This is a genomic window from Chitinophaga flava, from assembly GCF_003308995.1.
GTDB lineage: Bacteria > Bacteroidota > Bacteroidia > Chitinophagales > Chitinophagaceae > Chitinophaga > Chitinophaga flava.
In genome coordinates this window covers 1038088-1095758 of the sequence record NZ_QFFJ01000001.1, presented here as the reverse complement: position 1 = coordinate 1095758, position 57671 = coordinate 1038088, and the positions used below count along the sequence as shown (strand labels likewise).

Below are 57671 nucleotides of genomic sequence, written 5' to 3'. Positions count from 1 at the left end.
GCTGGTATGGCCAATGCTGCCGGCAAGATGACGCTGGGACAGGTATCGGAATTTCTTTTTATGCTGCTGATGCCGTTCCTGTTTTCGCGATTGGGTGTTAAGCGGATGCTGTTGCTGGGCATGTTCTGCTGGATACTGCGTTATGTATTGTTCGCTTATGGCGACAGTGGTGCTGGCGCCTGGATGCTATACGGAGGCATTGCATTACATGGTATGTGTTACGATTTCTTTTTCGTGACAGGACAGATCTATACCGATCGTAAGGCAGGCGACAACATCAGGAATGCGGCACAGGGGCTGATCACTTTTGCCACCTATGGCCTGGGCATGCTGATAGGCTCCTATGTGTCGGGGTTTGTAGCAGGGCGCTTCAGCTATTTACAGACAGCCGTTTTGCATTACGATTGGCGTAGTATCTGGCTGGTACCTGCTGCTATCACCGGTATTTTCCTGCTGCTATTTATTTTTTTGTTCAGAGATGATAAACAATAAAACATTTTTATATGGGAAGAAAAATTGCCATGCTAGGCTCGGGTTTCATCGGCCGTTTTTATGCTGATTCTATCCATGGCCAAAGAAGTAAAGATCGTATTGTGAGCGTCTATTCACGCCGTGAAGAGAGCGCGAAGAAGTTTGCTGCAGATTATAATACACCTCACTGGACAGTGGAGATGGAAGAGGCGATCAATCATCCGGAGGTGGACGTAGTATGTATTGCGCTGCCCAACAATCTGCATGAGGCGGCAGTGCTGGCCTGCTGCAAGGCTAAGAAGGCGGTGATCTGTACGAAGCCGCTGGGCCGTAATGCCCAGGAAGCAAAGAGAATGCTGGAAGCAGTAGAAAAGGCAGGCATCTTCCATGGTTATATGGAAGACCTGGTGTATACGCCAAAATTCTCCAAAGCGTTACAAAGCGTACAGGCGGGAGCGTTAGGCCGTATTCTCTGGGCCAAGTCCAGAGAAACACATCCTGGTCCGCACAGCGAATGGTTCTGGGACAAGGAACAGGCCGGCGGCGGCTGTATCCTCGACCTGGGCTGTCATTGCGTGGAGATAGGCCGCAGCTTTATCGGAAAAGATATCAGGCCGGTAGAAGTAATGTGCTGGGCCGATACACAGGTAAAACCAATAGATGCAGAAGATCATGCTATCGGGCTGATAAGGTATGAAAACGGCGCCATTGGCCAGTTTGAAGTAAGCTGGACTTTCCGCGGTGGCCTCGACCTGCGTGATGAAGTAATGGGCACAGAAGGTACCATCTGGCTGAACAGCTTCCTACGTACGGGTTTTGATATGTTCACCACCGGTAAGGGAGCAGATTATGTAGCAGAGAAAGCGGAAAGCAATTCTGGTTGGTTGTTTCCGGTAGGAGATGAGTTGAATGACCTCGGATACAATCATATGTTTGCCGACATGTTTAATGCCATCGAACAAAACAAACAACCCCGCGAAACATTCTACGATGGTTATGTAGTGAATGCTATTCTGGACGCAGCCTATAAAAGCGCCGCCAGCAAACAATGGGAGCCGGTACAGCTGGAGGTATGGAGAGGTCAGGAAGGTGTTGCCAAAGGCAATACACTGGTAGAATATGATGAGCATCATTATCTCATCAAAGAAGAAAAAACACATTTCGGCAGTACCAAACTGATATTAAAAGAAAAACAAAGCGGAAAGATCGTGGAGATCACCCGTTAAATTCAACATTAAACAATAGCTTATGTCATCATACGATAGAAGAAAATTTATAAGAACAGCGACAATCACGGGTGTAGGGCTCGGTCTTGCAGGCCGGGCCAGCTCCCTGTTTGCGGGCACACCGGCAACACCAGGAAAACGTGTAGGCATCATAGGATTAGATACTTCTCATAGTGTGGAGTTCTCTAAGATGCTGAATGCTGTCAATGCAGATCCGGCCTACAACGGCTTTAAAGTGACGGCGGCTTATGTACAAGGCAGTAAAGACATTACTTCCAGTCTGGAAATGGTACCCGGTAATCTGGCTAAGATAAAGGAGTTGGGCATAGAGATCGTTGACTCTATCGCTGCGCTGCTGGAAAAAACAGATGTGATCTTACTGGAGTCCAACGATGGCCGTGTGCATCTGGAACAGGCGCTTCCGGTGTTTAAAGCCGGCAAACGTGTGTTTATCGACAAGCCTATTGCTGCTTCACTGGCGGATACCCGGGCTATTTTTAAGGCGGCTGAAAAATATAAGGTGCCGGTGTTTTCCTCTTCTGCACTGCGTTTCATCGATAGCATACAACAAGTGGCACAAGGAAAAATCGGGAAGGTCACCGGGGCGGATGTATATACGCCGTCGCCCACTGAAAAAACACATCCGGACCTTTTCTGGTACGGCATCCATGGTGTGGAGATGTTGTTTGCCCTGATGGGTACCGGCTGTCATCGTGTGACCCGCATTACTTCCGAAGATATGGATGTGGTAACGGGTGTATGGAAGGATGGCCGCATAGGTACGCTGAGAGGCGTCCGCAAAGGACCTTATGGCTTTGGTGGTCATGCTTTCGGAGAAAAAGGTATAGCGCCTATCGGCGACTTCAGCTCTTATCAACCACTGGTATTGCAGATCACTGCCTTCTTCCAGACAGGTATTCCTCCAGTGAAGCCGGAAGAAACAATTGAAATGATGGCTTTCATGGAAGCTGCTGATGAAAGCAAAAAGAAAAAAGGCGCTACAGTAACGATGAATGTATAGCGCCCCTGCCCCGGGGTTGATGTTTTTCGGCCCTGGGGTTTATTCGTATCCAAACTCCATCACCGATACTTCCAGCGCCTTACCGTTCTGCCATTTAACCCAACCATAGGCTGGCTTCTTTCTGCTATAATCCTGTCTGTCTATCAATTCGGCCCATTCTCCTTTAACGCGGGCCACATGAAAACATTCCCTGCAGCCATCCTGCATAGATGGGAAAGGAATCGTTTTTCCATTGGGAGCAGCGTAGAAAGTGGTGTTGGGTTTGGTACTTACAATATAGGCGCGTTGCAGAAAATGTTCCCATGTTTCGTAGAGATACCAGCAGGGATTGTATGGAGCTTCGGTTTGTTCTTTCTGCGCCAATGTTTTGTACAATGCATATTTCGGATTGATATAGATAAAGCAGGTGAGGTTTTCCTTTTCGTTGATGATCACCTGAAAATGATGTGCAGTGGCCTGTATCACTCTGAATTGCAGTACTGGCGGAAAAGAAATCAGGCCCATATTGATATGGCGACGACCACTCTCATGGGTGTCACCCTGTGACAGCTGGTAGGGGAGCAGTTTATTTTTCAGCACTCGTGTGAGAAAAGCAGTGCTGCCATCTGCGCGGCGCTTTATTTCCAGGGTGTCGAAAGGAATTGTAGCATCTGCACTGGCATATAGTGGAATTTTTTCTTCGAAGCTTACCTGTAAAATGCCCGTTCCCAGGGAATCGTAGCGGGTAAGTTCCGGAAGAGGGGAGCCGGGCCCCTGACTGAATGCCTGTATACTTGTCATGATGAAAGGGATTAAAAGAAACAGTCTCATCTGATTTTAATTACAGGATGCATGCAGGTGCCCGGATTCCATAAATCAGGATATAGCCCTGCCCATGTATGGGTCGGTGATGCCTTCCTTACCGGTTTCTACGCGGCCGGCATATCTTCTTTCAAACATGCTGAAGCCGTTGATAAGAATACTGAAATCGTACCATCCGTTGCTGGCTTGCAAGGGTAGCAGGATGGCGGCGTTGCCGTTGGCAGCAATGCTACGGCTGATGCTTTTATTTTTATAGGCATTGTCGCGGATGGTAATATTAAGTGGTGTTGCAGCTGTGCCGGTAATATTGACGATTACATTGCCGGTGAGTTTGCCGGTGGTATTATTACGTTCATGCGTGCACGTTATCTGTGCTGCCGGATCATCGTGGTTGCCCTTGAAAGCCCGGAAGAAGCCATTGGGGCCATGAAGATGCAAATGATAGGTGCCCGCTTCGAAAGCCGTTACTGGCCACTGATACCGGATGCTATCACCGGCTTTTACGGCGAAAGACCAGTTGCGGGATACTTCCGTATTCCCTTTATCATCTTTGTATGCTACCGGTGCAAAAACAGTGAAAGGCGCACCAGCCGAGGCTGAACCAAATACGGTGTTACCGGCAGCAAAACTGATTTCCACCTGTTGTTTGCCGGGCAGCCACTGGGCATCTGCATACAATTCATATGGCAACGCCGGTGAAGGCCGTACTCCTTTTTCCTGTGGCGCCATGAGGTCGTTGGCCTCGGGGTTGCTGATCACACGTTCCAGCTGCTGGTCTGTTATTTTCTTAAACCCACCTGGCGCGGCTTTGAACTGTGCATTGTAAATATGCTGCACAAACTTCTCCTTATTCAGAAAAGGCAGTTTTTCAGTTTTAGCTGTAAAAGGACTGAACACTGCAGTGAGATCGCCGCAGATGGTCCGTCTCCACTGACTGATATTATCCACGTGGATCTTTTTACCGTACTTGCGGTTGACATATGTTTCCAGGAATTGTAATGTAGACGTATGATCAAATACCTGTGAACATACTTTGCCGCCGCGACTCCAGGGAGAAGCGATGATCAAAGGAACCCTGAAACCAAGGCCTATAGGTGCTTCGCGGGCCTGTTTTTTATGGATGCCTTGTAATAATTCATTTTCCAGTCGTACATGTTCCACTTCAGTATCTATGCCTGCAGAACATTTGCCTGTCTCTGGCTTGTTTTCATCAGGGATGGAGAAGGGAGGTACGTGGTCGAAGTAGCCGTCGTTTTCATCATAGGTAACGATGAAGATGGTTTTCTTCCATACTTCGGGGTTGCTGGTGAGGATGTCCATGATCTCTGATACATACCAGGCGCCATACCAGGGAGCGCTGGGGTGGTCGGAGAAATTTTGCGGACCTGCCAGCCAGGAGACAGCAGGCAGTTTACCGTCCTGTACATCTTTTCTGAACTGGTAAAGGATATCGCCGGCAGGGACGGTCACCTTACGGTCGTTGCCATCATCAGTATACTGGAAAGTGGTAACAGTCCTGAAGTTGGGGTCAGCGCTGTTGATTACAAATGCATTTTTGTAGAGATTTTTTTGATGATCAGATAACTGATCAAAACTTTCCTTATTCCATTTCAGCAGCTCTTTGGTGGCATTGTCGAGCACTTCCTGTTTTTTGGCGATGTCTGCACGTATTTTCCTGGCCGCTTCATCTGACGAAGGAGTAGCTTCCATGAGTTTGTTGATTTCATCCGGCAGGGTATCTACTTGTTTGAGTAGTGTCTGAATATGGCGGGAGGAAAATTTCACGTGATAGGCTTCGAAGAATTCGAGGAGGTTGCAACCGAAGTTGGCCAGCCAGGCTCTTTCTTCTCCTTTGAAGCCACCGCCGCAGCTGAGATCGTTCTGATAAAATTTCCAGGATACATTGTTTTCTTCCAGCATTTCCGGGAATGTTTTCCAGGTGAGTTTGCCGTAGCTGAAGTCGTCGTTGCGGATGTTGACTTTAGCGCGCCCGTCTTCTTTACTGGTAATTTTGCCAGTCCAGAAGAAGGAGCGGTTAGGTGTGGTGCTGGTCATGCCGGAGCAGAAATGCTGGTCGCATATCGTGAAAGCATCAGCCATGGCGTAGTTGAAGGGAAGGTCTTCCCTTGTAAAATAACCCAGGGTGAGTGGCATGTGTGCATATTGTTTGTTGCCGGGTCTTTTGGCAATCAGCCACTGGTCATGTTTTCCGGTATTATAAGCATCTACCTGGCTGGCACGGGAATGTGGCAGGGAGCCCATCCAGGTGATCTTCGTGTCTTTGATATCGAGCCGGAATGGTGCGTAGGTATCACCTTTATCATCTGTCTGAAACCACACCGGTTTAAGGTTGGGCAAAGGGATGGCCCTAGGATCATTAAAGCCTCTTACACCTTGTAAGGTTCCAAAGCAATGGTCAAATGATCTGTTTTCCTGCATGAGGATGACGATGTGTTCTGCATCGAGCCAGGTGCTGCCCGGCGTAGGATCTATGGCCAGCGCCTTCTGAATAGAGGCAGGCATGATGGTGGAGAAGCCGGCCGCGCCGGATAACAGCAATGATTTTTTCAGGAAGTCCCTTCTGGTGTCCATAAAGTGGCGTAGTTTGTGTCTGGGCGACAAAATAATAATTATTGAAAATTTTGTCTGTACCGTTCATCCATCCTTCATCCAAAATTCATACAGGGTGGGCATCTTCCTGTAATCCTATCCGATGAGCAGCGACAGGAGGTATACACCAGCCATAGCGGTAATGCCCATGATCAGTGTAGCCGTAGTATATACACGCAGCATGTCTTTGATCTCCAGTCCGGAGAACCGGGATATGACCCAGAAGTAGGCGTCATTAGTGTGGGATACCATCATGGAGCCGGCGCCCATGGCCAGTACACTCAGGATATTACCTTCCGGCGTATGGAGGCCCAGTGCGGGCAACAAAGGATGTATGAGGGAAGCGGCTGTGATGATAGCTACGGTAGAAGAGCCCTGCGCCGTTTTGATGATGGCGGTGATTAAGAACGGTAATAGTATACCCATGCCCGTTATAGCCGGATTTTCCGCGATATGTCTGCCCAGTTCAGCTTTGGCCAGTATGGCCCCGAAGGCGCCTCCGCCGCCGATGATTACGAGTATGCCTGCTGCCTTTTCTGCGCCTTCCACTAGTATTTTTCTGGCATTGCTGGCCTGTCCGTTACGCAGACTGAGTAAGGTGAGGATAATACCGATAGTGATGGCTACTTCCGGTATGCCGAGTATATTGAGTGTCTGGATGGCCAGCGAAGAGGTTTTTTTTTCCAGTGCGAGAAAAGAGCGCAATGCTATCAGTAGTATGGGTACGGCGATCGGCAATATAGCCATGGTTACAGAGGGCAGGCGTCCGGAAGGGATGGTGATATCTGGTGCTTCTACAATTGGCGCAGGGAGTTTGCGCCCGGCATATAACGACCATGCATATCCGCAGGCCGATGCCGGCAGGGCTATCAGCAGTCCGTATAACATCACTTTGCCTACATCTGCCTGAATGATGCCGGTGGCCGCCATAATACCCGGATGTGGCGGCATCATACAATGTACCGCATAAAGGCCGGTAGCCAGCGAAGAAGCCATGGTCAGCATGGAGATGCCGGAACGTACGGCCATGGCTTTGTTGAGGCCGCTGAGTACAATAAACCCTGAATCGCAGAAGATAGGCATGCCAACCACATACCCGATGATATTCAGTGCCAGTGGAGAACGTCCGGTACCTGTTTTACGCAGTACATATGCCGCCAGCACACTGGTGCTGCCGGTATGTTCGAGCATAAGGCCCAGTGTGGTGCCCAATATGATCAGCAGTCCGAGGGAACCAATAATCTGTCCGAACCCTGTCTTAATAGTACTGAGTATATCCGTTACCGGGAGTCCGAAAATCAGCCCTGTCAGCATGCTGGCCAGCAGCAAGGCAAAGAAGGCATGTATCCTGTACCTGGCTGTCAGAATAATAATCAGGACGATGCCTGCCACCAATCCAAGACTGTGATAAAGTATGATAACAGATGATATTTATGATATGAATATGGCTGATCGATATTTTACAATATATCCATTATTGTTGTATTCTGCAAGTGCTGGTTTTCTACGTATACACGTTAACGTGATATGATGCGGGTGTTTGCCGGTGTCTGCGGTAATACTGCGTGTAATTTATTATATTTAGGATGTTGTTCATCCCTTTAAAAATACCGGACTTATGCAGGGTAATGTCGTTTTAATCACCGGAACTTCCACCGGACTGGGTATGCATACCGCCTTACAACTGGCTGCTAATGGTTATAAGGTGTATGCTACCATGAGAGACTTCGATAAACGTTATGCTTTACTGGATGCTGCCGTTGCGCAGCAAGTTAAACTGGATGTCAGCGTGCTGGACGTGTCGGACATCGATACGATTAATGCCTGTGTAGACCGCGTGCTGGCCTATGAAGGAAAGATAGATGTGCTGATCAACAATGCCGGAGCCGGTTTTGTGCGTAATACGGAACAGGCCTCCATGGAAGAAATACAAAAGGTACTGGACACCAATTTCCTGGGTGTGGTACGATGTACTAAAATAGTACTTCCCCATATGCGGCAGGCCCGCAGCGGGCACATCATCAACATCGGTTCTGTAGGTGGGCTGGTAGGACAGCCCTTTAATGAACTCTACTGTGCCGCCAAATTCGCTGTGGAAGGGTATACAGAAGCGCTGGCCACTTATGTGACACCCGCTTTTAATGTTAAGTTCACCATTGTGGAACCCGGCGGTATCCGGACCGAATTCAGAAATAATGTTTTTAAACAGGTCAACAGCAGCGGAGGTATCCTTGAAGATGCCTACAAGCCGTTGCTCGAATCTTATATTGCCAGCGGAGAATCCCGCTCTTCCTCCTATCAGTCCGCCGAAGAGGTAGCACTGCTCGTAGCCGGCGTAGTGGCCGCAGAAAATCCTCCTCTCCGTATCCGTACTTCTACCTGGGCTGAAAAATTCTGCGAATATAAAACACAGTCTGACCCCACTGGTTTGCTACAGGTAGATGATGTGGCGAGAAACTTCGGACAACAACGGTGATGAAGATGATGTAGATGATGCTCCTGATGAACGAAGATCGGAGCGAAGATATTAATGGAATCAGATCTATACACTGATTCCGTTAATATCTGTTTGTATGGTTCCGTATAAATCTCCGCTCTAATCTTCGTTCATCAGGAGCATCATCTACATCATCTACATCATAGTTCCTGTTAAATGGGGAGGCAGGGGTATGCCTGCGCTACATTCTTCTTCTGTGATGGGTGCTAGTCGTCTTGTTTCAATCGGAATAATACCGGACCAAATGGGGAGGTCTTTGTTTTCATCTTCACCGGGCATGCCTGTACGTATTTTGGCGGAGGCTTCGTCAAGTGAAAAGGCCAGTATGGTCGTTTTACGGTTATCGCTTTCATTGAATGGACGGAGATAATCCCAGCTGTTGGGCACAAATTTTTCCGTGAGCCATTTGAAGGCCTGTGTTTTCCGGGTAGTATCCTCGATTTTCTCAGGAGTACCAAAAATGACCACCGAGCGGTAGTTAACGGAATGGTTGAAGGCGGACTTGGCGACTACGATGGCATCCAGCAAGGTGACAGTGATGCATACCGGTAGTCCTTTTTCTATCTCACGGATGAAATGGCTGCCTACAGAGCCGTGTATGTAAATTTTATTTTCATGACGGACAAAAGCAGTAGGAATGGAGAACGGTTTGTTGTCAACAGCAAAGCTGACAGTGCAAACCAGTGCTTCATCCAGGATGGAATAGATCGTTTGCTGGTCATAGTCGGCCCTTTTAGGGTATCTGCTGGGAGTGAGGTGTGGCGGAATGGGATTCATTATCGGTTGTTTTTTTACAAAGTTGTACCTTTATCGGCTCGATATTATCATCCGATTCAGATAAAATGGGTAGTCCAATTTTTTCATTGTTATGTCTAGACAAGCAGGATAAGCAGCCGGTATACCTTCAGTTGGCCAATCAGCTGATGGGGCTTATCCGGACGGGGCCGTTGAATGCAGGGCAGCGCTTGCCCAGCAGCCGGGAGATGTCGGAGATGTTACAGGTACACCGTAAAACCGTGGTGAGAGCTTATGATGAGTTGCTGGCCCAGGGTTGGCTGGAAAGCCATACCGGCAGCGGTACTTTCGTGGCCAGACATCTGCCCCGTACAGAGGTTCAAACACTTACAGATAATAAATCTGCTTCCTTTAACCCGCAGCGGACAGCTGGTTTCAGCTTCACGGTGGCGCCACATCTTGAGCGTCCTGTGTTGAAAGCTACCAGCCACCTTCACCTGGATGACGGTTTCCCCGATTCCCGGCTGGCGCCGGTAGAAGAGCTGACTCGTAACTACCGCGGCCAGATGCTGCATGGTAATCCCTATGTACGGCTGGGCTATGGTGATACCACGGGTGCTTCCCGATTGCGTCAGGAGCTGTCAGCTTATCTCAACGAAACGCGTGGACTGCATACTACGGCCGAAAATATCCTGATTGTAAGAGGTACCATTATGGGATTCTTTCTGGTAGCTACCGGCCTGGTAGCTAAAGGGGACCATGTGGTGAGCGGTAGTATGTCATGGGGTGGCGCCAGCGCTAATTTTATACAGGCCGGCGCTCAACTGCACACCATGCCCGTAGATGAATACGGTATGGATACAGATGCACTGGAACAACTCTGCAAGCAGAAAAATATAAGGATGGTGTATGTTACTCCCCATCACCATTATCCCACTACGGTGGCGCTGCGGGCAGACAGACGCCTGCAACTGTTACGGCTATCCGAAAAATACGGGTTTATCATCTTTGAAGATGATTATGACTACGATTTCCATTATCTCAGTAAACCGCTGGCGCCACTGGCCAGTGCAGACAAAGCCGGGATGGTGCTGTATGGCGGATCTTTTACCAAAGCTATTTCTCCCGCATTCCGGGTGGGCTACCTGGTAGGCTCCGAAAACGTAATCAACTATCTCGCCAAAGTAAGGCGTATCGTAGATCGTCAGGGTGATCTGATGCTGGAGAATGCTTTTGCAGAGCTGTTGCATACCGGTGTGATACATCGTCACCTGCGTAAGTCGCTGCGGCTTTACCGTGAACGGAGAGACCTCTTCTGTGAACTGCTGCGTACAGAGCTGGGCAGTGATCTTTCCTTCCAGGTACCTGTAGGTGGTATGGCTGTATGGACCGGATTTGACCGCGGCATCAATCTGGAAAAACTAGCTGAAAAAGCACTGCAGAAAGGACTTTATATGTACGACGGGCATTCATTCAATAGAGCCGATCCAACGTTGAACCATACACGTTTGGGTTTTGCATCGTCGTCTCCATCTGAACTGGAGCAGGCAGTAGGGATCATAAAAAAAATAATCGCTAATAAATAATAATACCACTGATTCTTCTTTTATCGGGAGAATCAGTGGTATCGAATATATCAGCAGTATCATAATGTATCAGCAGTCCTGAGTTGGGGCAAACACTCCGGATGATTTTCCCTGATATATTTCAGCAGCTGTTCACGCATATAACATCGTAAGTCGAAGGCCTGGCCTGAGGTGGCAGCGCTCATCAGGGTCCTTACTTCAATAGTACGTTCGGTGATGTTGGTGACCTGCAGGGCGCTGGCACGTTTATCCCAGAGGGGAGAGGCTTTGAGCAGTCTGTCAAATTCAGCTCTTATGTTATCTACAGGTGCGGTATAGTCGAGATAAAAGAAGGCGGTACCCAGTATTTCGGAGCCGGTGCGTGTCCAGTTCTGGAAAGGTTTTTCGATGAAGTAATTGATCGGGAGTATTAGTTTGCGTTGATCCCAGATGTTGAGTACCACATAGGTGAGTGTAATTTCTTCCACACGTCCCCATTCTCCTTCCACCACCAGTACGTCGTCTATGCGGATAGGCTGTGTAAAGGCAATCTGGAAGCCGGCCAGCAGGTTGCCGAGTGATTTTTGTGCAGCGAAGCCGATGATGATACCGCCCACGCCTACACCGGTGAGCAGGCCAGCGCCGAGTTTACGCATGCTGTCAAAACTCAGCAGGATGATACAGGCTGTGAGTATCAGTACAAGGGCTATGGCCAGCTTCCTTACAAACTGCAGCTGGGTGCGGATCTTCCGTTCTTTCAGGTTGTTAGCTTTATTGAGATCATATACGTGATATACATAATCTTCCAGCACTTTGAGTATGCCGATGACCAGTGCTGCAAATGATAATGTGAGTGCGATTTCCGCCAGGCGTGTCAGCGAAGGCTCATATTTGGGGTGAATACGCATCAATGGCATCAACATGTTGAGGATCAGCAACGGCAGAAAATAGTTGAATGCTCTGCCAAGATGGAGCAGCGCGCTATGTACCAGCGAAAAACTTTCGTTGGTTTTGCTGGTCTTCCGCAATATAAGTGAAAGCAGGAATTTGATCAGGCATCCTGCAATTACTGAAATGCCTATCAACATCAGGTTCCATAAGATGTTGGGCAAATGGTCTGTTTTTTCTAATAATTCATTCCACATAAGGCCGGAAGGTCACAAAAAAGGTGCCGTAGCGGCAATAATCCTCATCACAGGCTATAGGCAGCCCTTAGAGAAAGATAGCTGTAGCCACCTTTTTCAAGGATATTTTGTTCAGAAATACCAAAGCCCTGTGGGATACCTGTCAGTTGTAGGCCCAGATCTATTTTGCCTTTGCCCGCAGGCAGTATAACACCGGCAGCTGGTGCAATAGCAAAGCGGTGGCGCATATAATCATTTCCCTTGAAAGCGATGCCAGTACTAACACCGCCATACAAAAAAGACCAGGGATAAAAGCGCATCCCGGCCATTACAGGAATGAGATTGTAAGTGCTGATATGCGTATGGGTCCAGGGATCTTCCAGATCGGTAGAGAAATGTTCAAATCCGGCGGATGCAGTAGCCGCGAATTTTTTATGAAAACGATATTCACCGGACAAGAATCCGCCAATTCCTTTGGCTTCAAGGGCCCGCAGGGTGGAGATGGAAGCAATGGCGCCGGCACTGAATGTAAGTTTTTTCTGCGCGGCCGCCAGGATGGAAAGGGACAGAAAGCCTGCCAGTAGTACAGCTTTTTTCATAGATGAAGTTGACATGTATGAAACGCGTTATGTAAATTAAATGTTACAGGTATTTGGAATTAGGATGGATGATTTTTATATTTATTGACTACCGCTAAAATTCCATGTATGAAAAAAATACTATCAGGTGCAACATTGCTATTATGTTGTTTTTTCTCTCTTTCTGCGCAAAAATATACGGCCGACTGGAGTTCTCTTAACAAACGAGGTATCCCTGCGTGGTTCAACGAAGCCAAGTTTGGCATCTTTATTCACTGGGGGGTATATGCAGTGCCTTCCTTTGCTGTAGTGGGTCCGGGAGGGTATTCTGAGTGGTACTGGTATAATCTGAACGGTACCAAAGAAGGTAGTCATCAGCAGGTGCAGGCATTTCATGACAAACAATACGGAAAGGATTTTACCTATCAGCAGTTTGAAAAACAGTTCACAGCCTCGTTATTTGATCCGGCGCAATGGGCCGATGTTTTCAAACGTTCTGGTGCGAAGTATGTGGTGCTTACATCCAAACATCATGAAGGATATTGTTTGTGGGATAACAAACAGGCAGATGAATCATGGGGCCATGCCTGGAATGCAGTAACGGGAACGCCTAAACGTGATCTGCTGGGAGATCTGACAGCTGCGGTACGTAAGGAAGGGTTGCGTATGGGGTATTATTATTCGTTGTATGAATGGTTTAATCCTTTGTACCGGAAAGACAGGCAGCGCTATGTCAAAGAAGTGATGATGCCACAGTTTAAGGACCTGGTAACGCGTTATAAGCCTGCTGTTATTTTTTCTGATGGGGAATGGGAGATGTCTGATACTGCCTGGCGCAGCACTGAGTTGCTGGCATGGTTGTATAATGAATCGCCGGTAAAGGATGAGGTAGCGGTAGATGACCGCTGGGGCAATAATACCCGGGGCAAAAACAATGGGGCTACTTATCTTACGTCAGAGTATGGCAGCGGGATGCAGCCGGGAGTAGTATGGGAGGAAAGTCAGGGTATCGGGCAGTCTTATGGTTATAACCGGATGGAAAAGGCTGACGACTACAAGAAGAGTAATGATCTGATTTTATTACTGACAGATATTGTGTCACGGGGTGGTAATCTGTTGCTGGACATAGGGCCTACGGCAGATGGGCGTATACCGGTGATCATGCAGCAGCGTTTGCTCGACATTGGCAACTGGCTTAAAGTAAATGGCGAGGCCATCTATGAAACCAAAGCCTGGAAGGAGACCCGGCAGTGGAGTAGTGGCAAGAAGCCTGAAATAAAGGAGGAGAGCTATATGTCGGGGTATAATATTTCGCAGATGGTTGTTCCTTCTTCGACACATGCCCACATAGAAATGTTTTTTACGACCCGTCAGGATGCCTTATATTGCATAGTGCCACGTTTTGAACAACAGCTGCGTATTCGTAATTATACGGCCCCTAGAAACGTTGTCTGTAGTATTCTGGGCAGTAACAAGCCTATCGCCGGGCAGCAGCAGGGCAAGGATTTTGTGATCAATTTATCCGGACTTAAACCGGGAGATATTCCGCAGCAACTATTTGTGGTGAAGATAAAATGAACGCTCATGAACTTTGAAGGTGAATGCCTCCGGGAGGCTGGGCTGCTGGACGCGCCCTCATTGCAGTCTATGTTGGGAGAAGACTGGACCGAAGAAGATATCCGCCGTATCTACCCACGGGCCCTGCCTAATGTGCTGAATGGCAGGGAGCTGCTACTGGTGAAACAGCTGGTGGACATAGATGGTTATTCTCATCTGTATAAGATAGGGCGGTACTATCTGTTTGAAGCTATCGACCGGTGGATGCATGAGGTCTTTGCCAGTGAGCCGTTTATGCTGGAGCTCATCGCAGAAATGAACCATCTCAAAAAAATAAAATAAAAGCCCCGGCCTTTCAGTGCCGGGGTTTTGTATTTTTGGTGGACAATGATAAAACCAATGTCACAAAAGCTTAATATTCTCGCTATCTCTGGAAGTACCCGTCTACAATCCTCCAATCATCAACTGATAAAAGCTGTTGCCAGCCTGGCTGCAGACGTCGCTCATGTAGAGCTGTTTGACGGGCTGACGAATATTCCTCATTTTAACCCTGATTCAGACCATGATAATCCGCCTGCGGAGGTTGTTGCCTTCCGGCACCGTTTGCGGGAAGCAGATGCTGTCCTGATCTGTACGCCGGAATATGCCATCGGTGTGCCGGGTACCCTGAAAAATGCAATCGACTGGACCGTTTCTTCCATGGAGTTTTCCCGGAAGCCGGTAGCACTGATCACAGCCGGTACCTCCGGTTTCAAAGCACATGAATCACTGCTGGGGACCTTGCTGATCATCGAATCGAACATTGCTACCACCGCTCAGATAGTCATCTCCGGCGTAAAAACAAAAATCAATCAGGAGGGCGTTATCACGGACACGGCTACACTGGAAAAGGTACAACAGCTGATAGAGGCCCTGGTGGCTGTAGTGAAAGAAGAGCCTGTTCCATTGATGCCAAGGCCTTCCCTGTTCTGATTATTTTTTATACCATCTTTTCAAGCTGTCGGCTGCGACATCGTATTCGTATACTTTTCTTGTCAGTGTATCGATATATACCCATCCATCTGTTACAAATCTTGGATCGGAGTGGTCTGCTTCTTCTGTATGGTGTCCCAGGTGGAAGATCATGAAAACTGCGGAATCGGTGGTTTCTACCTGGTCCATCATCCAGCGGATGGAGCTGTCTTTCGCCGCATACCGGATCAACTGGTTGTCGGTTGACTTTATAAATTCAATCAGCAGGGAATCCGTCCAGGCCTGCGACTGGCCGTCGGTTTCCTTACTGGCTGTACTGGCTGTCTGTTCCTGTACAGGGGCTGGCTTAGTACTAACAGTGGCAGAATCGGTCTTTACTTCGGTTTGCTGGTTATTCCGGTTTACACAAGCGATGGTCATTAATGCTGGCAGGAGGAAAATAAAATGCTTCTTCATATAACTGTGTGTGATGTAAAACGTCTGCAATTATACTAAAGTAGTTAAATTAAATTATAACTGCCTGTTTTACATGGGGATGATAACTCCTGACATACTGTTGTCACCAGCCCCTGCTAGTTTTGGTATATGACAGAAAGTGATATCATGTGCCACCGGCTGCATAATCAGCTATTGCACAACAGTACCTATACATCCCCCGCAGCCGTAGTACAATGGCTCGGATGCCTCCAGTCCACCGATTACACCGCGGCCAAAGGAAGCATCATCGCCCGTATGCAGGCTTCCGGCAATACGTCTGTCGATACACTCATCAACCAGGGCATCCTGCGCCGCAGCTTCCTGCTCAAACCCATCCATCACCTCGTCACCGCCACCGACAATACCTGGATACAATCCCTCACCACCCCACTTATCAAGACATCCTGTAAACGCCTATGCCATACCCTCAGCATCGATACCCCACTGCTAAAACGCAGCAGACATACCCTCGGAAAAATACTCCGCGACGGACAGTCTTTAACAAGACAACAACTAGCCCCCCACCTTGGCCTATCCCCCAAAGACCTGCGTATCAACATCCTCCTCATGGATGCAGAACTGGAAGGTATCATCTGTAACGGTCCCCTCTCCGGTAAAACATTTACCTACCGCTTACAACCTTCTCAGACGCTCGCCATACCTGCCGAAGAAGCCGTGGCGATGCTGGCACAACGCTACTTCCGTAGCCGCGGACCCGCAAGGCTACAGGATTTCGCCTACTGGAGCAGTCTGCCTACCGTCACGGCTAAAAAAGGACTCTTAGAATGTGCATTGTCCTGTGAAGTCGTGGATGGTGAGGCTTATTGGTTTTCTGCTGATATGGATAGGACGGTGCCTGTTATTCAGGGGGCGTTAGCATTACCGGCGGCGGATGAGTTTTACGTGGGGTATGAGGAAGGGGGATTGGGAAGAGGAGAGGGGCAATTGCGTTGAGGTGATTAAAAAAACAGAGAATAACTCTCCCTGAATTGTTGAGAGGATTGATTAATATATGTTATAGAACTTATGAAACCAGACTTACGGCAGGCAAGCTATTCCGGTGCAGAATGCACACTGGGTTACGTTACCCACTGATGCACATCCCATCTCATCACAGGAGAAATTACCGCAGGTATCTACAGTTCCTACTGTATAAAGGGTTAGATCACCTGTCCCCATTAATTTACTTAAATCAACAACCTTGACTTTTCCAAGGAATAGTTTTTTAGTGGGTTTCTTTTTCATAACATAGAGGTTTGAACTTTATTAAAGTTAGATATTCTCCAGGAAGCGTGATGGCAGGCAAAATGTCTTTCTGTTTTTCAACTGATAATGGTCCGATTAATCCTCTTATCACTCACTTTATAACTCCCTGGAGAACAATGTTCAAATCCTCTATGGTCCAATTAACGCGGCTACATAAATAAAAGTAAAGAAATACCAGGAACCTTTCAAATCCTCTATGGTCCAATTAACGCTTGTCAGAATTTCTTCGGCGTTATCTCCAGTCCACCTTTCAAATCCTCTATGGTCCAATTAACGCTACTAAATGCCAGTCAACCGCCAACTTTATAGTTTCGGCTTTCAAATCCTCTATAGTCCAATTAACGCGCCGGTTGAATAAAGCTCTCGACGATAAGAACCGAACTTTCAAATCCTCTATGGTCCAATTAACGCGAATTTTATAAGTTTCAAAACACCTAGTAGTAAAACCTTTCAAATCCTCTATGGTCCAATTAACGCAGTGGCGCCGCTGAGCAATCCTATAGCCTGATTCTCCTTTCAAATCCTCTATGGTCCAATTAACGCAACTCATTTTTAAAAGACCTACTTCCCTTTATCAACTTTCAAATCCTCTATGGTCCAATTAACGCAACCAATGTATATATAACCGTTTCCAGTTTAACATCTTTCAAATCCTCTATGGTCCAATTAACGCGCTGAAAAGCGATAAGGACAACTGGTTTAAGGATGCCTTTCAAATCCTCTATGGTCCAATTAACGCTATTCAGTAACCAGGCTATCTTTATTATCATATACCTTTCAAATCCTCTATGGTCCAATTAACGCCTGTACCAGTATGGCAGATTTTCAGATCAACATTATCTTTCAAATCCTCTATGGTCCTATTAACGCAGTAAATAGAAAAAAACTAGATAGAGAATCAATTAACTTTCAAATCCTCTATGGTCCAATTAACGCGGCCGGGAGACGGAAGATGGTGAATGGGAAGAGCACTTTCAAATCCTCTATGGTCCAATTAACGCGGTTTTGCCAATGGATTTAGAGGCTAACTATCAGCCTTTCAAATCCTCTATGGTCCAATTAACGCATTAGTAGCTTTAGCAGAATTGGTTGCCGCAGCAGCCTTTCAAATCCTCTATGGTCCAATTAACGCTACAATGTCAAAGAACTTACTCTTACGATTATACCCTTTCAAATCCTCTATGGTCCAATTAACGCCCCACGAACTTAAAGCGCCCCCGCTTCCTACCATGCCCTTTCAAATCCTCTATGGTCCAATTAACGCGAGATTACCACCCATGACGGTGCCCCTGTGATTTTCTTTCAAATCCTCTATGGTCCAATTAACGCAAAGAGGCCATTTCTGCCATGGCAGATGATGGATTACCTTTCAAATCCTCTATGGTCCAATTAACGCCCGGTATCAGATGCCGAAGGATGCATCTTTCTTTACCTTTCAAATCCTCTATGGTCCAATTAACGCTATCAGGTACAGCTTAAATTTTTTAAAGATTGCTTACTTTCAAATCCTCTATGGTCCAATTAACGCGCGGATATACGATTTACAGCCAGATCCGTCACGGGCCTTTCAAATCCTCTATGGTCCAATTAACGCAGTATTACAGATAAGAAGGCCTCTTCCCGTATCTCCCTTTCAAATCCTCTATGGTCCAATTAACGCCAACCATAGCGGTAGACTGGTGGTAGCTTTGTTAACTTTCAAATCCTCTATGGTCCAATTAACGCGAAAGTGACTTTGATGAGAATGATTTTGATTTTAACTTTCAAATCCTCTATGGTCCAATTAACGCTAACGAACTCTGTTTCGTATTCAAAGCTGGTCCGGACTTTCAAATCCTCTATGGTCCAATTAACGCTCGCTTTGGCAGGACTTTAAAGACCGGGTTGCTGAATCCTTTCAAATCCTCTATGGTCCAATTAACGCATGAATCAGACACGCCCAAAGAAGGCTGTTACAAAGCTTTCAAATCCTCTATGGTCCAATTAACGCATTATTATTGGCAAGCCATTCCGATATTTCCGGGTCGTCTTTCAAATCCTCTATGGTCCAATTAACGCATGAATCAGACACGCCCAAAGAAGGCTGTTACAAAGCTTTCAAATCCTCTATGGTCCAATTAACGCATTATTATTGGCAAGCCATTCCGATATTTCCGGGTCGTCTTTCAAATCCTCTATGGTCCAATTAACGCATGAATCAGACACGCCCAAAGAAGGCTGTTACAAAGCTTTCAAATCCTCTATGGTCCAATTAACGCATTATTATTGGCAAGCCATTCCGATATTTCCGGGTCGTCTTTCAAATCCTCTATGGTCCAATTAACGCTTCTTAAAATCAATTAGCTGCTGTATCATTCAAAACTCTTTCAAATCCTCTATGGTCCAATTAACGCCGGGATCTTTTGCACGCCAGTCTTTCAGGCAACCCCTTTCAAATCCTCTATGGTCCAATTAACGCCACCCTTAGTAAATTTTATCTTTTCTAGCGCCAGCTGCCTTTCAAATCCTCTATGGTCCAATTAACGCCGCGTATCTTCTGTGGGCAAAACGGGTTATGTCGACTTTCAAATCCTCTATGGTCCAATTAACGCAGGCACAAGAAGAGGAGACGAACAGATTAATTATGTCTTTCAAATCCTCTATGGTCCAATTAACGCTGCTACGCTACTATCTGCCGTTTGTGAGACACGTGACAACTTTCAAATCCTCTATGGTCCAATTAACGCGTCCGGTTCGTTCTACGTGGGGATGAGCTTTTGGGCTCTTTCAAATCCTCTATGGTCCAATTAACGCAAATTTTTGATCTTTTAACCAGTTGCCGAAGTGGCCTTTCAAATCCTCTATGGTCCAATTAACGCGGCGCGCCACGTCGGGCTTTTTGTTAGAAATACTCCTTTCAAATCCTCTATGGTCCAATTAACGCGGCCTATATAGGTTCTGTACTCTTCCCATTCTGGACTTTCAAATCCTCTATGGTCCAATTAACGCGGCTGGCGTAGTGTCCGGCGGATGATCCACACTTCCTTTCAAATCCTCTATGGTCCAATTAACGCCCTCAAACTCTTTGGGTGGGCAGGGTTATGTTGTGACTTTCAAATCCTCTATGGTCCAATTAACGCCGGACCTGTGGAATGTTACTCCTGGGTTTATTACCAGCTTTCAAATCCTCTATGGTCCAATTAACGCGCAATAAATTCACTTGCTGTCATGTTTTTAAATTTTACTTTCAAATCCTCTATGGTCCAATTAACGCGGGTGGCGGATTTCTTTCTAGTTCAATCCTGCATAGGCTCTTTCAAATCCTCTATGGTCCAATTAACGCTTTTACCGGAATCGGCAAGGGCCTGCATCTGTAACGCCCTTTCAAATCCTCTATGGTCCAATTAACGCCCTCCTTTTCCTCTCTAAAAAAAGCCTTGTAATCAAGGCGTTGTAAAATTCAAATACACCATTTCAGGATACTAAAGTCGTCGATGTATAATAGTATGATTACCCCTGGACATCGACGACTAATTTAAGCTGTTGGAAATCAATAGTTTGATTTTTTTCTTTCAAAGATCTGCTGATGGATTAGCGTATTTTAGGTATCATGGACGACTAAAACATATTATCGAGATTGTTTTTCTCGAGTCCGACGACTTGTTTATCCAGCCATTTTTCCTGTCGGCTGCTGAAGATAATGATGCTGTCATAAGAGGGATCAATTATTTCTTTGGCTTTAAGGAGTAGTTCTTTCAGTTTTACTTCGGTGAGTTCTCCTTCGAAGACACTGTTTTGAATCCAGTTAAGATAGCGTCTGCATAGTTTGAGCATTTTACCGACTCTTTTCTGATCTATGTCATATACTAAGATGATATACATTTTTTAGATTGGGTAAATATCAGCTACCACCAGGCTTTAAAGGGTTTATATTCCTCTATGTTTAAAATATGTTTAACGAGTTTGTAGCATTCGAGTTTTATGAGATGTTTGTAGGTGACATTTCTACCCAGGGATCTGTGTTTGATGGTTTCGTTGAGTTTGTCGTCCCAGGCTTTAACAACTTTTTTTCTTCCATTTTCTTTTAACAGACAGCTATTGAGTTGATGGTCAAAGTCCTGAGTTTGTATTTGCCGTTTGTTTAATAAGGAGAAGATAAGCCGGTCTACAAGAATAGGTTTGAATATTTCGGAGAGATCCAGGGCGAGTGAATAACGCCGGTATCCGGGTTGATGCAGAAAGCTGATGGTAGGATTGAGTTGTGTATGGTGGATCATATCCAGACAGAGCGTATAACACATCATGTTTAAAAATGAAATCAGGGCATTTATCTCATTGGATGGAGGTTGTTTGGTACGAGTGCCCATCTCAAAATCATTAATGATAAGATCAAATGCCTGGTAATAGGTGAGGCGTATTTGTCCTTCTACTCCCATCAGTTCTTCAATACTCTTTGCCGATGATATTTGTGGCGCCATTTGAGAGATCGTATCTATCTGGACGCTGGTGTCTTTGTCTCTATTATTATAATAACGAAGGTTTTTAAGGATGTTGAATGCTGCTCCTTCAATAAATTTACTGGCGATAGACAACCTTTTGGATGAGTTTGAATAATGTTCTGTTTGTGCGATAATAACTTTTCCACTTAAAAGAAAGTCTTTGGGCATGAAGCTTCCTGTGTAGTGTTCGTAGTGGTCAAAGAAATGGACACTGATTTGTTCTTTTCCCAGAAAGTTGTATAAAGCGCTGTTGGCATCCAGACTGCCAAAGGTATACAGGTTGTCTACTGATTCGACAGGTATATAACGGGGAGCTCCTTCTGTGCCCAGATCGTCAACAGGCGTGAATTTTAATGAATTGTCCCTGCGGCTTATTCTTCCGGGGTTAAAGAGGTAATAACTTTTCTTCATAGAAAAAATAATTATTCTTCGATATAACAAAGTTCATAATAGGAACAGCTCTTACAGATTTTACTTTTGATTTTATCCGGACATTTGTCCGATTGTTGTAAATGCTGTATTGTGGTGATGGTGTTTGTAAGATGCTGAATGTCGTAACTGGTTAATTGAACAGTAGTGGAAGTCCTGAGTTTTGGGTATTCCAATATCGCCTGGACATCAGGGATGTCATTTAATAGCAGGAGCCATATGTAAAATTTTGCCTGCCACTCGTGGGCGACTTCTGCTTTGTCACTACGTTTGGTTTCATGGATTATTTTTTGTTTTGCATCATAAAAATCAATTTTTCCGGTTAATGGAATATTGTTGAAACAGGCTGATAGTGTTATTTCAGTATATTTTTCAGGACGTTGGGAATAACTGGTTTCGTGTAACAGTTTCCCGTCATATACAGTTTCAGATGTATGTTCCATATTAATTCCATGCGTATGTAGCCACATTTCCCTGGGGCATATATGGAATAATTGGATAAGTGTGCCATTGACAGACATAGTTAAATGAAATTGACGTCAGAGAATGCTTTGCTATTCAGTCCATGAACATATTCGTATATTTTTCCCTCAGTCCTCTCATCATCCCAGTGGGTTAAGTATATGTATCCCAGTTTTTCATCTCCAAATTGCTTCAGCATATTTTTATGCTGGTTGGCATGATATATCAGAGAGAAAGTATACTTCGATAATATGCTTTGTAGTATTTTGAAATTTTGAAGAATACTTATGTCGAAATTTTTCTGTTTCTTTTTCTGTTGGACCAGTAGTTCATAAACTCCCCATACGGCCGCTCCATCCATCATATTGTTGTCCGGGTATACCTCAAATTGTTTCAAGAAAGAAAGTTCACCGGATGAAAAAATTGCTTCTTCTATTCCGGTTTCTTCTCCTTCAATGGATATTGGTATTTTTAAAGGAACAAAAACGCTGATATTCTGCTGGTCTATAATCTTAAATTTCTCATTAGCTTTTATAAAATGAAGGTGGGATAAGGAAAATTTATAAGCATCCAGATCGTCAATATAACCGTGATTGTTACTCTCATCTATAAATTCCAGGACTTCTTCATACAAATATCTGAAGCCTTTTTCTTTGAGTATTCGCTGGTAGGTGTCATGGTTTATTTTCTCTTTGGTTTGCCGGTATCGGATATCACTATTGTATAACAATCCGGCATTATCTACATTGAATAAATACACTTCGCAACAACCTTTCATTGCATTTCTATTAACCCTGCCTGCCAGCTGTTCGTCTGAATCAAGTAACGAAGTATTCTTAAATCCCAGGTCCATGTCTATATCTACACCGGCTTCTACCACCTGGGTGGTTATTAGTAGAATGTTGCTTTTTGTATTAGCAGATCGTTTAATGAAATTGATAATCTCTCTGCGACGAGGTTCCAGCACAGTTCCGGATAGGATGAGTATTTTGTCGAAAGGGTGCTGCATCGTATTGATTTCTCTTAGAAACTCAGCAGCGGAGTTTTTAAAAATGAATTCAATAATAGTTTTTACACTGCCCTTCTGCTGAATATATAATTCTGATTTTTCAATAACAGCTGCTGCAAGAGCTGGTAAAGTGGTTACTTTGTTTAACAGTTCAAAGTTGAAACGGACCCTGTCTGCAAAATTGGGATTCGTAATATATTTTCTGGCATTGGGTAATAAATCAACAAAGTCTGGTTGGGTTTCAAGTCCTACGCTAAGGCTACTTATTTTAGGAAGGGTAGCAGACATCAATACAAACCGTATATTGAAGTAAGTAGCATACTGACTAATAAAATATAACATCTTATCCCAGATATCTGGAGTATACGACTGAATTTCATCTATTATCACGATGGAGTTTGCCAGCCGATGTAATAAATAATTACTCTCTTTACGATTGGTTTTGAGTATGTCAAAAAAACTAACGTGAGATAATAGTGTCAGCGGATAAAGGGCAAACAGGTTATTGATGTAATCTTTGTATTCATCTCCATAAAATCCTTCCTTTTCATTTTGTTGAGACCCGGATTGAAATTCTGCTTTGGAGTGAATAGCTATAATTTCACCCTCTTCCAGGCCCATAGATTTTTTGAGGAATTGATGGGTTTGAGTGATAAGTGTCGTAAATGGAAATACATAGAACACTTTGTTTAACTCCAGATTCTTTTCCAGAAGGGTTGTAACTGTTATGACAGATAAATTGGTTTTTCCACCGCCAGTAGGAGCCTCCAGGTAAAAGAGCCGCTTGCCCCAATGGGCTTTTAAAGTGCTTAAAACTTCCTGTGCCATTTGCTGACGCAATCTCTTGAGGTTATCGTTTGATTTTTCCTCTGGAAAGACGAATGGAAGGTCGGATCCACTACTGAAAGTTTTTGCATTGTATTCAAACTGACGGAAGTCCTTGATAATTTCTGATAGTCTGCCTCTTTTGTCGAAAACGCCAAATGCTGTTGTTGCCGCTTCTTTTCCTCCCTGGCTGCTATTCATATATTCATGTGTAGCCAGGTAATCGGAGGCAGTGAGTAAAGAGAAGTTGAGCTTAACTAATGCGAATAACTTAAATGGATTTCCTGATCCCACTTTGGTGGCTGTAGGCTTCCATTTCAGGAGTATTTCGTCCAGATCTTTTTTTAATTGATACTCGTTTATCTGCATCATGTATTGATCTGGATACTTTGTCAGAGAGGTAAAAATATTTTGGATCTGACGATAGCTATACGGGTCATCGGGCGCAGTATCTGGTAGGATACTACTATGATGCCTGAGAATGGAAATGCCTAGTTGTAGTGTACAGTAGGAGAGGTTCTCTCTGGTTTGCTGGGGTATTTCCAGCTCTTTTATCTGATTAAAATGATAACAGAGATAAATAAAAGTACCAAGCAGGGAATGTCCATGTGGCGGATCCATTACGGTTTCCTGATTCGGAGAAAAATGTTTGTTCTTCATTCTCTTTACCTGAAAGGCTTCATTTATTTTTCCGAAATCATGGAAAACAATGATATGCACGAATAGCTGTTTGAGAAAGTCTCCAGCTATTGCGCTGGATTCCCAGTCCTTTACTATATCGAGAATCAGATTATCTATAACCTTCTCCAGTCCGTGGGCAGTCACCAGCTCCTTGAAATAATAATTAACCAACAGTATATGCGTTGTTAATAATTCTTCCTTATGTGTAGGGTGGATGTGTGCCCAGTATAACGGCGCGTTTTGGAGTATAGTTGCGGTATTGGGCGCACTATCCAGTGTCTCTTTAATTGTTTTTGGCATCAGAATAACTGAATTATTTGTTGTTCTGTTTCTTCACTTGTTAATTGATATAAGCCGGGAATGGGTTGGTCGGGGTTAAGCGACCAGGTAGTAAATGCGAAATTGGAGAGTTTATACTGCATTAATTCCTCATTAAAACCAATTGGCAACTCTTCGAAGTAACAGAAAGAACCATAGGGAATACTTTCCGGAACCTGTATAGCACTCGATTTAATAAAAAGAGAGGTGATATTATAACTTTCTGGAGGTTGCACAGGTTGGTGCCGGTAGACTGTAATATTACCATCTATCCACGCCTGGTATTCATTCTTACCCATATAGGGTATAAAGGTTGCATTACCTGAAGCCAGTTGATCATACAACATTTGGTGATCGGGATTACTCAGGTCTAACAACAGGTAACAGCGATATGCCGGTTGAATAACCATGGTTTCTTCCACCAACAGAGGGCCATCTTCATTGGCATAACCTACTGTGTTACTATACTTGACAGTTGTTTTTCTGAAATGTCCGTTTTCATGATCAAGTGGTTGTATGCCTACCAGCATATCCCGCAATTTGCGGTAATATGCTGGTAGTTCTCCTTTTTTTTGATATCCTTCCATACCTGCAATTGCCCCCAATATGCCCAGTAGTGCCGGTTTGTGGAGCATGTTGTAGGAGAGAAGTATTCCGTCGTTATGTTCCGGTTTCTTAAAGAACCCAAAGTCCGCTCTGAGATCAAAGGAAATCAGTTTTTCATTCGTCATGACTATTAGTTGAGCTCGTTGATGATAATGTTTTCAGGTGCGTTGATGACTTTGGTTACTGCCTGATTATAGTAGATTTCGATTTTATCAATTTCTTTTTGAGTGTTTTCTCTGGAGAGAAGTGCGGACACTTTGGATAGATCAATTTCTCTTTCTTTATTGATATCAATGAGGTTTACCAAAGAAGGAAGTACCATTCTGGAGCCCTCTTTCAGCTGTATCCACATTAATGCTTCATTTTCTACTCCGGCTTTGGCGGCTGAATCATAAAAGGTGACACCGTTTTTCATGGCTTCTTTCAGGATTGTAATATCTTTCATACTAAGACCATGGTGATTTACCTGTTTGTTCATTTCTTCCAGGTTATGGGGATTGATGGAGAAATGATGGACATAATGCCCTTCGCTCAGTTTGAATTGGGTGCCCAATGTTGTTTGCATGGAATCGTTGCTCGTGTCTCCGGAGTTCCTGAAGGGAGAGGATATTTGTTCGGAATAGATATAGCCGTCTTCGAATTTGTTTACACCATGGGTAATTTGGACTGTTCCATGTAAGGATAGGTTGACATCTTTACTGGCAAATGTTCCACCAAAGATCCGGACATCCAGACAGCTCAGCATATTTTCAAGAATGATTTTTCGTGCTTTCTGAGATTCTTTTTTATCACCTTTGGGTATTGGTCCGAAGAACCTGGTATAGGTTTCTTCAAGGCTTCTTGGCTGCATTTCTTCACTCAGGCTTTTGAAATAGAATATTTTTTCGTCGTTATGGTGTTTGGTGAGGTAGTTCCTGATGCTGTATTTAAAGGCTTTGTCTGTTGCATAAACGGAACCATCAGGTAAGGTTCTGGGTTGATGAGAGAAATCTGCATTGTAGTTTGCATTGATTGATTTGACAATGGCACAGCCAAATACACGGTTGTTAAAAGGATTGTTCATTGACTTGATGGTTTTATTTGTTCGAGGTGAATGTTATATGTTTACTGTTATTGCCAGAATTTAATTTTCATTTTTTTCTCTGGAAGTGCTGAAGAGCGCATTTTCAGAAAAGTATCCCGATACTAAACTGGGCATTAAATCCTGGATATTGGTGTTGGTACTATGGGCCGTTACTGCTGCAATGGATCGATCAAAACCGGAAGAAAACAGCTCATGAATATAGCTCGCCAATAATTTTACAATAGCTTTGTTAAGATTAGAGGCGCTGACATGGCGGAGGAAAGGATCTAATAGTTTATGGCTTTTGTCTTGACTTCTGCTTCTATATAATAGTTGGTATATAACCTGTCCTGCGGCAAAGGCATATTGATCATCGGATTCGATGTGCACTTCATTTTTTGCAAGTTTTTTAATGAAGTCCTGATGTTCTTTTAGTTTGTTCGCCATCGTTTCTTTGGATTTATTATGTGATAGATTAAATTTTTCTGAGAGACTAAACCAGATGTTCAGTTTTTCCCTTATGTTCCTGTCTTCCTTGTCATAGCCGTTTTCAATTTTATCGAGCCTGATATCTTCAAGAATACTGATTCGAAGTATGCTGTCGAACATCTGTTGTGTTACGGATGATTTTATTGATTTATAGATGTAATCATAGAATGCATTTCGGTATTCCATAACAAGCAGGAATGTCCGATCCGATTTGCAGTATTCAGGGTCAATATCTTCGAAGTACCGGTACTGATATGTTCGGGCTTTTGTTTTAGTGATCAATGCGTTGTTGAAAATGGGCTGAAGTACAGCTTGCTGAAGTTCAAATACATTGTCAATGTAGTTGGAGGATTTGCTGTTAAACAAATCCTTGATATGCCATGGGTTGTTTTCTTCATCTCGTAGGTAATATTGAAAATTATCTACTGCGCCAAAATCTTTAATGGATCCACGATCATAGTATAGGAGGTGATAGTTGTGTAGCTGTAAATCGTGCTTGTAATAAAGCTCTTCAATGATTTCCCTGAAACCAACCCTTTCTTTGATTTCTGCATTTTTCTTAAACAGTGCAATAGCATCTTTCCCAAGATGACCTTTGGGGGAATCAGGTAAATCATCTTTATGAATGAAAATAGGTAAAGGGTTAGGTAAAATACCTCTGCCTATTATTTCTTGAAAGTCATAGAGGTTTCTGGCAGTTTGTGTACTGATTCTATTCGCTATATCAAAGGAGGCTGTCTGGTGTGTGAGAAATGGTTTTTTAGTTGGATATCCGTTTTGGAAATTACTGGTGCCGTGAAGAATACCTTCGTAAAGCTGGTTGTATTCATTGGTGTTAAACAGCTTATCTGTTAAATACTGGTTGTTGGCCTGTTCATATTTTTCCCTTGGTACATCCAGGTAAAATATAACGTATTCGGCATCTTTTACCTGATCATATAATGGTACCAGATTTAACCAGGAATTGAATTTCTCTTCCGAGTCAAGCGCCTGCGCAAATACCTTTACATACTCCTGATCTTCTTTCGACGGCACCAGGGCAATGGCTTTATCGAAATAGGCATTTATTCTTTCATATACCTGTGTTTTGGTGTTGGATTTATACTTCTCACCTCCGGTGAGGTTTTCACGCTTAATAGCCACACAGTAAGGAGAACAGGAATGAATGGCTTTTATAGGGAGGTCGAAACATTTGTTGGTATCCACGCACCAGGAAAGCCTCGATAGTGCAGCGCTTTCTTTAATAAATTTGTTCTCCTCCATGGTGGAGTCTTTTTTTCTGGTAAAGGCATATTGTACCAGGGAGTTGTTGTCCATGAAAATCCTTCCATCTTTTTGTTGAATTCTTAACAGGATATGGAGCCCTTCCTTGACTTTGATGCCAATGGATTTAAATGCAGGGTCAAGGGATTCGATGAATCCCGATAAAACGTTGATCATAGAAATGTTGTTTTATAAAGCCACAGCTATTCAATCCTGACTAGTTAAGTGTAGCAAGGATGAATGTAATACCTTGGTGGTTCGATTAGTGGGGTTGGGGTATAATTAGTTAGATAAACTTGATTGTTTAGTTTCGAGTCCTAATTTAATAAATAAAAATCATCTATATGGCAATATAGCATTTTTATTTTTCTTTTTTATTTATGGTTGGTCGAATTTTATTTGATAGGTGCTTTTTTGTATTTTTAAAAAATAACCTTATGGATAATAGGTATTGAAACTCTATCTGGCAATATGTGTGCTTTATAATTGAACCACTTTTTATAAGGTTAAGGTCTTATCTTCACGCTTCCCATGCACAAACTATTATAGAGTCCAACTCCACTATTAATCAACAGCTCTAATGCATCCGCATTGGCTTTTGCTTTCAGCAAAAAATTCATATACCCTCTGATTTTAGTCTCTCCTGGTGTTCCGGCTTTAATCGTTGTCAACCTGGACTTAGGCGGATTAGACATTAGTTCTACGGCTATTTTAGCATCCTCAAATACAGCCTTGCTTGCTTCCTCTCCATAAAGTGTTCGATGTTTCTCCTTCCAGTTGAACATGATCAGACCACAAAAAGCCTCATGGTCCGGAGATAAGAAATTATAATGGCCATTAGTACTTTTTTGCCCGCAGACGATAGGGGATATGGGCTCCAGTGTTAGTTCGTGGGAATGAGTATCATTTTCTGCGAACAAGGGTGGTAGTATTTCTACGGAGGTAATGCTGAAGGTAGCCTTACTTTTAAAGTCAGCGATTTCAATCTGCTGATTCATAAATAGGCCCTTTATGAAGGTGGACGCAGCTTGCGGCAAATGAAAAGAGAGGATCAAAATGGCTTCATTGCTTAGTAAACACAGCCTGTCACCTTTAATCCTGAAGGGCGTATTTAAATCGGAACAGGTAAAGAGTTTGAAGGCTTTAAGGGAATTGTCCCTGGTATACCCTCGATCATGCAGGAAGGTGGCGTAGTCAGCATCTCCTTGCGCCAATATTTTATAAATGACAGCTGAAAGTGGGTACTGGTAGTTTACAGGTATAACAGAACTAGGCCGTTTAGCGGTGATTATGATCTTGACTTGCATAGTATTGTTTAGAGCGGTTCAGTATTGCTACCGAACAAACCTTACAAATTTTTTCCAGGAATTTGTAAATGGAATGTAAATCCGTATATCTACTTATTAGAAAATATTTCTATCTTATCTGTCATGAAACATTTATTGATACCGCTACTATTATCCTCATTACTCTGCACCGCCCAGCAGAAACAAATCGCCATCACGATAGACGACGCGCCTATCATGGCCCTGCCGGAGAGCTATACACCTGCCCAACTCAAAGCCACCAACGAAAAACTCCTGCAAAAGATCACGGCGCTGCATACACCGGTGAGCATCTTCATCAATGCTGCGAACTGCATAACACCAGAACGTCTGCAGCTGCTGAAACAATGGGTGAACAATCCTCTGATTACTTTAGGAAGCCATACATTGAACCATTCTAATTGCGCGGATTTATCGATCGATAGTTTCAAGATGGAGGTGATGATTAATGATTATATCATTCGGTCTGTGGCGAAAGGTAAGCCTGTGCCTTATTTCAGGTTCCCGTATAATGCTATGGGTAAGGATAGTATGGCGCAGGCATTGCGATTGGAGTACTTAAAAGGAAAGAATTATACAGCTGTTCCGTTTACTATAGAAAGCGACGATTATATGTATGAAACATTGTACCAGGATGCATTAAAGAAGAAGGATAAAGAGAAAGCTAAAGAAGTGGCAACTGCTTACATAAAATACACGTTGCATTGTTTCACATATTTTGAGCAGCTAACAAAGGAACTATTTGGAAGGGATATATCACAAATCTATCTCTGTCACGTAAATCAGCTGAATACTGATTATTACGGAGAGTTGATGAAAGCTTTGCAGGGGAGAGGGTATCAGTTTGTTTCCCTGGAGAAGGCGATGCAGGACAAAGCATATACTACACCGGTCTATTATCATCAGCAATATGGTTTTTCCTGGCTGTTCCGCTGGATACCGGAAACGGATAAACGAAAACAGTATCTGCGAAACAGCCCGGAACCGGATATTTACAACGCCTATGAAGCGCTGAAGGCAAAGAAATAAGGCATCAGGCTGTTTGTAACCTGGCTTTGATTTTTTCCAGTTGATGGATATGCCGTTTGGTGTGGATGTTTATAAACTGTATCCATTCCAGACGAGTAAACGGACCGAAGCCAGGAAGTTCAAAATCCAGGCAGGTATCTTCCAGGGGGACGGTTTGAGCAGCATGCACTAGTTTCTCCCAGATTTGACGAACCTCTTGCAGCAGTGCTTCCTTTTGATGGCTGTCTTGTGTTGGGAGCACCATTTCGGGGGATTGCATCTGAATATCAAAGTTGAGGAAGAGCTCTTTGATAGCAGTTACCTTCTCATCCGGCTGACGGTCGCTGGGAGCCACATTGCCGTATACGATACCGCAGTTACCGGCCTTGGTGATATGTTCTGCTACCTGTCCTGCTGTCCAGCTTCCTTCGAAGGGGCGGGTATTGATCTGTTCTTCTGAAAACGAGGAAAGCAGTTGCAGCAGTGAGCTGCCTGTAGTTTCTACTTCCTGCACAAGTTGTTGTCTCATATTTACCGGATTGATGTTTGTAGCAAACTTAGTATCATTTTCTCAGTCGGGGCATGGTGAAAAGTGACTTTTCACAGGGTGCATTGCGACAATCCAATTTAATCTTTATCTTGTATCTGAAATCAATTCCACGTACAAATCAACACACCATGGATTTACAGACATTTGTTACTTCCGTAAAAGCTGCCCGTCCGCCAGACGGACTGACCGTTCACCTGCAATCCCTGTGGTATGCAGGTAAAGGCGATTGGGACCAGGCCCATGAGCTGGTACAGGATTTACCCGACCGCGATGCAGCCCATATCCATGCCTACCTCCACAGGGTGGAAGGCGATCAGTGGAATGCGGACTACTGGTACCGTCGGGCCGGAGAGAAAAGCCCTGCCGTAAGCCTGGAAATCGAATGGGAACAACTGGTCAGCAGGTTCATGTCTACAACAACAAAATAATCATCCACCTATTTTCAAGTTATATCATGAAAGGAAAAATCTTATTGACCGCTTTTTTAGCAGGCGGATTTACTATTGCCAACGCACAGGAGCAGAAAGCTAAACCCGAAGATACGGAAGTATACAGTCCTGTTCCGCCGGAAGTGAAACCCGGCAAAAAATGCGGGGAAGCTCCATCCGATGCAATCATTTTGTTTGACGGTACTAACCTGGACCAGTGGGTGATGGCGGATGACAGAAATGCACCAGCTCAATGGATCGTAGAAAAAGGTGTGCTGACGGTCAACAAAAAAGTAGGCAATATTGAAACGAAGAAAACCTTCAACAACTACCAGCTGCATATCGAATGGAGGGTACCGGCCAATATCACCGGCACCGGACAGGGAAGAGGCAACAGCGGTGTTTTCCTGGCTTCCATCGGTAAAGGAGATGCTGGCTACGAGCTGCAGGTACTGGACTCCTACAATAACAAAACCTACACAAACGGTATGGCTGCCAGCATCTACAAACAATATGTGCCACTGGCCAACCCTACCAACAAACCCGGTGAATGGCAGACCTATGACGTGATCTGGACAGCTCCTGTTTTTGGCAGCGATGGTGCACTGGTAAGCCCTGCACGGGTAACGGTTCTTTTCAACGGAGTGCTGGTGCAAAACAATGTGGAACTGAAAGGGCCTACGCAATATATCGGAGCTCCTGCCTACCGCCAGGCGCATGGTCCTAGCCCGATTAAACTGCAGGCTCACGGCGATAAGAGTGAGCCACTGAGTTTCCGTAATATCTGGATCAGAGAATTATAATATCCCACCGTTTTGCTGCTCATTTAAAACAGAATGGGCAGCAAAACAGGATATCTTCCAACAGTAATAATATATCTTCCAAAAGCCAGTCAAACAACGGCGCTTCCCCTCCTGGGTATCCTGTACAGCCTTTCCATATGCTTCCTATCACTTTTGTAATCCTGTAGCTCATTGTTTCACCGGTTCATAGTACAACAATACATTGCCTGATCCCATAACCTTTACCTGCAGCAGTTTCAGGGAATGTTTATCCGAAATGCCTGCAAACACAGTTTTACCACTACCCAGGATGGTAGGGCTGATAATCACCCGCAGCTCATCAAGGAGATTGAGTTCCAGAAAGGAAACGGCCAGGTTGGAGCTTCCCAGGATTATAATAGCATTACCATCTTCTTGTTTTAACCGGCTGATCTCTTCGGTCAGATTGTTTTTTATCAGTACTGTATTGTGCCAGTCAGCTTTTTCGAGTGTGCGGGAAAAAACGATCTTGGGAAGGGTATTCATTTTTTCTGCTACAACGGGCTCTTTCTCCCGGGCAATGGCCGAAGGCCAGAAATCATACATCATCTCGTAGGTAGTACGCCCGAAAATAAGCGTGCCGGCCTCTTTTAGCAGTTCTACGGAATAGTCGCTGAACTCCTGGTCAACAGTATGCCAGCCGAGTTTAGGATCTTCACTGGCCTCAAAATAACCATCCAGTGAAATCATCATCTGAAATATAACTTTTCTCATAACCGGGGTAACTTTTTATTTACAAACTTACTGTCGTTAACTGACATCTCCGGGTATCATTTCCGACAAAATGGAGGTTGTTTACGACATCGGATTTTTTTATATTTGGTTCATGAAACACATATCCATCCTCGTCCCCAAAGGTGATGTAGCCCTATCTTGCATTGAAGGCTCATTTACGGTGTTCAACAAGGTTAATGACTTTCTGGCCGTATCGGGAAAACCACCTTTGTTCAAAGTGCAGCTGGTAGGGCTTGCACGGGAATCAGAAACTTACCACCGTCTTTTTTCTGTGACGCCAGACCTTACGCTGGATGAAGTCAGCAAAACAGACCTGATCATCATTCCTGCGGTGAATGGCGAAATGGATAAAGTCATCAGCATGAACCGGGATTTCTTTCCCTGGGTAGTGGCTCAGCATCGGAAAGGCGCTGAAGTTGCCAGTCTCTGTGTGGGCGCTTTCCTGCTGGCATCTACCGGCCTGCTAAACGGAAAAAAATGCGCTACCCACTGGTTTGCGGCCAATCACTTCAGGAAGATGTTCCCGGATGTGACCCTCGTCTCCGAAAAAATCATCACAGATGAAGGCGGAATTTATTCCAGCGGAGGAGCCGCCTCCTTCTACAATCTCATTATCTACCTGGTGGAGAAATATGCCGGCAAAGAACTGGCCATACTCTGTTCCAAAATGTTTGAGATCGAATTTGAAAGAAGCAATCAATCACCCTTCATCATCTTCGAAGGCCAGAAAAGCCACGATGATGAGCCCATTCGCAAGGCACAGGAATATATCGAAAACAATTTCTCAGAAAAAATTACAGTTGATCAGCTGGCAGCCATGTTCTCCCTCAGCCGCAGAAACCTGGAACGACGCTTCAAAAAAGCTACGTCCAACACAGCTGTGGAATACATGCAGCGCGTGAAGATAGAGGCAGCTAAAAACAGCCTCGAAACTTCTTCCGAAAATGTCAGCGAAGTCATGTATAAAGTAGGATATACTGATACCAAAGCTTTCCGTACTACCTTCAAAAAAATCACGGGCCTGTCACCACAGGAATACCGTAACAAATACAACCGGCAAATGGCGGCTGCCAGCTAACACCTGCAGTGGCTGTTGTCTTCCTCCCTTTTGTTGCTTTTCTTCCTCAACTACATTCCTGCCGGATGGGTATTTGTCTGCCCATCCGGCCACATATCCGGTGTTCTATACTGCCTGATGGGTAAGGCACAATTTTTTGTTATACAACTATAATAAAACTTATGGTTGTATGAAGGTACATCCTGATGAAAAAGACAAAGAAGCACATGCTTTCTACAAAGAAGCACTTACCTTTTTAAACGAGAGCGGCGCCGATTATATGCTGGGCGGCGCTTACGCCCTGTTTTATTACACCGGCATCTACAGGAATACCAAAGATCTTGATATCTTCTGTAAATCGACAGAATATACAAAAATACTCCAGTGTTTTGCTACCAAAGAAGGATATAGGGTGGAACTGACCGATGTCCGCTGGCTCGCTAAAGTCTTCAAAGGCGTCTATTTCCTGGATATCATCTTCGACACTGTCAACAATATCTGCAGGGTAGATGATAGCTGGTATAAGTATACAGTCAGCACCAGCTTTGAAGGAGTGCCCGTAAAACTCATGGCCCCGGAAGAACTGGTATGGTGCAAGATATATGTACAGAACAGGGAACGCTACGATGGCGCTGATATCAACCATATTCTACTCCGGTGGAAAAACCTCGACTGGGAAAGAATCCTTTCCCGTCTCAATCAACACTGGCATCTCCTGCTGGCTCAACTGCTGATATTTCAGTTTGTATATCCTGCCGATTACCCAAATATTATTCCCCGCTGGCTCTTCGATGAACTGATGGCACGGGCCCATCAGCAATATGAACTACCCGTTGCAGTAACACGCGTGTGCCGTGGTCCATTCATCGATCAGACACAATATGAGATAGACATCAAAAAATGGAATTATAAAGCATATACCATTAAAACCGTTTGACTATGCAGGAAGAAAAACGCACTGTGCGCATTGCAGCCCTGGCCGATCTGCATATTACCAGCACCGACAAAGGTACATGGACGGATTGTTTTAAAGAGATAAATACCAGCGCCGACATATTGCTTTTATGTGGTGATCTGACCGATACCGGCGATGAATCGGAAGCGGAAATCCTGTACAATGAACTGAAAACCTTTAGTATACCGGTAGTGGGTGTATTGGGCAACCACGATTATGAAAAGGGGCGTCAGAAAATAATCCGTAACATCATACAGGGCCACAACAATGTGCATATCCTGGATGGTGAAGCTGTTGTATTACATGATATTGGTTTTGCCGGCGTAAAAGGCTTTGGTGGTGGTTTTAACGGCCATATGTTGTCGATGTTCGGTGAAAACGCCATGAAAGCCTTTGTACAGGAATCTGTGGACGAAGCGCTTCATCTCGACAGGGCATTGGCCAAAATCGAAAAAGAACATCCCGGCATGAAAAAAATTGCAGTATTGCACTATTCTCCGGTAGCAGAAACCATCGCCGGAGAGTCAGAACAGATATATCCCTTTCTGGGATCGTCCAGGCTGGCCGAACCTCTCATCCGGCGTAAAGTGACAGCTGCCTTTCATGGGCATGCTCACCAGGGGAAGTTGCAGGGCATGCTGGAAGAAGTAAAGATCTTTAATGTTGCCAGGCCCATCCTGCTGAAAGAAGGTTTACCCAAGCCCTTCTTTATCTTTGATGTTTAGCCTATTGAAAACAAAAGGGACCACCATTGCGGCAGTCCCTTCAATTCATTTTTACAGATTACAGATCTTCTGACAGTGGTTCATCCCCGGCAAGTTCTTCATCATCAATAGATGTTTGTTCCGGAATGTCTTCTGCTGCCCTTTTTTGTTCTTCTTCCTTGTGTTTGTTATGGGGACTTACATTCTTCAGCGGATCATCTTCTGTCACCTTTTTGTGTTCTTTGCTCCGGTCAGGGCCGGTGGGTCTGTCGTTTGCTGGCATACTGAATGGTTTTAGGATGAAGAAAACCGGTACGCTATCAGCCTAGTTTACGATGATAGGCTTCTTCCCATGCATTGATAGCCTGTTCTATAGTGTCACCTGTACCCAGGATAACCCCATCGCATCCCGCCCCAAATACGCAGAAATACTCAGGCCCGTCTTTGTATACGTCGGGCATGAAATTCCTGGCTACAGGAGGGAGTGCCGGATTACTATAGTCTATCTTTACATGTTCTCCTTCCAATGAGAAGTGGTTCATATTTGAGCTGTTTTCTCTCCTGATACAAAATAAAAAACCATGCCGTTGCATGCTCCCGTTTTCTTCGTTTTCTACAATAGAAACGGTGAAATGTGCAACGCCCGGGACTGCCTGCCGTCCTATCTTTGCGTTGGCAAACCGGACCTTCGGTAATAGATCACTTTTAATTCTAAAAACATGAAGCTTTATATGCATCTGTATTTCGTGCTGAGTGTGCTATTGGTTTTTGCTGCATTATTGGTGCTGGCAGGAAATATTTTATGGTAAGATTATCATTTACAATAATTGTTGGTTAACGATAACCGGGGTATTCCTATCCCGGTTTTTTAATGGATTGTGTACGTTGTTCTACGACTGAAAAAAAACTGCCATGACTGCTGGTAGCGGGTTGTACGCCCTTTAAGCTGTCAGTACAGAAAGAGGAAAACAATGGCCGCCATAAAAAATACGTAACTTCCCCGCATGATGTCTTCTCCCGAAAATATAATCCCTCAACTGGTCACAGAACTGCTGGGCCAGGAAGCGCCTATGCCATATGACCTGCTACTGCTGGCCGACCCTTCTACCGATATGATCAATACCTATATCAGCGGTTCCTATGTATATATTGCCCTGCTGGAAAAAGCACGGGTAGGGGTATACGTTTTGTTGCCGCTGGACAACGAAAAGATTGAAGTGAAAAACATTGCTGTACATGAGGCCTGGCAGGGCCGAGGCATTGGTAAATACCTGCTGCAGGATGCCGCTGCCAAAGCCAGATCCCTGGGGTTTACCACATTGGTGATCGGCACCGGCAACTCCAGTGTAGCACAGCTGTATCTGTATCAGCGTAGCGGTTTTGATATTACGGCCATCCACCGTAACTTTTTTATAGAACATTATGCAACACCCATCTATGAAAACGGCATCCAGTGCAAACACATGATCATGCTCGAAAAACAGCTGTAGCAGGATATTATTTCCAGAAGCCCTGTGCCTGTATCTGGGCGCTGGCGCAGCCTCTTGCTTTCAACAGTTTACGTAAGGCCTCTACCAGATGGGAGTTGCCAGCGAGATAGTATTGCCAGGAGGCATGTAAAGGCAGGGCTTCCAGTTGGGCTAACAATGTCTCCGGACTAGCTATCGTTTCCAGTGGTAACTCCGGGAACGCCTGTACGAAATGTTTGCGGTGGGTTGTTTCCGGGAGTATCACCATACCGGATATCCAGCTATAGGAGGAGGCCAGTTGTTGCAGAGCGTTGAAATGTCCAATGGCGCTCTGATCGCCCAGCATTACAAGATGGGCGTCCTGTTTCACATGTTGGTGGCTACCGTCAATACCGATATAATTAAAAACATCACCCGGACGAAGCTGGCTGGCCCATAAGCTGCCGGTACCCTGATGGGCGGCATCTATAAAAAGGGTGCAGGTGCTGGTGTCGGCATTCCAGCGGGCAGGGGTATAGTCGCGGTAGTGATAAGGCGCTACACGGCATTTGATATGTGGAGGTGTTTGCCACTGATGCATCTTTACACCAGGTAGGTGCAGGTCTATTTCATAAAAGCTGGCGGGCTCCCAATGTCGTATTGCCAGTACGGAGCCTTGTTTGTTGAGGGCTTTCTCAATAAAACTGATACGGTTGTTGTGAATGACAGCAGATCCCATAGTGCTCATTTTATGTTGCAAAGCAACAAATGAATGAGTACCTGAAAAATAGACGATCACAGGTAATGATTGGACAAATCGCGGTACCGTGCCCGGAAGTCCAGCGGAGTCTCACCTGCCAGCTTACGGAACACCCGTGAGAAGTAGGTATGGTCATCGTAACCGGTACGGAAGGCTACTTCTTTGGTGGTAAGGTCGGTATAATACAGCAGCCGTTTGGCTTCCAGTAAGGATTCCTGTTGAATCCAATGGCTAACGGGAAAACTGGTTTGCCCTTTCACCAGCTCATTGAGATAGGAGAGGGAGAGGTTCATCATATCGGCGTAGGCAGCAGGACTTTTTACCGTGAGTACATTTTTTTTCACCAGTTCCCTGAACTGATGGGTGACGTTATAGGCTCTGTCGTGCTGCTTGCCGGGCTGTCCTGCTGTCTGTAACAGGGCGGTGGCCATCATGCCCAGAAAGGCGTCAATCAGTGCATGCACAATTTTTTGCTGGGGCATGCCGGTAGGATGGCTGTTGTGCTGTTGCCATATCAGTTGCAGACATTGGACGAAAGGGTTGTTGTCCTGCAGTGGAATAAAATGTTGCTCGTTTTTGGTTTTCTCGAAGATGTTTCTCCAGGTGTTTTGTACCAGCGGGATATCTACTGCGAGAAACCAGCCGTTCACTACTGCCGTTGCCAGATAGCGATGCACCTGACCGGGGCAGATGTAACCGATGGTATTGCCCGTTGCATGATGGAGCTCGAAGTCTATCATCAGTTGCATAGCACCGCTTTCCTGCAGGAAGAAGACGTAGTAATCGTCGCGGTGAGGGTCCAGGTGTGCGTGATTACCGGGTTCGTCACGGATATATTTTATTTCGAAGCCTCTGCCGAAGGGGGCTTTATGTACAGGTACCTGGTTTTTCCTTTGTTGTTTGCTGCGCATATATTTTTTATTTAGGAAGATAACAGCGCGAAAGCTATTTCTGCGGCTCCCAATGCGATGGAGGCGTCTTCTGCTGCGCTGAGGCTCCAGGCGGCGGAGAGACCGCTGTAGGCTACGATCCATTTCAGGAGGCGTTGTGGTTCCATGTTGGCGGCGGAAGCCACTACTGCCACCTGTGCGGCGAGGCGTCCGGGCGCCAGGGCTGTTTCCAGATCCGGGTTGCAGAAGATATGGGCATAGTCGAAACCCCTGTCACCTATCAGTCTTCTGGGATCGATGGCTACCCATCCGCGGGCACCGGCATCGAGTACATTGGTATGGTGAAGATCACCATGCAGTACACATATTTCCTGCGGATAACGGAGCAACTGTTTGGCGATGAGATGTGACTCTTCGAGGATACCGCCGTATTTACCTGCAGCAGGTTCCAGTTCTTCAAACCAGGTAGCGAGTGGCAGCAGTTGTGCTGGTGCGGGTGTGGTACGTGGTGCATGGAGTTTGTCGGCCACCTGGCAGATGATACGGCTGGCAGCGGTGTCTTGTCCGTTGAGGGCCATTTCGAGGAGGGAGTTTTTGCTGCTGATGCGTTCCAGCAGGAGGGCGCTGCCGTCCATCTGTAATACGCGGGCGGCCCCTTCTCCATCCCAGTAAGACATAAGGATACCTCCCAGCTGTTCTTCTGCCTCCAGCGCTATTTTAAGCATGGCTGGCTGTTGCTGGTAGACAACGGGTTGGAGCCAGCAGGCATATGTTCTGAAGGCAGGGCCATCAGGTTGCAGTTCCCATTTTTTCAGGTAATGTTTCCGTTCTTTGTCACCGGCCTGGAAGGCAGCTTCATTCCGCCATTCCTGAACGGATGTGACATCGTTAGTGTTGGGCATGGGTAAAAAAGCATGGTGTAAAAAAAGCTGTCCCTCTTTTCCGTATAAGAGGGACAGTCGTATTAAGCGGGTATATTATCTTTTGCTATGATGTTCCAGTCCTGGCTGCCCTGGCCTTTTGCGATCCAGCGGTCCATTTCTTTTGCGATGGCCGGGATAATGGCCAGGTGCGCGCCGTTTTGTTCGGCTGCGTTAAGAAACAGCTGGGTATCTTTGCGGGCCATGTTCAGTTCCCAGGAGGGTTCGCTGTAGTTGCCGCTGGTCATGCGTTTGAGCCTTGCCGGCAGCATAGCGCCCGGATTCCAGGAGTCAAACAGCGTAGTGACCTCACTCAGCTGGATGTTTAATCCTTTGGCGAGGGAGAGGGTATCAGAGAGCCCTGCAGTGAATGTCACCAGAAAGAGGTTGCCGATCAGTTTGATGCCGGCAGCTTTGCCAGGCTCTGGTCCGAAGTTCATCACCTTGCCGGTTAACTTAGACAGCTCTGGTTCCAGTTGTGCAGTCACAGCCTGATCACCGGATACCAGCATGGTGCCGGTGCTTTCCAGCGCATTTTGCGGTCCCATGAACACCGGTGCGTGTTGATAGATGAACCCACGTTCTTTCCATGCCTGCGTTCTTTGAATGGCGCCTTCGGTGGAAGTGGTAGTATGATCTATGATGATAGCTCCCGGCTTCAGACCAGCACTGGCGGCTGCCAGCACCTCGTCTACGGAGGCGTCATCTTTCAGGGTGATATGTACCCTGTCGGCTCCTTTTACGGCGTCAGCCACATTTTCAAATGCTTTTGCACCGTAGGCTTCCATTGCTGCTGCCCTGGAGTGGGTGCGGTTCCATACCTGTACCTGCATTCCTTTGTTGATCATTGCCCTTACAAAGTTTGATCCAAGCAGGCCCATACCTAAAAATGCTACCATATGACTTAAATTTTGATAAAGGTAGGAAACTGAAAGAAATTAGCTTTTTACATAAAAAATTATATACTTATTTGGTTAAATACTGATAACCGCTTGTTAAATTCTGATCACAGGCAACTTATCATCTTATGAAACGAGTTTTCTGGTAAGCCTGGCGGCTGCAGTATGCGCATGGCCTGGCATTTATTTTATACGATCATCAGCTGCATAAATGCGCTGGTACTGCTTTTTGTTTCTCTGGCGGTATGCAGGGCATCCAGATAGGGAAAGGTGCGGATATCATACCGGAATTCCGGCAGCTTGTGACTGAACTTCTTTTCCAGATACTGATTCAGCTCCGCATCAGTTTTATGTCCTTCGATATAAGCTGTCAGAAAATAATACAGGCTTTTATATTCTTTCTCCAGTAACAAATGAAGGGCTATCACAAAAGCACCATAGGATGTATCAGGGCTGCGCGCGATGATATCTATGGCCTTCCGGTAGAAGGTGGTGTCCAGCTGTTGATAATGCAGGGGTAAAAATATGAGACAAAAATATTCGATGTTCCTGTTTTCGAAAACGCCAGCGGTAGTTTCTCCACCATCCATATTATGCCAGGTGGCCCATTCCATAAACTCGTGCTGGGACTGCTCTCCGGCCAGTAGGGTGGTGAGTTGATGAGTGAGTCCTGCTACCACTGGAGCGGTGTCTCTTGCATATTGTTTGTAATCCAGCCATTCAAAAAAATAGTCAGGATGGTAATCTTCCAGCGCTGTTTCAAAAAGCGCTACGGGATCAGAAAAGCCGGGTTCGTGCGGTTCCAGTTGCAATATACCGGCAGTATTGGCAATCATTTCACGGGTAGTCAGTTTGCCCTGGAACCAGCTGATAATCATATCGTGAAAAAACGGGTATTGTTTTCCCGGGGAGGTCATGGCTAACAGGTTTAGTATGCTAATTTATGGATTCTTCCTAATACGGGCGCGGTAGGTTCCGGAAGTACGGTCACGGCTGTACTCTTTTTTTCAACCGATCGGTTTATTTTTCATCACAAAGGAGGGCTGCCCGATCTTGATAAATTAATGAAACATTTTTCTGTTCTCAGATATTGCCCCTAATCCCGCAACGGGAAAACTACCCCTAGCGCTTTTGCCCTAATGACGTACTTTTGTAGCCTAGACGTGATATTAATCAGAACCATGATCTTTAGAAAAATCGCAACTCATTGGAGTGCCGTTATTCATACAGGCATATACCAGGGCATGCCTTTTATTGAAGCCAGGAGGACGAAGTTGTTGAACATTGTGGTGTTGCCCGGTATGTTGCTCGCGTTTTGTTTTGGAGTACTGAATCTGTACCAGGGGCGTCCCAGCCTGTCGGCGGTGAATTTTGTTCATACGCTGGGCTATCTGCTGATTCTGTATCTGAATAAAGAGCAGCGTTATCTGTCGGCCCGGGTAATCGTTATGCTCTTTAGCCTCACCCTGTATGGTTTCTCTGGGTTTTATTTCCAGAACGGAGCTGCGTTTTACCTGATTCCGATTCTGGTGATGGCTTTCCTGATTTATGATAATAAATGGCTGTTAGGCTGTTTGTCAGTATTGATCATTGCGGTGATTGCGCTGGCTTATTATGCACCGGTACTCTGGCATCAGAAACAACTGGTGCCTTCCGGCCGTATACTGGCTAATCTGCTGATTTCACTGGGCATCGTGGTGGTAGCGCTCATCTACTTCAAAAGCGTGCATGTGGAATATCAGCAGCAAACAGAAGCCCAGCGGAAGACGCTGGACATACTTAACCGCGATAAGGTAAAGCTGTTTTCCATCATTGCCCACGATATCCGCAGCCCGCTGGCCACACTGGAAAGCTTGCTGGGTATGTTCAGCAACGGACAGTATGAGTATAAGGAGATGAAAGATGCTGCAGCAGAGCTTCACCTGAAAGTAACGCAGGTAGGAGAAACGCTTAATAACCTCCTGCGCTGGACAGCCAGCCAGATGAAAGGTATACATACAGAACCGGTAAATGTGCCACTGGTACAGCTTATACGGGGAACCCTGCTCACCTTTGAACCTAATATCCGCCATAAAGCCCTGCAGATGGAGATAAAAGTATGCGGCAACCTTCAGGTATATGCAGACAGCAATCAACTGGTGATCATCTTACGTAACCTGATCAGCAATGCCATCAAATTCAGCCATCGGGAAGGATTGATCACCATCAGAGCCGGCTGGAAAAACAAGCAGGTACACCTCAGCGTTGCCGACAACGGTATCGGCATGACAAAGGAAAGACTGGAAACACTGTTCTCTTTTACCGGTCAGCCGGCCTATGGTACTGACGGAGAAAGAGGGTCCGGCATAGGGCTGATGCTGTGCTCCGAATTCGCAAAGCAGAACGATGGTGAAATATCCGTGGAAAGCATGCCAGGCAAAGGTACTACCTTCCGGCTGCTGCTGCCGGGAAGGCAGGAGAAATCAGTAGAAGAGGAAATACCCGCATAAGCCCCCACCTTTAAACTTTACCAGGACTATTATTATCTTTATCCGATTCCAACCAATCAAACAGTGCTGAACCCTAACCTGGTGCAGAATCCGGGATGGAAGTAATTATTAAAAATGAACGTGATGATGAAAAAAATTGTCTTACCGGTCTTGTCGGCTTTATTGCTGACGGCTGTGTCTCTACGGGCACAGCAACGGCCCAACATCGTATTCATCCTGGCAGATGACCTGGGATATGGTGATCTGGGTGTCTATGGCCAGCAAAAAATCAAGACGCCTAACATCGACCGTATTGCCCGGCAGGGGATGCTGTTCACCCGTTTTTATGCAGGCACCTCTGTTTGTGCACCTTCCCGTTCTTCCCTGCTCACCGGCCAGCATACAGGGCATACCTATGTGCGTGGCAATAAGGAAATAAAACCCGAAGGACAGGAACCGCTGGCAGATACGGTACAGAGTTATGCTAAAATGTTGCAGCAGGCAGGTTATGTTACCGGCGCCTTCGGTAAATGGGGACTGGGCATGGTAGGCACCAGCGGCGCTCCTGATAAAAAAGGATTCGATGTTTTTTATGGTTATAACTGTCAGCGCCAGTCGCATCGTTATTACCCCACTCACCTGTGGAGCAATAATACAAAAATCGATCTCGAAGGCAATGATCTCACACAAAAGAAAGTCTATGCTCCTGAGTTGATACAGCAACAAACGCTGGCCTTCATAGAAAACAACAAAAACAAACCCTTTTTCCTGTTTGTGCCGTCTATCCTGCCACATGCTGAGCTGCAAGGCCCCGACGATCAGTATTACAAACAATATGAAAATGCTTTTGAAGAAAAGCCCTATCAAGGCAATGATTACGGTCCTGGTGCCCTGGTACCCGGTTATGCTTCCGTAGCCAAACCGCATGCTACCTATGCCGCCATGGTGAGCCGTCTGGATGCCTATGTAGGCCAGATACTCGACAAACTAGACCAGCTGGGACTCACACAGAACACCATCATTATCTTCAGTAGCGACAACGGTGCCCATCGTGAAGGTGGCGCCGATCCGATATTCTTCAATAGCTCCGCCGGTTTACGCGGTTTTAAACGGGACCTTTATGAAGGAGGTATCAAAACCCCCTTCATCGTAAAATGGCCCGGTAAAGTGAAAGCAGGCAGCCGCAGTAACTTCATCGGTGCTTTCTGGGACCTCATGCCCACCTTCACAGAAATAGCGAAAGCTCCCAAACCTCCCTACACCGATGGGGTGTCTATCGTTCCTTCCCTTACCGGAAAAGGCAAACAGACACAACATCCTTATCTGTACTGGGAATTTCACGAGGATAACGGTACACAGGCCGTGCGTATGGGTAAGTGGAAAGGCATCCGCAAGGAGGTGACGAAAGATCCGCATGCACCCATAGAGCTGTACGACCTGGATAAAGATCCGGCGGAACAGCATAATATCGCTGCTGTACATCCCGATATCGTGAAGAAAATAAATGGTTATATGTCGGAAGCCCATGTGGAGAGCCCGGCTTTCCCCTGGGAACGTTGATGAATGCTGATACTACTGATACTGCTGATGAGCGGAGATAAAGCAGGGGCTGACCATAGCATAAAAGAAAGCTTGGCTCAGCCCCGTTTCAGATTATTTACAAATCTGCGCCTTAAAATAACTTCCAGCCTTCGCATGGAAACCTGGTCGAAGAATGATTCTGTCAGTATCTGACGTCACCTGAAGGTTAAAGACCGTGGTGGAATTTGCTTCCATCGTGTAACTCACACCAGCAATATGGTTAAGTTGTTTAATGGCAATTATCTCTGCAGTTTGGTTCCTCTTGATGAGATCTGGTTTATCAATAGTAATCGCCTCCCGGAGAACGGGTCCTTTTAGTGTACTGTATCTTTCATTTATCACCCTGGCATTATCTTCTTTGCTTGCAGTCCCTAAAGGCAGCCCCATATAGGTTAGGTTAGGCGTAGAAAAATATGGGATCGGATAGGTCGTAACACCATTGTTTGCGACGGAGCCATAAGCCATAACAGTATGTAGGTAATGACCTTGCTTATCCTTCAATTTTGTGAATACATAACCGTGCCCATAGGGAAAAGGATAGTTATTGGGATCCAATGCCACTTCATGCCGGCAGCCATACAAATGCCCGATTTCATGGGCCATGGTGAATCTTGGAACAAGTAAAAACGATGTCATTGCGCAAACAGCATTATCCCTGTTCACACCTATTTCCCATCCTATACCTGTAGGTTTCCCATCCTTCGTAATTAATACACAAACATCGGCATGATAGCATCTGCGGAGATCTTTAAGCTGACCGAAAGGCCCCGTGCCGTGTACTACGCCTTCCCGGAAATCATACAGACTTTTCATCAGATCATTTGTTTCAGTGTAATTAATCCGTACTGCCCTTACCAGTCGTGCGTTGTGATTTATACCACTGTTTTTATAAGCGAGGTTCATGTTATCTATGCTGGGCTGTATCATTGATTTAAGCGGATTGGGGTCTGTCACTTTATCCGTATAAGCTACCAATATTCTGGTGTCAGTCGTATAGCTGGTATCACAGGGCTGTTGTGCATGACTCTTTCCCAACCATAATAAAAGAATAGAGAATATGATTTTCTGCTTCATGGGGCTGGGTTTAGTGTTGATTGACTTTTTCTCTAAGTATGGCATTCTCTTTCTCCACTGCTTTAATACGTTTGTCCTGATCAATAACATACAGTGTCAGTTCTTCGATTTTTTGTAGCAGCAGGGCATTCATATTGCCCAGATTAATGCCCTCTTTCTTTACGGTTTCTTCTGAAGGTATTTCGGGGAGATGTTTGTTAGTGCTGATAAAATCTTCCACCTCCTGCAGCGTTCTTAACGTATATTTTTTATCAAAAACAAAATCAGGCCAGGGGCCGGATTTAACTTCTACCTCACGGGCGCCGATTTTACCTTCTACGGCCAGTTTGTAGTCTCCGGGGTCCTTGGTCCCGATACCAACATTGCCATTCCCCTTTATGCGCATTGTTTCAGTGAATGCCGCACTGGAACCATAGCCAAACGCGATGTCACTATTTTTTCCACTGGTATATATCTGTAGCAGATAATTTTGGATTCCCAGGCCAAAGTTGAGGGCAGAATCACCATAAAGTAAAATTTTGGCGCCCACATAGCTGGCAAAACTAAGTGGGGCTCCTGGCTTTGTAGTGCCAATGCCGATATTACCATTGTTCAGAATCGTCATCAGTTCTTTAGATTGAGAAGTATCCCGGAAGTTATCCGTGCTGAACGAAAGAGTTTTACTTGCCATTAATCTTATCGAACTGTTATCGTATAATTCCATTCCTCCAACAACGCCACTTTTAATGTAATGATCAATCGTTCCGAATTTGATGATGCCATAGGTGAAACCGGGGCCGGAAGTAAAGAGTAAGCCCGGAGTACTGCCACCTGCGATCGTTAATCTCTCCGTGGGACTGGAAGTACCAATGCCCACATTACCATTCCCTTTAATACGCAGGTTTTCGTTGAAATGCTTGCTGGAACCATAACCAAATGCGATGTCACTCGTGTGGATATCTGTATGTATCTGAAGTAATAAAGACTGAACTCCGATGCCGTAGCTGACACCGGAATTACCCCAAAAAGAAATTTTATCACCTGCAGTACTGGCAAAATTAAGTGGGAAGCCAGGGTCTTTCATACCAATACCAATATTACCATTCCCTCTTATTCGTACCGTCTCAGTGAAATTGTCGCTGGAACCATAGCCGAACGCGAAATCACTTCCGATCCTATCCGTAAATATCTGGAACAATGCAGGTCCGATTCCCAGTCCAAAATGAGTTTTGCCATAGTTCCATAATGAAATCTTATTACCTAGTATTGAGGGAAAAGTTATAGGGGCAATAGGGCTTGATGTTCCAAATCCCATGTTCCGGATTTTATAACCACCGGATCCGGTAAAATAGATATCGTAGGAGCCATCCGGGTTTTTCGGACCCCATTTCCATGACGGGGCCTGCCCCCAGGTAGTAGCGCTTTTAAGGATGAAAAAACAAATAAACATGGAAAGATACCTTATAGCCGATTGTAGCCGGGGCATAGGTGTTTTTGATGTGTTTTCTTTCATAGATAGATTTTGTTTATGTGTGAATGAATAGACGGGGTATTTGAGGTATGGGGTATGACGATAATCTTCGCTTATCAGGAGTATCAGGAATCAGTATGTATCAGCGGTCCCGGAAGGAGTTAGGAGCTACCGTGGTCTGTTTCCGGAAGAAGTTGGAGAAATGGGCCAGCTCTTCAAAGCCAAGGCTGTAGGCTATTTCAGAAATGCTCCAATCTGTTTGTTTCAGGAGGATTTTGGCTTCTTGTAGTATCCGGTTGCTGATCAATTCAGTGGTTGTTTTGCCGGTGTGTTCCTTTAGTACTTTATTGAGATGATTGACGTGTACTGCCAGGCGGCCGGCGAAATCCTTGGCGGTGCGGAGCGCTATTGTCTGCTGAGATGATTCTATGGGGAACTGCCTTTCCAGTAATTCGATGAACAGGGAAGATATCCTTGCGGAGGCTGTATGGGTGGGATATAACGCGGTAGCCGGTTGCAGCTTTTGTCCGTAATGTATCAGTTCAAGTACATAGTTGCGCAGCAGATCGTATTTATATACATAGTCGGCAGATAACTCTTTGTACATCTTCTTAAAAATGCTGGTGATCTCTTCTGCTTCTTCATCCGATACCTGAAAAACAGGATACCCGCCGGGCCGGAAGATGGGAAGTTCTTCCAATATTACCCCGCTTTTATTTTTGGTGAGAAACTCATCGGTAAAAATGCAGAAATATCCGCCCTGCTGATCTTCCAGCGGTACCCAGTTGTAGGGTATTCTGGGCGTGGCAAACAACAAAGCGTTTTTTTCGATATCAATGACCTTGTCAGCATATTCTGCCCGGTTTTTGCCCGTGATAATGCTGATCTTATAGTAAGCACGCCTGTTGTAGGGCATTTTGCTTTGATCCGCTTTGAGCTCATCGGTCTTAAAAATATTAAAATGGCCGATCTCCTTATGGATACCTTCTGGTATCAGGGAAGCGGTTTCTTTATAAAACGCTTCCAGAGAAGTAATGTCCATAGTCAGTATGTTTGCGATATTCAAAGGTACAAAAAGCAACCCACCCCGGTTTTATTTGAATTTTGCAAATAATGGATTGATGCATACAAACAGGCAGATCAGCAGCAGAGGTACCTTTGTATCGTGATAAACAATTCAAAGTAAACGAATATGACAGCAAATAAAAAAATAGCACTGGTAACCGGCGGCAGCCGCGGCCTGGGGAAAAATATGGCCATCAATATTGCCAGAAAAGGCATCGATGTGGTGATCACTTACCACAGCAGAAAAGAAGAAGCACAGCATGTGGTGGCTGAAATAGAAAAGGAAGGCGCCAAAGCAGTCGCGCTGCAGTTAAATACAGGGGACGTGAAAAGTTTTCCGGCTTTTTTTAAACACCTGAAAACCGCACTGAAGAATACTTTTCACGCAGAGCACTTCGACTTTCTGATCAACAACGCCGGGATTGGTATTCATAAACCATTTACAGAAATTACGGAAGAAGATTTCGATGAGTTGATGAACATACACTTTAAAGGTGTGTATTTCCTGACACAACAGGCCTTACCGCTGCTCAATGATGGTGGTCGTATCATCAACCTCTCTTCGGGGCTGGCACGTTTTACCACGCCTGGCTACTCCGCTTATGCTGCCATGAAAGGCGGGGTGGAAACGCTCACCCGTTATATGGCCAAAGAGCTGGGTACCAGAGGTATTGCCGTCAATATTGTAGCTCCCGGCGCCATAGAAACAGACTTCGGCGGCGCTATTGTCCGCGATAACCCTGCTGTGAATAAAATGGTGGCAGACGCTACTGCATTGGGCCGTGCCGGCCTGCCGGATGATATCGGCGGTGTAGTGGCTTTCCTGTGTACAGAAGAGGCCCGGTGGATTAATGGACAGCGGATAGAGGTATCGGGTGGTGCCAACCTATAACGGTGATTAGTATGATGCCACCGATGCTCCTGATGAGCGGAGAATAATATATAAACAAAACAGAACAGCCACCGTATCACCGGTGGCTGTTCTGTTTTATATCAGGTTAATCTGTCTCCACTTATCAGCATCAAATGAATTACAGTTTCCAGGAGATCTTTGCAGACTTTGTATCTGCGGAGCTGGTACCGATGCGGATGATAAATTCACCGGGTTCCCATACATACTGCAGATTGCTGTTATAGAACTTCAGGTTTTCCGGGGAGATGTTGAAGGATACTGTTTTGCTTTCGCCAGGCTGCAGAGATATTTTGCGGAAGCCGATCAGGTCCTGTACAGAGCGTGTTACGGAGGCTACCGGGTCGGTGAGGTAGAGCTGTACTACTTCCTCGCCGGCGTATTTGCCTGTATTGGTAACAGTTACACTGGCGGTGATGGTTTCATTGCCGGCAGGGTTTTGTTTGCTTACTGTTACATCACTGTAAGAGAAAGTAGTATAGCTGAGGCCATAGCCGAAAGGATACAGTGGTGTATTGGGAACATCGAGGTAGTCGGATTTGAATTTCTGGAAGGAGGAGCCTTCCAGCGGACGGCCGGTATTTTTATGGTTATAGAAAACCGGTATCTGTCCTACATTACGGGGGAAGCTGGCGGTGATTTTACCGGCAGGGTTGTAATGTCCGAAGAGCGCATCAGCGATGGCGTTACCGGCTTCTGTGCCTGCAAACCAGGTGTCGAGAATGGAAGTGACGTGGGCATCTTCCCAGGTAAGGGTGAGCGGACGACCATTCATCAGTACCAGCACTACCGGTTTACCTGTTTTTACCAGTGCTTTCAGCAGCAGCTGCTGACTTTCAGGGATGTTAAGATCACTACGGCTGGCGCTCTCACCACTCATTTCGGAGGCTTCGCCGAGAACGGCTACCACTACATCGGCTTTGCCGGCAGCGTCGAGTGCTTCCTGCAGCATGGCTTCCGGCGTGCGGCTGTCTATTTCAGCACGCGGACCAAATACATTCACATTTTTAGCGAGGGTAGTGTCGTTGGTGAGGTTGGCGCCTTTGGCGTAGATCACCTGAACGTTGTTGCCGGCTACGTTTTTAATACCTTCTCTGACAGTAATGGCCTGTTGCAGATCACCTGATACAGCCCAGGTACCCAGCATATTGTTTTTGCTGTCGGCAAGGGGGCCTACGAGTGCGATGGTTCCTTTTTTAGCCAGCGGCAGTGTCTGGCGGTCATTTTTCAGCAGCACGAAGGAGCGGGCCGCTATTTCGCGGGCAGCAGCCCTGTTGGCTGGTGTCAGGATTTCGTTGGCAGCACGTTCTTCCTTGATATAACGGTAAGGATCCTCGAAGAGGCCCATTTTGTATTTTGTTTCCAGTACGCGGCGGCAGGCATTGTTGATATCCTGAAGTGTTACTTTACCTTCCTGTAATGATTTTTTCAGGGTAGTGAGAAAACCTTCGCCTACCATATCCATATCCAGACCGGCTTTGAGGGCGAGAGCAGATACGGTCTGCAGATCACCCATACCGTGAGCGATCATTTCATTGACGGCGGTGTAGTCACTTACAACGAGTCCTTTAAAGCCCCATTGTTTGCGTAGCAGGTCGGTGAGCAGCCATTTGTTGCCAGTGGCAGGAACGGCATCAACATCGTTGAAGGATGTCATGATGCTGCCCACGCCGGCGTCGATGGCGGCTTTATATGGAGGCAGGTAGTATTGGAACATTTTAATGCGGCTCATGTCTACGGAGTTGTAGTCGCGGCCACCTTCAGCGCCGCCATAGAGGGCGAAGTGTTTTACGCAGGCCATGAGGGTATTGCCCTTGCTGTAGTCTTTACCCTGATAACCTTTTACCATGGCTTCTGCGATGCGGGAGCCGAGGTAGGGATCTTCACCGGAGCCTTCTGCGATGCGGCCCCATCTGGGGTCACGGCAGATGTCTACCATAGGGGAATAGGCCCAGGATAAGCCGTCGGCGGTACCTTCAGCGGCGGCGATGCGGGCACTGCGTTCTATGAGGTCCATATCCCAGGAGGCGGAGAGGCCCAGTGGAATAGGGAAGATGGTTTTGTGGCCGTGAATGATATCCAGCCCGAAGATGAGGGGGATATGCAACCGGGAGTTTTTAACGGCGATGTCCTGTATTTTGCGGATCCTGTCGGGGCCGGTGATGCCGAAAAGGCCGCCTACATTGCCTTTGCGGATATTGTCATCTACGCCCTGGCTCATTACCGAGCCGGTGACGGTACCTCCGCCGGGTACTACCAGGTTAAGCTGACCGATTTTTTCTTCCAGTGTCATTTTGCCCATCAGATTGTTGACATAGGCATTCATTTTGGCATTTTGCTGTGCGTGCGTTTCCGTGGCGACTACCAATAGTAGTCCAAATAGTAGCTTCTTCATCTCGTGTATTTTAAAATTCGTTGGCCCGGTGCTGTTACTGTACCCGGTAGGACACAAAAGCGAGGTGCCGGCCATCGGGTGACCACGAAGGTACATTGATTGTGCCTTGTCCGCCAAAGAAAACAGGTGTTAAATCACGAACGGTCTGTGTAACCATGTCGAGTAAACGAAGTTGTACGTTTTTTCCGAAGGGATGTTCCTGTTGCTGATCTTCCATAAAACTGAGGAAGACCACAAGTTTCCCGTTGGGGGAGGGATGCGGGAACCAGTTGGCATAATGGTCGTCGGTAAGCTGCTGTGGGTCCTGGCCGTCGGCATCCATACGCCAGATTTGCATGCGGCCTGAACGGAAGGAGTTGAAGTAGATGTATTTGCCATCGGGTGAGAAATCGGGACCGTCGTCGAGACCTTTTTCGTGGGTGAGTCTTTTTTCAGTGCCGCCATCGGCTGGCACGGTATAGATATCAAAATCGCCGTTGCGCAGGCCTACAAAGGCGAGTGTTTTACCGTCGGGGCTCCAGCCGTGCCAGAAGGCAGGCGACTGCCGGATCAGCGGTTTTAAAGGCCCGCCTTCGGCAGGGGTGGTGTAGAGGAAAGAGCCGCCGCCTGTGGTTTGACGGTAACCGCTGATGACCACCAGCTGCCCATCCGGTGAAAAACCATGGTCATTGTTGGCCGACAGGCTGCTGTCCAGCGGCAGCTCGTCTACGATACCATCGTTTAGCCAGTAACGGTACAACCGGCCTTTTTTGTTGAAGAGAAGATACCGGCCATCTTTCGACCAGTTGGGGGCTTCAAAGAGCGTGGGCTCGGAATACACGACCGTTCTCTTTCCGGTCTTCACATCGATTGTTTCCAGAAAACTATGTACGGTTGTCTGTGCGGGGCAGTTGCTGGCATACAGTCCGCAGAGGCATGCCCATAATAAAATGCGTATAGTCATATGCGTGATATAGCCTTGTTTTCAGGTGAAATAATAAACGGGGTAAGGGGTATACTGCCGGGCTCTACATCCTGGTATTACAGAAAGATAAAAAGTCTTTTTAATATTCGGAAGGCTAATTATCTGGACGGCTGAATGGCGGATACTGGCATTGTCCGGACTTTTTTGTCCTGGTTACTCCCGGGAAATGCCGGACTCCACCCATGACGGGAACTTCGGATATAGTAAGTTTGTAAAAAACAGCAGGGTTATGGAAAAATTTATCCTGGAACAAGACATCCCGGTGTTTTATGTAGAGGCATCCAGTTTCCCCGAAGGCATCCTGGAGGCCTTTAAAAAACTATATGCATTGTTGCCGGATCTTAATGGCCGGCGTTTTTTTGGCATCTCTTACCCCGACAGGAGCGGCCGCATCATTTACAAAGCTGCTGTGGCGGAGAATGCTCCGGGAGAAGCCAGCCAGTACGGCTGTCCTGTTTTTACCATCCATAAAGGTGAATATATGAGTGAACTCCTGAAAAGCCAGGAGGGCAACGGCCGGCTGATCGGAGAAATTTTTCAGCAGCTGCTGGCACATCCCGACCTGGATAAAAACGGCTACTGCCTGGAGATGTACCTGGAAGATACCACTGTACGTTGTATGGTACCGTTGGTACCAAAGAATTCATAAAGGCCGGAGACAGGGGCATTTTTTTTGAGCACAGTTATTAAACCGTGCTTGTATGAAAACAAAGAAAAAGGATGCGCAGCCTGGGAAATGGTCTGCCGCGGTGACAAGCCACAGTAATGCCCTTGACCTGGAAGAAAGGATATTTACTTCCGAAAATCCTGCGGCGATCGCAGCCTCCCTAAAACGTTCTGCCTTGCGCAGCAAGCGGCGCAAAGGCACCCCTTTCCAATCTGCTATGTCTATGTTAAATTTTTATATCAACAGGGCGGGAAAAAATCTTCCTGAAAAACAGCGACAGGTGCTGGAAGCAGCGAAGGATGAGCTAAGGGAAGCTTTTGGTAAAGTCTGAGTACCGTTTTTTGCCGGTAAGGAAAAAACGGAAAACATGTTTCCGCTTCTTCCCGTATGCCGGCGGATATTAGCCAATATGGAAAAATGGTCAACCTGGTACTAATAAAAAGTAACTTTTTGCAGGCTATAGTTGATCGCATGGTAAGGCGCTTTTAATGGCTATGAATTCAACGGGTTAGTTAGCAGCGGTCAGGTCTGGCCTGACTCTTCCTCTTGTTCTTCTTCAGGTTCCCATTCTGGAATATACAGACCAAAGACTACGCCACCTGCCATATGCCTGCTGAAGCCCTGCCATAGGGCCGATAAGTGCGGAAACCCCTACTCATCCGGCAGTAACAGTGAAACAGAGTGGGAGATATTTTACAGCATGTATCCGGTAAAAAGCAGTAGTAAAAGGCTGTCCCCGTAAAAATTAGTATCTTTGCGCGCATTTTTAATGAGCGAAAAAATGAAACTGGAAGAACAATTACAGCAAAGAAGCGACAACAAATGTGAACTCTGCGGAGCAGAGGAGACCCTGAAAATGTATGATGTGGCCCCTCGTTCCGGCGATGGCCCTGACAGCACAATCCTGATCTGTGATACCTGCCGTGCGCAGGTAGACCGGAAGGCAGAGCTGGACAGTAAACACTGGAACTGCCTGACCACGGCTATGTGGAGCGAAGTACCCGGCGTACAGGTGGTAGCCTGGCGTATGCTGCACCGCCTCAAAAGTGAAAGCTGGGCCATGGAAAGCCTCGACATGATGTTCCTCGACGAGGAAACACTGGCATGGGCACAGGCTACCGGCGATCATGATAATGATGATGCCGTAGAGCTGCACAAAGACTGCAATGGCAACGTATTGCAGAACGGCGACAGCGTTACCCTCATCAAATCACTGGACGTAAAAGGCTCCACGCTGAATGCCAAAATGGGCACCGTTGTTAAAAACATACGACTGGTGGAAGACAATACCGAACAGATAGAAGGTAAGATAGAAGGACAGCTGATCGTGATTCTCACAAAATATGTGAGAAAGCAGAGCTAAGTTATCTCGGCATATTGATCGCTTCCATGAATTGTTTCAGGTAGGCATCGCCGATGGGCACACAGTGCGGCCCGGTAAAGATGCGCTGTTTTTCGATACTGTCTATTTTATCCAGTGAGATAATATAGGATTTATGTACCCGTAAAAAGCGGAAGGGCGCCAGTATATCTTCAAAGCTGCGAAGGTTCTGTAAGGTCAGTATCTTTTGTTTGGGCGTCTGGATGGCCACGTAGTTGCGGAGTGCTTCCACAAAAAGGATGTCTTTTACATCTACACGTACGATACGTTTATCGGTACGCACAAAAATATAATCGGTGCCGGAAGGCTGTGAAACGGTGACGGAGCTTCTGGCCAGTACCCGTTGCACAGCCCTGGCAAACCGTTCGAATGACACAGGTTTCAGCAGATAGTCGATGGCCTCGCGGTCAAATCCTTCTACGGCATATTCATCGTAGGCAGATACCAGTACCACCTGCACACCCGGAGGTGCCAGCTGCATTAGCTCCAGCCCGCTCAGTTCCTGCATCTGTATATCCAGAAAAATAAGATCTATCTTCTCCTGCTTTATAAAGCCGAGGGCTTCCATCGGATTATGGAAAACCTTTACCAGCTGCAGGTCTGGCGTTTTATGAATAAACGATACCAATACCTGTGCTGCGAGTGGTTCATCATCTACCACGATACACTTTACTCCCATATCCTTACCAGTTGATCGCTAAATTAATAAAATATTCTTTCCCTGTATCTCGGATGTCGAGTTGATGCCGGCCAGGATACAGCAGCTGTAAGCGTTTCCGGACATTGTCAAGACCTATGCCTCCGGTTTTGTCGCGTTGCTGGCCGGAGATATAGTTATGTACACTGAATGACAGCTGTTGTTCGTCACAAACTATGGTGATGGTCACCGGTTTGCCCGGACGGTTGCTGACACCGTGTTTGAAGGCATTTTCCACAAAAGGTACCAGTAACAGCGGAGCGATGGCCTTGTCGGGCAGTATCGCCGGCAAACTGAAAACAATGCCTTCGTTATATCCGGTACGCAACCGTTGTAGCGTAACGAAGTCCTGCAGATAACTGATTTCTTCTCTGATAGGGGCGCGGTAGGAAATATCGGAAGGCTGATGCACCATATAAGACAGCAGGTGAGTGAGGGTTTTATTGGCCCGCACTACTTCCGGAGAACCCATTAATGCCAGCGAATAGATGCTGTTTAAACTGTTGATCAGAAAATGAGAATTGAGTTGCATCTTCAGAAATCCTGATTCAGCCTGTATTTGCTGTTGCTGCAAAGCCGCCCTTCTTTTTTCTTCCTGTAACCATAAAACAAAAAGCCGGAAGGAAAATGCAGCGATCACAATGATCACATTGTTCCAGAGTGCGCTGATAAAGTATTCTCCCAGGGAAGTATATACGTGTACTTTCTGCCGGTTGACAATCTGATGTCCTCTATATAGAAGGTCCTGTTCAAAAAAGAGTTTTACGAAACCGTATTTCAGCAGTGTAAATGCCGGGATAATGAACAATACAGACACCAGCCGCCGCGTCCGGTGCCGCTTTTCAAAGAACGGTGTGGCTATCCAGCGCAGGCAGCCGTAGAACAGCAGGAAATTGATCAGGCCCAGTGCACCACTGTTGATATGTACCGTGCGTATGCTTTTTTCGTTGAAACGGGTAAGCGTCATCAGATTGCTGCTATATACCAGCAGGAGCCAGCCCAGCAGCAGCAATATAAATTCCCGGATATGTTGACGGATATTATGCATACTCGGGATATCGTTTTATTTGATAAGCTGCGTGACAGGCATAAAAAGATTGCAGTGAGAGCGTTAAGGTGTCTTGCTGTATCTGAAGGCGAACCACCAAAGGTCCGCTGGTATCTTTGATTTGTTGAAGAGCGGTTTCGGTAGTATGTTGTAGCAGTAATGCTTCGAGTGTGCCCTGCTGTGTTTCTCCGATGATGGATAATTCCAGCTGCTGGTCTGGATTACACAGGTTACGCAGTTCCATATATCGTTCAAAATTGAGCAGTTCTTTCCAGAGGCTGACTCTTTCTTTCTCCAGTGCTTTATCATACAACATATATCGCAGGAGGTCTGATAGCAGCAGGATGGCTTTTACGCCTTCTTTGTCGCGTCGTTGTTCATCTTCCAGGATAGGCGTGAGTTGTTGCAGGTTGTGTAGCAGAAGGCGTGAATTTTCCTGCATGCGTATATACCGGGTCCGTGCGGCTGCTGCGGCGCTGGCCAGCAGGCGGTCCTGTGGCCCTGTATGTTGACGTTGTAACAACAGCCTATAGCTGTAAGCAAGAATAGCCACGCCCAGACCGGTTTTTGTGGCCGTAAGAAAATAATTGAAGAAACTCATGTACTGGTTCTTCTTTCCTACAAAGGAGTAAAGCTTTACCAACACCTGGTCGGGAAAGAAAAAATACCCGATGGCATATTTAATGATTGCAAATGCAAATACCGCTGTAAACACCCGTGCTATCACCTGTACCGGCTGCCGCTTCCTGATGGGTTTGGGTAATAACACAAACGCCAGTACGAAAAACAACTGAAAGTTGATAAAGCCATACAGTACCTGCTGTACCAGCACCAGCTTCAGTCCAAAGGCAGAGCGCATGTTGAACTTGATCATCGGGTAGGCATAGAGTAATATTAATGCCATCCAGACAGCGAGGTGAGTAAAATACCGGTATGGTTTATTGTGTC

General features: G+C 45.9%; 54 protein-coding genes, 2 pseudogenes and 1 CRISPR repeat array (2 of these 57 only partly in view). Of the genes and pseudogenes, 23 read left to right on the top strand and 33 right to left on the bottom strand.

Translation table 11 applies throughout. The features are described 5' to 3' along the window. The 3 genes in view from DF182_RS04270 to DF182_RS04260 are tightly spaced (at most 22 nt apart) and all read left to right on the top strand, a layout consistent with a single transcriptional unit that may run on beyond the window. A protein-coding gene (locus DF182_RS04270; protein WP_113614429.1) for a nucleoside permease crosses the window boundary here: on the top strand, positions 1 to 492 show its 3' portion. It extends 699 nt beyond the left edge of the window; only the last 492 of its 1191 coding nucleotides appear in the window; its start codon lies beyond the left edge, outside the window; it ends in the stop codon at positions 490 to 492. Between the two features lie 11 nt (positions 493 to 503). After that, positions 504 to 1697 carry a Gfo/Idh/MocA family protein gene (locus tag DF182_RS04265; protein ID WP_113614428.1) on the top strand — a complete coding sequence of 398 codons (1194 nt, stop codon included), beginning with the start codon at positions 504 to 506 and terminating at the stop codon, positions 1695 to 1697. 22 nt (positions 1698 to 1719) lie between these two features. Further along, on the top strand, positions 1720 to 2718 hold the full coding sequence (locus DF182_RS04260; protein ID WP_113614427.1) for a Gfo/Idh/MocA family protein: 999 nt from the start codon (positions 1720 to 1722) through the stop codon (positions 2716 to 2718). 39 nt (positions 2719 to 2757) lie between these two features. Here the strand turns inward: DF182_RS04260 and DF182_RS04255 are convergent, their stop codons facing one another. The 3 genes from DF182_RS04255 to DF182_RS04245 all read right to left on the bottom strand — a co-directional run bounded on the left by DF182_RS04255 (position 2758) and on the right by DF182_RS04245 (position 7521). After that, positions 2758 to 3498, bottom strand: a complete 741-nt coding sequence (locus tag DF182_RS04255) for a hypothetical protein (protein WP_113614426.1) — start codon at positions 3496 to 3498, stop codon at positions 2758 to 2760. A gap of 75 nt (positions 3499 to 3573) precedes the next feature. Then, positions 3574 to 6111, bottom strand: a complete 2538-nt coding sequence (locus tag DF182_RS04250; protein ID WP_113614425.1) for a phosphocholine-specific phospholipase C — start codon at positions 6109 to 6111, stop codon at positions 3574 to 3576. Positions 6112 to 6225: 114 nt separating this feature from the next. Continuing rightward, entirely contained in the window at positions 6226 to 7521 is a 1296-nt protein-coding gene (locus DF182_RS04245) for a GntP family permease (protein ID WP_245957369.1), read from the bottom strand. A 226-nt stretch (positions 7522 to 7747) separates the two neighbouring features. Between DF182_RS04245 and DF182_RS04240 the strand changes: the two genes are divergently transcribed. Then, positions 7748 to 8605 (top strand): SDR family oxidoreductase, encoded by an 858-nt coding sequence (locus DF182_RS04240; RefSeq protein ID WP_113614423.1) that lies wholly within the window; start codon positions 7748 to 7750, stop codon positions 8603 to 8605. A 156-nt stretch (positions 8606 to 8761) separates the two neighbouring features. Here the strand turns inward: DF182_RS04240 and DF182_RS04235 are convergent, their stop codons facing one another. Further along, the gene (locus tag DF182_RS04235; RefSeq protein WP_113614422.1) at positions 8762 to 9403 is read right to left on the bottom strand and encodes a pyridoxamine 5'-phosphate oxidase family protein; all 642 of its coding nucleotides are present in this window, start codon (positions 9401 to 9403) and stop codon (positions 8762 to 8764) included. Between the two features lie 65 nt (positions 9404 to 9468). On the opposite strand from DF182_RS04235, the gene DF182_RS04230 reads away from it, so the two are divergent. After that, the gene (locus DF182_RS04230; protein WP_113614421.1) at positions 9469 to 10947 is read left to right on the top strand and encodes an aminotransferase-like domain-containing protein; all 1479 of its coding nucleotides are present in this window, start codon (positions 9469 to 9471) and stop codon (positions 10945 to 10947) included. Between the two features lie 59 nt (positions 10948 to 11006). Here the strand turns inward: DF182_RS04230 and DF182_RS04225 are convergent, their stop codons facing one another. Beyond that, a complete protein-coding gene (locus tag DF182_RS04225) occupies positions 11007 to 12038 on the bottom strand; it encodes a mechanosensitive ion channel family protein (RefSeq protein WP_245957368.1) in 1032 nt (343 codons plus the stop codon). Positions 12039 to 12118: 80 nt separating this feature from the next. After that, entirely contained in the window at positions 12119 to 12649 is a 531-nt protein-coding gene (locus DF182_RS04220; protein ID WP_113614419.1) for a hypothetical protein, read from the bottom strand. Positions 12650 to 12757: 108 nt separating this feature from the next. On the opposite strand from DF182_RS04220, the gene DF182_RS04215 reads away from it, so the two are divergent. From DF182_RS04215 to DF182_RS04205, 3 genes are read left to right on the top strand one after another with little or no spacing between them, the layout of a single operon-like run. Beyond that, entirely contained in the window at positions 12758 to 14206 is a 1449-nt protein-coding gene (locus tag DF182_RS04215; protein ID WP_113614418.1) for an alpha-L-fucosidase, read from the top strand. A gap of 6 nt (positions 14207 to 14212) precedes the next feature. Continuing rightward, on the top strand, positions 14213 to 14527 hold the full coding sequence (locus tag DF182_RS04210) for a hypothetical protein (RefSeq protein WP_113614417.1): 315 nt from the start codon (positions 14213 to 14215) through the stop codon (positions 14525 to 14527). Positions 14528 to 14584: 57 nt separating this feature from the next. Beyond that, positions 14585 to 15157, top strand: coding sequence for an NADPH-dependent FMN reductase (locus tag DF182_RS04205; protein ID WP_211327052.1), 573 nt, complete (start codon positions 14585 to 14587; stop codon positions 15155 to 15157). Here the strand turns inward: DF182_RS04205 and DF182_RS04200 are convergent, their stop codons facing one another. Then, positions 15158 to 15613 carry a hypothetical protein gene (locus tag DF182_RS04200; RefSeq protein ID WP_147243344.1) on the bottom strand — a complete coding sequence of 152 codons (456 nt, stop codon included), beginning with the start codon at positions 15611 to 15613 and terminating at the stop codon, positions 15158 to 15160. A 129-nt stretch (positions 15614 to 15742) separates the two neighbouring features. On the opposite strand from DF182_RS04200, the gene DF182_RS04195 reads away from it, so the two are divergent. Then, positions 15743 to 16588, top strand: a complete 846-nt coding sequence (locus DF182_RS04195) for a DNA glycosylase AlkZ-like family protein (RefSeq protein WP_113614414.1) — start codon at positions 15743 to 15745, stop codon at positions 16586 to 16588. Positions 16589 to 16672: 84 nt separating this feature from the next. Here DF182_RS04195 and DF182_RS32090 read toward each other — a convergent pair whose 3' ends face one another. The 9 genes from DF182_RS32090 to cas6 all read right to left on the bottom strand — a co-directional run bounded on the left by DF182_RS32090 (position 16673) and on the right by cas6 (position 29830). Next, positions 16673 to 16879, bottom strand: a complete 207-nt coding sequence (locus DF182_RS32090; protein ID WP_147243343.1) for a hypothetical protein — start codon at positions 16877 to 16879, stop codon at positions 16673 to 16675. A 138-nt stretch (positions 16880 to 17017) separates the two neighbouring features. Continuing rightward, a CRISPR array of direct repeats spans positions 17018 to 20290; the repeat unit is 30 nt; unit sequence CTTTCAAATCCTCTATGGTCCAATTAACGC. A gap of 207 nt (positions 20291 to 20497) precedes the next feature. Next, the gene (gene cas2, locus DF182_RS04190; RefSeq protein ID WP_113614413.1) at positions 20498 to 20761 is read right to left on the bottom strand and encodes a CRISPR-associated endonuclease Cas2; all 264 of its coding nucleotides are present in this window, start codon (positions 20759 to 20761) and stop codon (positions 20498 to 20500) included. 23 nt (positions 20762 to 20784) lie between these two features. Then, positions 20785 to 21789, bottom strand: coding sequence for a type I-B CRISPR-associated endonuclease Cas1b (gene cas1b, locus DF182_RS04185; RefSeq protein WP_113614412.1), 1005 nt, complete (start codon positions 21787 to 21789; stop codon positions 20785 to 20787). Between the two features lie 11 nt (positions 21790 to 21800). Then, positions 21801 to 22328 carry a CRISPR-associated protein Cas4 gene (gene cas4, locus DF182_RS04180; RefSeq protein WP_113614411.1) on the bottom strand — a complete coding sequence of 176 codons (528 nt, stop codon included), beginning with the start codon at positions 22326 to 22328 and terminating at the stop codon, positions 21801 to 21803. Between the two features lie 2 nt (positions 22329 to 22330). Beyond that, positions 22331 to 25084, bottom strand: a complete 2754-nt coding sequence (gene cas3 / locus DF182_RS04175; protein ID WP_113614410.1) for a CRISPR-associated helicase Cas3' — start codon at positions 25082 to 25084, stop codon at positions 22331 to 22333. Then, positions 25084 to 25833, bottom strand: coding sequence for a CRISPR-associated protein Cas5 (cas5, locus tag DF182_RS04170; protein ID WP_113614409.1), 750 nt, complete (start codon positions 25831 to 25833; stop codon positions 25084 to 25086). Before cas5 ends, cas3 begins: the two co-directional genes overlap by 1 nt. A gap of 5 nt (positions 25834 to 25838) precedes the next feature. Continuing rightward, on the bottom strand, positions 25839 to 26771 hold the full coding sequence (locus DF182_RS04165; RefSeq protein ID WP_113614408.1) for a type I CRISPR-associated protein Cas7: 933 nt from the start codon (positions 26769 to 26771) through the stop codon (positions 25839 to 25841). A 60-nt stretch (positions 26772 to 26831) separates the two neighbouring features. Further along, a complete protein-coding gene (locus DF182_RS04160; protein WP_113614407.1) occupies positions 26832 to 28700 on the bottom strand; it encodes a hypothetical protein in 1869 nt (622 codons plus the stop codon). Positions 28701 to 29029: 329 nt separating this feature from the next. Beyond that, complete coding sequence (cas6, locus tag DF182_RS04155) at positions 29030 to 29830, bottom strand: CRISPR-associated endoribonuclease Cas6 (RefSeq protein ID WP_113614406.1); 801 nt, start codon at positions 29828 to 29830, stop codon at positions 29030 to 29032. Between the two features lie 123 nt (positions 29831 to 29953). On the opposite strand from cas6, the gene DF182_RS04150 reads away from it, so the two are divergent. After that, positions 29954 to 30877, top strand: a complete 924-nt coding sequence (locus DF182_RS04150; protein WP_113614405.1) for a polysaccharide deacetylase family protein — start codon at positions 29954 to 29956, stop codon at positions 30875 to 30877. A 4-nt stretch (positions 30878 to 30881) separates the two neighbouring features. Here the strand turns inward: DF182_RS04150 and DF182_RS04145 are convergent, their stop codons facing one another. After that, positions 30882 to 31385, bottom strand: coding sequence for a DinB family protein (locus DF182_RS04145; RefSeq protein ID WP_113614404.1), 504 nt, complete (start codon positions 31383 to 31385; stop codon positions 30882 to 30884). 149 nt (positions 31386 to 31534) lie between these two features. Between DF182_RS04145 and DF182_RS04140 the strand changes: the two genes are divergently transcribed. Together DF182_RS04140 and DF182_RS04135 are read left to right on the top strand one after the other, a co-directional pair. Further along, positions 31535 to 31834 carry a hypothetical protein gene (locus DF182_RS04140; protein ID WP_113614403.1) on the top strand — a complete coding sequence of 100 codons (300 nt, stop codon included), beginning with the start codon at positions 31535 to 31537 and terminating at the stop codon, positions 31832 to 31834. A 26-nt stretch (positions 31835 to 31860) separates the two neighbouring features. Continuing rightward, complete coding sequence (locus DF182_RS04135) at positions 31861 to 32637, top strand: 3-keto-disaccharide hydrolase (RefSeq protein ID WP_113614402.1); 777 nt, start codon at positions 31861 to 31863, stop codon at positions 32635 to 32637. 168 nt (positions 32638 to 32805) lie between these two features. Here the strand turns inward: DF182_RS04135 and DF182_RS04130 are convergent, their stop codons facing one another. After that, positions 32806 to 33369 (bottom strand): dihydrofolate reductase family protein, encoded by a 564-nt coding sequence (locus DF182_RS04130; RefSeq protein ID WP_113614401.1) that lies wholly within the window; start codon positions 33367 to 33369, stop codon positions 32806 to 32808. Between the two features lie 112 nt (positions 33370 to 33481). On the opposite strand from DF182_RS04130, the gene DF182_RS04125 reads away from it, so the two are divergent. The 3 genes and pseudogenes from DF182_RS04125 to DF182_RS04115 all read left to right on the top strand — a co-directional run bounded on the left by DF182_RS04125 (position 33482) and on the right by DF182_RS04115 (position 36127). Next, complete coding sequence (locus tag DF182_RS04125) at positions 33482 to 34468, top strand: GlxA family transcriptional regulator (RefSeq protein ID WP_113616771.1); 987 nt, start codon at positions 33482 to 33484, stop codon at positions 34466 to 34468. Positions 34469 to 34637: 169 nt separating this feature from the next. After that, positions 34638 to 35015, top strand: a pseudogene (locus DF182_RS32835) (hypothetical protein); the annotation flags it as partial. Positions 35016 to 35386: 371 nt separating this feature from the next. Then, on the top strand, positions 35387 to 36127 hold the full coding sequence (locus tag DF182_RS04115) for a metallophosphoesterase family protein (RefSeq protein ID WP_113614399.1): 741 nt from the start codon (positions 35387 to 35389) through the stop codon (positions 36125 to 36127). A 58-nt stretch (positions 36128 to 36185) separates the two neighbouring features. Here DF182_RS04115 and DF182_RS04110 read toward each other — a convergent pair whose 3' ends face one another. Together DF182_RS04110 and DF182_RS32085 are read right to left on the bottom strand one after the other, a co-directional pair. Then, positions 36186 to 36389: a hypothetical protein gene (locus tag DF182_RS04110; RefSeq protein ID WP_113614398.1), complete on the bottom strand. Its 204-nt coding sequence runs from the start codon at positions 36387 to 36389 to the stop codon at positions 36186 to 36188. A gap of 37 nt (positions 36390 to 36426) precedes the next feature. Then, the gene (locus tag DF182_RS32085; protein WP_147243342.1) at positions 36427 to 36648 is read right to left on the bottom strand and encodes a hypothetical protein; all 222 of its coding nucleotides are present in this window, start codon (positions 36646 to 36648) and stop codon (positions 36427 to 36429) included. A gap of 462 nt (positions 36649 to 37110) precedes the next feature. Between DF182_RS32085 and DF182_RS04100 the strand changes: the two genes are divergently transcribed. After that, positions 37111 to 37596 carry a GNAT family N-acetyltransferase gene (locus tag DF182_RS04100; RefSeq protein WP_211327050.1) on the top strand — a complete coding sequence of 162 codons (486 nt, stop codon included), beginning with the start codon at positions 37111 to 37113 and terminating at the stop codon, positions 37594 to 37596. A gap of 7 nt (positions 37597 to 37603) precedes the next feature. Here DF182_RS04100 and DF182_RS04095 read toward each other — a convergent pair whose 3' ends face one another. From DF182_RS04095 to DF182_RS04075, 5 genes are all read right to left on the bottom strand, one after another. Beyond that, complete coding sequence (locus tag DF182_RS04095) at positions 37604 to 38293, bottom strand: siderophore-interacting protein (protein WP_161964044.1); 690 nt, start codon at positions 38291 to 38293, stop codon at positions 37604 to 37606. 56 nt (positions 38294 to 38349) lie between these two features. Further along, positions 38350 to 39225 (bottom strand): AraC family transcriptional regulator, encoded by an 876-nt coding sequence (locus DF182_RS04090; protein ID WP_161964043.1) that lies wholly within the window; start codon positions 39223 to 39225, stop codon positions 38350 to 38352. A gap of 11 nt (positions 39226 to 39236) precedes the next feature. Further along, positions 39237 to 40106 carry an aminoglycoside phosphotransferase family protein gene (locus tag DF182_RS04085; RefSeq protein ID WP_113614394.1) on the bottom strand — a complete coding sequence of 290 codons (870 nt, stop codon included), beginning with the start codon at positions 40104 to 40106 and terminating at the stop codon, positions 39237 to 39239. 62 nt (positions 40107 to 40168) lie between these two features. Then, entirely contained in the window at positions 40169 to 41023 is an 855-nt protein-coding gene (locus DF182_RS04080) for an NAD(P)-dependent oxidoreductase (protein WP_113614393.1), read from the bottom strand. 188 nt (positions 41024 to 41211) lie between these two features. Continuing rightward, complete coding sequence (locus tag DF182_RS04075; RefSeq protein ID WP_113614392.1) at positions 41212 to 41940, bottom strand: hypothetical protein; 729 nt, start codon at positions 41938 to 41940, stop codon at positions 41212 to 41214. Between the two features lie 264 nt (positions 41941 to 42204). Between DF182_RS04075 and DF182_RS04070 the strand changes: the two genes are divergently transcribed. From DF182_RS04070 to DF182_RS04060, 3 genes and pseudogenes are all read left to right on the top strand, one after another. Continuing rightward, positions 42205 to 43512, top strand: coding sequence for a sensor histidine kinase (locus tag DF182_RS04070; protein ID WP_161964042.1), 1308 nt, complete (start codon positions 42205 to 42207; stop codon positions 43510 to 43512). Between the two features lie 27 nt (positions 43513 to 43539). Next, a pseudogene (locus DF182_RS32830) lies at positions 43540 to 43617 on the top strand (RagB/SusD family nutrient uptake outer membrane protein); the annotation flags it as partial. Positions 43618 to 43635: 18 nt separating this feature from the next. Further along, complete coding sequence (locus DF182_RS04060; protein WP_211327049.1) at positions 43636 to 45051, top strand: arylsulfatase; 1416 nt, start codon at positions 43636 to 43638, stop codon at positions 45049 to 45051. Positions 45052 to 45144: 93 nt separating this feature from the next. Here DF182_RS04060 and DF182_RS04055 read toward each other — a convergent pair whose 3' ends face one another. From DF182_RS04055 to DF182_RS04045, 3 genes are all read right to left on the bottom strand, one after another. Continuing rightward, a complete protein-coding gene (locus tag DF182_RS04055; protein ID WP_161964041.1) occupies positions 45145 to 46146 on the bottom strand; it encodes a M12 family metallo-peptidase in 1002 nt (333 codons plus the stop codon). Positions 46147 to 46156: 10 nt separating this feature from the next. Next, a complete protein-coding gene (locus DF182_RS04050) occupies positions 46157 to 47638 on the bottom strand; it encodes a hypothetical protein (RefSeq protein WP_113614389.1) in 1482 nt (493 codons plus the stop codon). A 100-nt stretch (positions 47639 to 47738) separates the two neighbouring features. Further along, the gene (locus DF182_RS04045; protein ID WP_113614388.1) at positions 47739 to 48638 is read right to left on the bottom strand and encodes a helix-turn-helix domain-containing protein; all 900 of its coding nucleotides are present in this window, start codon (positions 48636 to 48638) and stop codon (positions 47739 to 47741) included. Between the two features lie 150 nt (positions 48639 to 48788). Here DF182_RS04045 and DF182_RS04040 point away from each other — a divergent pair, with 150 nt between their 5' ends. Continuing rightward, positions 48789 to 49553, top strand: coding sequence for an SDR family oxidoreductase (locus DF182_RS04040; RefSeq protein WP_113614387.1), 765 nt, complete (start codon positions 48789 to 48791; stop codon positions 49551 to 49553). A 139-nt stretch (positions 49554 to 49692) separates the two neighbouring features. Here the strand turns inward: DF182_RS04040 and bglX are convergent, their stop codons facing one another. Together bglX and DF182_RS04030 are read right to left on the bottom strand one after the other, a co-directional pair. After that, entirely contained in the window at positions 49693 to 51966 is a 2274-nt protein-coding gene (bglX, locus tag DF182_RS04035) for a beta-glucosidase BglX (RefSeq protein ID WP_113614386.1), read from the bottom strand. A gap of 34 nt (positions 51967 to 52000) precedes the next feature. Further along, positions 52001 to 52909, bottom strand: a complete 909-nt coding sequence (locus tag DF182_RS04030; protein ID WP_113614385.1) for a TolB family protein — start codon at positions 52907 to 52909, stop codon at positions 52001 to 52003. A gap of 250 nt (positions 52910 to 53159) precedes the next feature. Here DF182_RS04030 and DF182_RS04025 point away from each other — a divergent pair, with 250 nt between their 5' ends. From DF182_RS04025 to DF182_RS04015, 3 genes are all read left to right on the top strand, one after another. Next, positions 53160 to 53579, top strand: a complete 420-nt coding sequence (locus tag DF182_RS04025) for a transcriptional regulator (protein ID WP_113614384.1) — start codon at positions 53160 to 53162, stop codon at positions 53577 to 53579. A 52-nt stretch (positions 53580 to 53631) separates the two neighbouring features. Next, complete coding sequence (locus DF182_RS04020) at positions 53632 to 53928, top strand: DUF3175 domain-containing protein (RefSeq protein WP_113614383.1); 297 nt, start codon at positions 53632 to 53634, stop codon at positions 53926 to 53928. Positions 53929 to 54351: 423 nt separating this feature from the next. Continuing rightward, on the top strand, positions 54352 to 54960 hold the full coding sequence (locus DF182_RS04015) for a PhnA domain-containing protein (RefSeq protein WP_245957366.1): 609 nt from the start codon (positions 54352 to 54354) through the stop codon (positions 54958 to 54960). A gap of 1 nt (position 54961) precedes the next feature. Here the strand turns inward: DF182_RS04015 and DF182_RS04010 are convergent, their stop codons facing one another. The 3 genes in view from DF182_RS04010 to DF182_RS04000 are tightly spaced (at most 4 nt apart) and all read right to left on the bottom strand, a layout consistent with a single transcriptional unit that may run on beyond the window. Then, complete coding sequence (locus DF182_RS04010; protein WP_113614382.1) at positions 54962 to 55657, bottom strand: LytR/AlgR family response regulator transcription factor; 696 nt, start codon at positions 55655 to 55657, stop codon at positions 54962 to 54964. A 4-nt stretch (positions 55658 to 55661) separates the two neighbouring features. After that, positions 55662 to 56723: a sensor histidine kinase gene (locus DF182_RS04005; protein WP_113614381.1), complete on the bottom strand. Its 1062-nt coding sequence runs from the start codon at positions 56721 to 56723 to the stop codon at positions 55662 to 55664. Beyond that, on the bottom strand, positions 56716 to 57671 hold the 3' portion of the coding sequence (locus DF182_RS04000; protein ID WP_147243341.1) for a LytS family sensor histidine kinase. Its footprint extends 4 nt past the window's final position; the window shows 956 of its 960 coding nt (coding positions 5-960); its start codon lies beyond the right edge, outside the window; it ends in the stop codon at positions 56716 to 56718. The genes DF182_RS04005 and DF182_RS04000 overlap by 8 nt, the downstream gene beginning before the upstream one ends.

Excerpts from the sequence above, each read along its gene's own strand:
- DF182_RS04265 (WP_113614428.1), top strand. The coding sequence starts at position 504 with ATGGGAAGAAAAATTGCCATGCTAGGCTCGGGTTTCATCGGCCGTTTT.
- DF182_RS04260 (WP_113614427.1), top strand. The coding sequence starts at position 1,720 with ATGTCATCATACGATAGAAGAAAATTTATAAGAACAGCGACAATCACG.
- DF182_RS04255 (WP_113614426.1), bottom strand. The coding sequence starts at position 3,498 with ATGACAAGTATACAGGCATTCAGTCAGGGGCCCGGCTCCCCTCTTCCG.
- DF182_RS04250 (WP_113614425.1), bottom strand. The coding sequence starts at position 6,111 with ATGGACACCAGAAGGGACTTCCTGAAAAAATCATTGCTGTTATCCGGC.
- DF182_RS04240 (WP_113614423.1), top strand. The coding sequence starts at position 7,748 with ATGCAGGGTAATGTCGTTTTAATCACCGGAACTTCCACCGGACTGGGT.
- DF182_RS04235 (WP_113614422.1), bottom strand. The coding sequence starts at position 9,403 with ATGAATCCCATTCCGCCACACCTCACTCCCAGCAGATACCCTAAAAGG.
- DF182_RS04230 (WP_113614421.1), top strand. The coding sequence starts at position 9,469 with ATGGGTAGTCCAATTTTTTCATTGTTATGTCTAGACAAGCAGGATAAG.
- DF182_RS04220 (WP_113614419.1), bottom strand. The coding sequence starts at position 12,649 with ATGAAAAAAGCTGTACTACTGGCAGGCTTTCTGTCCCTTTCCATCCTG.
- DF182_RS04215 (WP_113614418.1), top strand. The coding sequence starts at position 12,758 with ATGAAAAAAATACTATCAGGTGCAACATTGCTATTATGTTGTTTTTTC.
- DF182_RS04210 (WP_113614417.1), top strand. The coding sequence starts at position 14,213 with ATGAACTTTGAAGGTGAATGCCTCCGGGAGGCTGGGCTGCTGGACGCG.
- DF182_RS04205 (WP_211327052.1), top strand. The coding sequence starts at position 14,585 with ATGTCACAAAAGCTTAATATTCTCGCTATCTCTGGAAGTACCCGTCTA.
- DF182_RS04200 (WP_147243344.1), bottom strand. The coding sequence starts at position 15,613 with ATGAAGAAGCATTTTATTTTCCTCCTGCCAGCATTAATGACCATCGCT.
- DF182_RS04195 (WP_113614414.1), top strand. The coding sequence starts at position 15,743 with ATGACAGAAAGTGATATCATGTGCCACCGGCTGCATAATCAGCTATTG.
- DF182_RS32090 (WP_147243343.1), bottom strand. The coding sequence starts at position 16,879 with ATGAAAAAGAAACCCACTAAAAAACTATTCCTTGGAAAAGTCAAGGTT.
- cas2 (WP_113614413.1), bottom strand. The coding sequence starts at position 20,761 with ATGTATATCATCTTAGTATATGACATAGATCAGAAAAGAGTCGGTAAA.
- cas1b (WP_113614412.1), bottom strand. The coding sequence starts at position 21,789 with ATGAAGAAAAGTTATTACCTCTTTAACCCCGGAAGAATAAGCCGCAGG.
- cas4 (WP_113614411.1), bottom strand. The coding sequence starts at position 22,328 with ATGTCTGTCAATGGCACACTTATCCAATTATTCCATATATGCCCCAGG.
- cas3 (WP_113614410.1), bottom strand. The coding sequence starts at position 25,084 with ATGCCAAAAACAATTAAAGAGACACTGGATAGTGCGCCCAATACCGCA.
- cas5 (WP_113614409.1), bottom strand. The coding sequence starts at position 25,833 with ATGACGAATGAAAAACTGATTTCCTTTGATCTCAGAGCGGACTTTGGG.
- DF182_RS04165 (WP_113614408.1), bottom strand. The coding sequence starts at position 26,771 with ATGAACAATCCTTTTAACAACCGTGTATTTGGCTGTGCCATTGTCAAA.
- DF182_RS04160 (WP_113614407.1), bottom strand. The coding sequence starts at position 28,700 with ATGATCAACGTTTTATCGGGATTCATCGAATCCCTTGACCCTGCATTT.
- cas6 (WP_113614406.1), bottom strand. The coding sequence starts at position 29,830 with ATGCAAGTCAAGATCATAATCACCGCTAAACGGCCTAGTTCTGTTATA.
- DF182_RS04150 (WP_113614405.1), top strand. The coding sequence starts at position 29,954 with ATGAAACATTTATTGATACCGCTACTATTATCCTCATTACTCTGCACC.
- DF182_RS04145 (WP_113614404.1), bottom strand. The coding sequence starts at position 31,385 with ATGAGACAACAACTTGTGCAGGAAGTAGAAACTACAGGCAGCTCACTG.
- DF182_RS04140 (WP_113614403.1), top strand. The coding sequence starts at position 31,535 with ATGGATTTACAGACATTTGTTACTTCCGTAAAAGCTGCCCGTCCGCCA.
- DF182_RS04135 (WP_113614402.1), top strand. The coding sequence starts at position 31,861 with ATGAAAGGAAAAATCTTATTGACCGCTTTTTTAGCAGGCGGATTTACT.
- DF182_RS04130 (WP_113614401.1), bottom strand. The coding sequence starts at position 33,369 with ATGAGAAAAGTTATATTTCAGATGATGATTTCACTGGATGGTTATTTT.
- DF182_RS04125 (WP_113616771.1), top strand. The coding sequence starts at position 33,482 with ATGAAACACATATCCATCCTCGTCCCCAAAGGTGATGTAGCCCTATCT.
- DF182_RS04115 (WP_113614399.1), top strand. The coding sequence starts at position 35,387 with ATGCAGGAAGAAAAACGCACTGTGCGCATTGCAGCCCTGGCCGATCTG.
- DF182_RS04110 (WP_113614398.1), bottom strand. The coding sequence starts at position 36,389 with ATGCCAGCAAACGACAGACCCACCGGCCCTGACCGGAGCAAAGAACAC.
- DF182_RS32085 (WP_147243342.1), bottom strand. The coding sequence starts at position 36,648 with ATGAACCACTTCTCATTGGAAGGAGAACATGTAAAGATAGACTATAGT.
- DF182_RS04100 (WP_211327050.1), top strand. The coding sequence starts at position 37,111 with ATGATGTCTTCTCCCGAAAATATAATCCCTCAACTGGTCACAGAACTG.
- DF182_RS04095 (WP_161964044.1), bottom strand. The coding sequence starts at position 38,293 with ATGGGATCTGCTGTCATTCACAACAACCGTATCAGTTTTATTGAGAAA.
- DF182_RS04090 (WP_161964043.1), bottom strand. The coding sequence starts at position 39,225 with ATGCGCAGCAAACAACAAAGGAAAAACCAGGTACCTGTACATAAAGCC.
- DF182_RS04085 (WP_113614394.1), bottom strand. The coding sequence starts at position 40,106 with ATGCCCAACACTAACGATGTCACATCCGTTCAGGAATGGCGGAATGAA.
- DF182_RS04080 (WP_113614393.1), bottom strand. The coding sequence starts at position 41,023 with ATGGTAGCATTTTTAGGTATGGGCCTGCTTGGATCAAACTTTGTAAGG.
- DF182_RS04075 (WP_113614392.1), bottom strand. The coding sequence starts at position 41,940 with ATGACCTCCCCGGGAAAACAATACCCGTTTTTTCACGATATGATTATC.
- DF182_RS04070 (WP_161964042.1), top strand. The coding sequence starts at position 42,205 with ATGATCTTTAGAAAAATCGCAACTCATTGGAGTGCCGTTATTCATACA.
- DF182_RS04060 (WP_211327049.1), top strand. The coding sequence starts at position 43,636 with ATGATGAAAAAAATTGTCTTACCGGTCTTGTCGGCTTTATTGCTGACG.
- DF182_RS04055 (WP_161964041.1), bottom strand. The coding sequence starts at position 46,146 with ATGAAGCAGAAAATCATATTCTCTATTCTTTTATTATGGTTGGGAAAG.
- DF182_RS04050 (WP_113614389.1), bottom strand. The coding sequence starts at position 47,638 with ATGAAAGAAAACACATCAAAAACACCTATGCCCCGGCTACAATCGGCT.
- DF182_RS04045 (WP_113614388.1), bottom strand. The coding sequence starts at position 48,638 with ATGGACATTACTTCTCTGGAAGCGTTTTATAAAGAAACCGCTTCCCTG.
- DF182_RS04040 (WP_113614387.1), top strand. The coding sequence starts at position 48,789 with ATGACAGCAAATAAAAAAATAGCACTGGTAACCGGCGGCAGCCGCGGC.
- bglX (WP_113614386.1), bottom strand. The coding sequence starts at position 51,966 with ATGAAGAAGCTACTATTTGGACTACTATTGGTAGTCGCCACGGAAACG.
- DF182_RS04030 (WP_113614385.1), bottom strand. The coding sequence starts at position 52,909 with ATGACTATACGCATTTTATTATGGGCATGCCTCTGCGGACTGTATGCC.
- DF182_RS04025 (WP_113614384.1), top strand. The coding sequence starts at position 53,160 with ATGGAAAAATTTATCCTGGAACAAGACATCCCGGTGTTTTATGTAGAG.
- DF182_RS04020 (WP_113614383.1), top strand. The coding sequence starts at position 53,632 with ATGAAAACAAAGAAAAAGGATGCGCAGCCTGGGAAATGGTCTGCCGCG.
- DF182_RS04010 (WP_113614382.1), bottom strand. The coding sequence starts at position 55,657 with ATGGGAGTAAAGTGTATCGTGGTAGATGATGAACCACTCGCAGCACAG.
- DF182_RS04005 (WP_113614381.1), bottom strand. The coding sequence starts at position 56,723 with ATGCATAATATCCGTCAACATATCCGGGAATTTATATTGCTGCTGCTG.